General features: G+C 27.3%; 45 protein-coding genes (2 of these 45 only partly in view). 17 read left to right on the top strand and 28 right to left on the bottom strand.

Annotation, left to right across the window (positions count from 1 at the left end):
- Positions 1-12, bottom strand: partial view of a nucleotidyl transferase AbiEii/AbiGii toxin family protein gene (locus EXC58_RS00220; protein ID WP_129725065.1) — the beginning only. It extends 1,023 nt beyond the left edge of the window; the window shows 12 of its 1,035 coding nt (coding positions 1-12); the start codon lies at positions 10-12; the stop codon falls past the left edge of the window.
- Positions 1-610: the 5' portion of a DUF6088 family protein gene (locus tag EXC58_RS00215; RefSeq protein ID WP_129725064.1), read on the bottom strand. The gene continues 2 nt to the left of window position 1, outside the view; only the first 610 of its 612 coding nucleotides appear in the window; it begins with the start codon at positions 608-610; the stop codon is cut by the window's left edge — 1 of its three bases falls inside, at position 1. Before EXC58_RS00215 ends, EXC58_RS00220 begins: the two co-directional genes overlap by 14 nt.
- A gap of 132 nt (positions 611-742) precedes the next feature.
- Positions 743-982 (bottom strand): hypothetical protein, encoded by a 240-nt coding sequence (locus EXC58_RS00210; protein ID WP_129725063.1) that lies wholly within the window; start codon positions 980-982, stop codon positions 743-745.
- A gap of 49 nt (positions 983-1,031) precedes the next feature.
- Positions 1,032-1,535 carry a restriction endonuclease subunit S gene (locus EXC58_RS00205; protein ID WP_223211609.1) on the bottom strand — a complete coding sequence of 168 codons (504 nt, stop codon included), beginning with the start codon at positions 1,533-1,535 and terminating at the stop codon, positions 1,032-1,034.
- 125 nt (positions 1,536-1,660) lie between these two features.
- The gene (locus EXC58_RS00200) at positions 1,661-2,758 is read right to left on the bottom strand and encodes a restriction endonuclease subunit S (RefSeq protein WP_129725061.1); all 1,098 of its coding nucleotides are present in this window, start codon (positions 2,756-2,758) and stop codon (positions 1,661-1,663) included.
- Between the two features lie 20 nt (positions 2,759-2,778).
- Complete coding sequence (locus EXC58_RS00195; protein WP_129725060.1) at positions 2,779-4,365, bottom strand: type I restriction-modification system subunit M; 1,587 nt, start codon at positions 4,363-4,365, stop codon at positions 2,779-2,781.
- Positions 4,366-4,388: 23 nt separating this feature from the next.
- The gene (locus tag EXC58_RS00190; protein WP_129725059.1) at positions 4,389-7,466 is read right to left on the bottom strand and encodes a type I restriction endonuclease subunit R; all 3,078 of its coding nucleotides are present in this window, start codon (positions 7,464-7,466) and stop codon (positions 4,389-4,391) included.
- A 426-nt stretch (positions 7,467-7,892) separates the two neighbouring features.
- The gene (locus EXC58_RS04885; RefSeq protein WP_223211631.1) at positions 7,893-8,381 is read right to left on the bottom strand and encodes a restriction endonuclease subunit S; all 489 of its coding nucleotides are present in this window, start codon (positions 8,379-8,381) and stop codon (positions 7,893-7,895) included.
- A 121-nt stretch (positions 8,382-8,502) separates the two neighbouring features.
- Positions 8,503-9,597, bottom strand: a complete 1,095-nt coding sequence (locus EXC58_RS04645; RefSeq protein ID WP_165177483.1) for a restriction endonuclease subunit S — start codon at positions 9,595-9,597, stop codon at positions 8,503-8,505.
- A gap of 525 nt (positions 9,598-10,122) precedes the next feature.
- Complete coding sequence (locus tag EXC58_RS00175; RefSeq protein ID WP_129725058.1) at positions 10,123-10,593, bottom strand: MPN499 family protein; 471 nt, start codon at positions 10,591-10,593, stop codon at positions 10,123-10,125.
- A gap of 11 nt (positions 10,594-10,604) precedes the next feature.
- Positions 10,605-11,471 carry an HAD family hydrolase gene (locus EXC58_RS00170; RefSeq protein WP_165177480.1) on the bottom strand — a complete coding sequence of 289 codons (867 nt, stop codon included), beginning with the start codon at positions 11,469-11,471 and terminating at the stop codon, positions 10,605-10,607.
- On the bottom strand, positions 11,452-12,117 hold the full coding sequence (locus tag EXC58_RS00165; RefSeq protein ID WP_129725924.1) for an L-ribulose-5-phosphate 4-epimerase: 666 nt from the start codon (positions 12,115-12,117) through the stop codon (positions 11,452-11,454). The genes EXC58_RS00170 and EXC58_RS00165 overlap by 20 nt, the downstream gene beginning before the upstream one ends.
- Before the next feature lie 43 nt (positions 12,118-12,160).
- Positions 12,161-13,078 (bottom strand): L-ribulose-5-phosphate 3-epimerase, encoded by a 918-nt coding sequence (locus tag EXC58_RS00160; protein WP_268809132.1) that lies wholly within the window; start codon positions 13,076-13,078, stop codon positions 12,161-12,163.
- Complete coding sequence (locus EXC58_RS00155) at positions 13,050-13,709, bottom strand: 3-keto-L-gulonate-6-phosphate decarboxylase UlaD (protein ID WP_129725055.1); 660 nt, start codon at positions 13,707-13,709, stop codon at positions 13,050-13,052. Before EXC58_RS00155 ends, EXC58_RS00160 begins: the two co-directional genes overlap by 29 nt.
- A 46-nt stretch (positions 13,710-13,755) precedes the next feature.
- On the bottom strand, positions 13,756-14,235 hold the full coding sequence (locus EXC58_RS00150; protein WP_197723772.1) for a PTS sugar transporter subunit IIA: 480 nt from the start codon (positions 14,233-14,235) through the stop codon (positions 13,756-13,758).
- 2 nt (positions 14,236-14,237) lie between these two features.
- Complete coding sequence (locus EXC58_RS00145) at positions 14,238-14,531, bottom strand: PTS sugar transporter subunit IIB (RefSeq protein WP_129725054.1); 294 nt, start codon at positions 14,529-14,531, stop codon at positions 14,238-14,240.
- A gap of 83 nt (positions 14,532-14,614) precedes the next feature.
- Positions 14,615-16,417: a PTS ascorbate transporter subunit IIC gene (locus tag EXC58_RS00140; RefSeq protein ID WP_129725053.1), complete on the bottom strand. Its 1,803-nt coding sequence runs from the start codon at positions 16,415-16,417 to the stop codon at positions 14,615-14,617.
- A 44-nt stretch (positions 16,418-16,461) separates the two neighbouring features.
- Positions 16,462-17,517, bottom strand: coding sequence for a phospho-furanose lactonase (locus EXC58_RS00135; RefSeq protein WP_129725052.1), 1,056 nt, complete (start codon positions 17,515-17,517; stop codon positions 16,462-16,464).
- A gap of 418 nt (positions 17,518-17,935) precedes the next feature.
- Here EXC58_RS00135 and msrA point away from each other — a divergent pair, with 418 nt between their 5' ends.
- Entirely contained in the window at positions 17,936-18,445 is a 510-nt protein-coding gene (msrA, locus tag EXC58_RS00130) for a peptide-methionine (S)-S-oxide reductase MsrA (protein WP_129725051.1), read from the top strand.
- A 68-nt stretch (positions 18,446-18,513) separates the two neighbouring features.
- Complete coding sequence (gene rbfA / locus EXC58_RS00125; RefSeq protein ID WP_129725050.1) at positions 18,514-18,855, top strand: 30S ribosome-binding factor RbfA; 342 nt, start codon at positions 18,514-18,516, stop codon at positions 18,853-18,855.
- An 86-nt stretch (positions 18,856-18,941) separates the two neighbouring features.
- Here the strand turns inward: rbfA and EXC58_RS00120 are convergent, their stop codons facing one another.
- From EXC58_RS00120 to mnmG, 4 genes are all read right to left on the bottom strand, one after another.
- On the bottom strand, positions 18,942-27,539 hold the full coding sequence (locus tag EXC58_RS00120; RefSeq protein ID WP_129725049.1) for a hypothetical protein: 8,598 nt from the start codon (positions 27,537-27,539) through the stop codon (positions 18,942-18,944).
- A 13-nt stretch (positions 27,540-27,552) separates the two neighbouring features.
- Complete coding sequence (locus tag EXC58_RS00115; RefSeq protein ID WP_129725048.1) at positions 27,553-35,985, bottom strand: hypothetical protein; 8,433 nt, start codon at positions 35,983-35,985, stop codon at positions 27,553-27,555.
- Positions 35,986-36,261: 276 nt separating this feature from the next.
- The gene (locus EXC58_RS00110) at positions 36,262-36,696 is read right to left on the bottom strand and encodes a 23S rRNA (pseudouridine(1915)-N(3))-methyltransferase RlmH (RefSeq protein ID WP_129725047.1); all 435 of its coding nucleotides are present in this window, start codon (positions 36,694-36,696) and stop codon (positions 36,262-36,264) included.
- Positions 36,696-38,531, bottom strand: coding sequence for a tRNA uridine-5-carboxymethylaminomethyl(34) synthesis enzyme MnmG (mnmG, locus tag EXC58_RS00105; RefSeq protein WP_129725046.1), 1,836 nt, complete (start codon positions 38,529-38,531; stop codon positions 36,696-36,698). The genes EXC58_RS00110 and mnmG overlap by 1 nt, the downstream gene beginning before the upstream one ends.
- A gap of 96 nt (positions 38,532-38,627) precedes the next feature.
- Between mnmG and rpmG the strand changes: the two genes are divergently transcribed.
- Genes rpmG through nusG form a run of 3 tightly spaced genes read left to right on the top strand, consistent with a single transcriptional unit; the run spans position 38,628 to position 39,622 of the window.
- On the top strand, positions 38,628-38,774 hold the full coding sequence (gene rpmG, locus EXC58_RS00100; RefSeq protein ID WP_129725045.1) for a 50S ribosomal protein L33: 147 nt from the start codon (positions 38,628-38,630) through the stop codon (positions 38,772-38,774).
- A gap of 2 nt (positions 38,775-38,776) precedes the next feature.
- Complete coding sequence (secE, locus tag EXC58_RS00095) at positions 38,777-39,004, top strand: preprotein translocase subunit SecE (protein WP_129725044.1); 228 nt, start codon at positions 38,777-38,779, stop codon at positions 39,002-39,004.
- Positions 39,005-39,016: 12 nt separating this feature from the next.
- Complete coding sequence (nusG, locus tag EXC58_RS00090; protein WP_129725043.1) at positions 39,017-39,622, top strand: transcription termination/antitermination protein NusG; 606 nt, start codon at positions 39,017-39,019, stop codon at positions 39,620-39,622.
- A gap of 64 nt (positions 39,623-39,686) precedes the next feature.
- Here nusG and EXC58_RS00085 read toward each other — a convergent pair whose 3' ends face one another.
- The 6 genes from EXC58_RS00085 to EXC58_RS00065 all read right to left on the bottom strand — a co-directional run bounded on the left by EXC58_RS00085 (position 39,687) and on the right by EXC58_RS00065 (position 47,121).
- The gene (locus EXC58_RS00085; RefSeq protein WP_197723771.1) at positions 39,687-40,397 is read right to left on the bottom strand and encodes a hypothetical protein; all 711 of its coding nucleotides are present in this window, start codon (positions 40,395-40,397) and stop codon (positions 39,687-39,689) included.
- Between the two features lie 48 nt (positions 40,398-40,445).
- Positions 40,446-40,667, bottom strand: coding sequence for a hypothetical protein (locus tag EXC58_RS04720; protein ID WP_197723770.1), 222 nt, complete (start codon positions 40,665-40,667; stop codon positions 40,446-40,448).
- Positions 40,668-41,060: 393 nt separating this feature from the next.
- Entirely contained in the window at positions 41,061-42,602 is a 1,542-nt protein-coding gene (locus EXC58_RS00080) for a hypothetical protein (protein ID WP_129725042.1), read from the bottom strand.
- A gap of 406 nt (positions 42,603-43,008) precedes the next feature.
- Entirely contained in the window at positions 43,009-44,097 is a 1,089-nt protein-coding gene (locus tag EXC58_RS00075) for a hypothetical protein (protein WP_129725041.1), read from the bottom strand.
- A 331-nt stretch (positions 44,098-44,428) separates the two neighbouring features.
- Positions 44,429-45,601, bottom strand: a complete 1,173-nt coding sequence (locus EXC58_RS00070; protein ID WP_129725040.1) for a hypothetical protein — start codon at positions 45,599-45,601, stop codon at positions 44,429-44,431.
- Positions 45,602-45,996: 395 nt separating this feature from the next.
- A complete protein-coding gene (locus EXC58_RS00065; protein WP_129725039.1) occupies positions 45,997-47,121 on the bottom strand; it encodes a hypothetical protein in 1,125 nt (374 codons plus the stop codon).
- A 217-nt stretch (positions 47,122-47,338) separates the two neighbouring features.
- Here EXC58_RS00065 and EXC58_RS00060 point away from each other — a divergent pair, with 217 nt between their 5' ends.
- From EXC58_RS00060 to EXC58_RS00005, 12 genes are all read left to right on the top strand, one after another.
- Positions 47,339-48,976: a DNA cytosine methyltransferase gene (locus EXC58_RS00060; protein WP_129725038.1), complete on the top strand. Its 1,638-nt coding sequence runs from the start codon at positions 47,339-47,341 to the stop codon at positions 48,974-48,976.
- Positions 48,942-49,604, top strand: a complete 663-nt coding sequence (locus tag EXC58_RS00055; protein WP_129725037.1) for a hypothetical protein — start codon at positions 48,942-48,944, stop codon at positions 49,602-49,604. The genes EXC58_RS00060 and EXC58_RS00055 overlap by 35 nt, the downstream gene beginning before the upstream one ends.
- Entirely contained in the window at positions 49,604-50,044 is a 441-nt protein-coding gene (locus EXC58_RS00050) for a hypothetical protein (RefSeq protein WP_129725036.1), read from the top strand. Before EXC58_RS00055 ends, EXC58_RS00050 begins: the two co-directional genes overlap by 1 nt.
- On the top strand, positions 50,031-50,951 hold the full coding sequence (locus EXC58_RS00045) for a hypothetical protein (protein WP_129725035.1): 921 nt from the start codon (positions 50,031-50,033) through the stop codon (positions 50,949-50,951). Before EXC58_RS00050 ends, EXC58_RS00045 begins: the two co-directional genes overlap by 14 nt.
- Entirely contained in the window at positions 50,941-51,291 is a 351-nt protein-coding gene (locus EXC58_RS00040) for a hypothetical protein (protein ID WP_129725034.1), read from the top strand. The genes EXC58_RS00045 and EXC58_RS00040 overlap by 11 nt, the downstream gene beginning before the upstream one ends.
- Before the next feature lie 16 nt (positions 51,292-51,307).
- Entirely contained in the window at positions 51,308-51,721 is a 414-nt protein-coding gene (locus tag EXC58_RS00035) for a single stranded DNA-binding domain-containing protein (RefSeq protein WP_129725033.1), read from the top strand.
- Positions 51,712-55,035 carry a hypothetical protein gene (locus tag EXC58_RS00030; RefSeq protein ID WP_129725032.1) on the top strand — a complete coding sequence of 1,108 codons (3,324 nt, stop codon included), beginning with the start codon at positions 51,712-51,714 and terminating at the stop codon, positions 55,033-55,035. The genes EXC58_RS00035 and EXC58_RS00030 overlap by 10 nt, the downstream gene beginning before the upstream one ends.
- Positions 54,992-55,753, top strand: coding sequence for a hypothetical protein (locus tag EXC58_RS00025; RefSeq protein ID WP_129725031.1), 762 nt, complete (start codon positions 54,992-54,994; stop codon positions 55,751-55,753). The genes EXC58_RS00030 and EXC58_RS00025 overlap by 44 nt, the downstream gene beginning before the upstream one ends.
- Positions 55,754-55,775: 22 nt before the next feature.
- Positions 55,776-56,108, top strand: coding sequence for a hypothetical protein (locus tag EXC58_RS00020; RefSeq protein WP_129725030.1), 333 nt, complete (start codon positions 55,776-55,778; stop codon positions 56,106-56,108).
- A gap of 191 nt (positions 56,109-56,299) precedes the next feature.
- Complete coding sequence (locus EXC58_RS00015; protein ID WP_129725029.1) at positions 56,300-56,620, top strand: hypothetical protein; 321 nt, start codon at positions 56,300-56,302, stop codon at positions 56,618-56,620.
- 39 nt (positions 56,621-56,659) lie between these two features.
- The gene (locus EXC58_RS00010; RefSeq protein ID WP_129725028.1) at positions 56,660-56,902 is read left to right on the top strand and encodes a hypothetical protein; all 243 of its coding nucleotides are present in this window, start codon (positions 56,660-56,662) and stop codon (positions 56,900-56,902) included.
- A complete protein-coding gene (locus tag EXC58_RS00005) occupies positions 56,871-57,446 on the top strand; it encodes a hypothetical protein (protein WP_165177477.1) in 576 nt (191 codons plus the stop codon). Before EXC58_RS00010 ends, EXC58_RS00005 begins: the two co-directional genes overlap by 32 nt.
- The last annotated feature ends 225 nt before the right edge of the window (positions 57,447-57,671 follow it).

Genomic DNA, 57,671 nt, shown 5'->3' with positions numbered 1-57,671 from the left:
ATCGATTGTCATTGATCTCCTTTATTTCTAATAAAACATTTCGAATTCAATTTTCAAAAGTTTTAGTTTCTCTTGCTAAATCTTCTTTAACATTTTGAGCAAAAGATGCTAATTGTCTAATTATTCGCTTATTATTTATGCTTCTTTTTCCTAACCTTTTAATTGCTTCAATTAAAATCGCAAATTCTTCTGAGCGTGATGTAATATATTTTTTATTTCTATGTATAAAAGTAATTTTTCACCCTTGATATTCATAAATTCTTGATGGACCATCGGAAATATACATATATGAATTGGGTATTTGAGTTGACACACCAGTGTAATTTAATGTTACTTCACCGCCAGGAGCAATGGTTCAACCATGCTTTTGTGAAATTTTTTCAGCAACTTTAGATGGAAAAGGATTTCCTGATGCTTTTAAGAATTCACTATATATAGGCTTAACGTACATTCCAGTAATTAATCTTTTAATTTGTTCTTGCTTATTTAATTTAGATAAAATTGAAGCAATTGTATTTTTATTTGCAATATGTTCAAAATCTTTATTAATATAGATTTTACCAGGATTGTTAAACATAATTTCTTTAATTTGTTGTGTTGCACTTTGCATGGTAAACCTCCTTTTATTTAAATTATAACTTTTTCGCTTTTAAACCAAGAAAATTGTACTTTTACGCTAAAAATCCACTTTCTTTATTACTTAGGAAAGTGGATTTGGTTAATAAATTAAAAAATTAAGATTTTATTCTTTAAATTTCTCTTGATTTATAAGGAAATCTCTAATGTTTCTTAAACTTGATGTAACATCCTTGCTTCGTAAAACTTGAAAAATTTCATTATCTGAAATAATAATTTCCCTATTTTTTAATAAATAATTTATTTGTTCAAGCGAAAAATTAAAAGTTTCCATGAATTCTTTTTCACTTAATTCAATTTTTTTATACCCTATTTCATCTTTAGTATAAACTTTTGCTCGTATCATTTTTATCCTTTCTAAAATTTTAAATTCACAAAGAGATTATTAATTTAAATTATTTAAACAACAACTTATTACGATAATATTGATATTGTTTATTTCTAAATGCAATTTCTGCTGGTAAACCTTTTGATAAATCATTAGTAAGTTCTTCAAAGTGATCTAAAATATCAACAATGTATTGCTGAGTTTTGATGCTTGGAATATTTAGTTTTAAATTTAAAATTGCCTTGCTTGACAATAAAGAAACAGTCCCATTGGATGATTGTTCTTTAAAAATATTTTCATTATTTTTAAGAAGGTAGTAAAGATATTTATTCAGTAAGATATTTTCGCTTTTACTTCTTATAACAAAACAATTTAACGCAGCTCAAAACTTATTTCGTTGAAAATTTACATAACCTGCAGAAGCTCCGCATTCTGCTATTGTAACTGCATTTTCATCTTCGTTATACTTATTAAAATATCCAGAAGGAGTGGGACTTAAATTAATTACAGGAAATTCACCTTTTTCAATCATTTCGCTTTTATGAAGTTTTCTACCTTTATTCAAATGCACATAATCACTTAAAAGTGTTTTTTGTCCTTCGGTTAAGGAATTTAAAACTCTGTCAGAATAGATGAAATTAATAACTTTAATTAATCCTTCTATTCAGCTGTCTCTAGATCTAGCTGTCTCTAGATCTAGCTGTCTCTAGATCTAGCTGTCTCTTCGAAAATATTGCTTGTTAGACTTAATAATTTATCACGATAATATGCATATTGCTTGTCTCTAAGTTCAATTTCTGCAGGTAATCCGATATTTAAATCCTGACAAATTTTTTCAAAATTATCTAAAACATCAACAATTTTTTGCTGAATTAGTAAATCAGGAACAAGAATTTTCATATCCGAAATTGTTGAGCTATATATATGAGGAATTGTTCCTGTTGTTTTTAATGAATATATGTAATCTTGTTTGTTTTTTAAAAAATGAAACAAATATTTTTGTAAAATAATTTTTTCATTTGCTTGAATTGTAAAACAATCTTTTGCAAAAATTGGTGTTTTTCAAAAAGATACATATCCCGCTGAGCCAGAAGAAGATACAGTTATAGAGTTTTTATTTCTATTAAATTCATCTGTATATCCTTGTGGTTTAACACCACCAGATACAATTGGAAATCTGGTGCCTTTATCTGGTGCTATATTAGTTTTTCCTTTTTCAAACTCAGCAATATCTTCTAAATTGTAAGTTTTAAAATTAGTTAAATATTCAAAGTGTAGCAATTTATTTCTATAAAAGTTATATTGTTTTTTTCTTGCCTCTAGCTCGGCCTCTAGCTCTTCAGAAAAATTAGTAAATAAATCTAAATTTTTAACTATTTCTTTTTGTGTTTTAATATCTGGTAAAATCAAATCTAAATTTAAAATATGTTCTTTTGCTAGAGATGGAATTCCTGCACCATGGGATTGTTTTTTAAGGTTTAATTCATTATTTTTAAGAAAATAATACAAGTATTTGTTAAGTAAAATTTTTTCATTTTTTGGTTTAACTACATAACAATGAGCACTGGCTCAAAATTCAGTTTTTTGGAAATCTACATAACCGGTTGAACCACCTTGAGCAATTGTAATTGTATTCGCTTCTTGATTATATTCATTAAAATATCCAGTGGGAGAGGTTCCTCCGTTAATTACTGGATATAAACCCTTTTTAAACATTCTATCTTTATTAAGTTGTTTTCCTGTAATTATTTTTATATAATCACCTAGTTTTACATAATTTTCTTTTAGATTCATATTATCTTTCAATTTGAGAATTACTTTTTGTTAAATACCTTATCTAATTCTTCAGTTATTTTGTCAATTTCTTTTCTTAAATGTTCTTGTTTTACAGTAATTTCCTTAATTTGAGCATTTAAAGCTTCAATATTAACTTCTTCTTCATCACTTTGTTTTTGTACATATTGAGATACTGAAAGGTTATAGCGATTTTCAACAATTTGTTCTTTAGCAACTAATTTAGCTAAATTTTCAACATCATTTCGATCAAAATATAACTTACTAATTTCATCAATATTTGCTTGAGAGAGTTTATTTCCTTTTTTGGCTTTTTGCACAATATTACTTGCATCAATAAATAAAACACTATTGTCTTTTTTATTCTTTTTCAGAACTAAAATAGTAGTAGCTATTGAAGTTCCATAAAAAAGATTATCCGGCATTTGAATTAAGGCGTCAATATAGTTTTGATCAATTAAATATTGGCGAATTTTCGCTTCTGCTCCACCACGATAAAATATTCCAGGGAAACAAACAATAGCAGCTACTCCATCATCAGATAGATGATAAAGCGAGTGCATAACAAAAGCTAAATCTGCTTTAGATTTAGGGGCTAAAACTCCAGCATCTTTATAACGATCATCTTGAATTAAAGTTGGGTTAATAACTTTTTTTCAATTTAGTGAATAAGGGGGATTAGATACAATTACATCAAAAGGACCATCGTTTTTATGAAGTGGCTGAGTTAAAGTATTTCCATGTTTGATGTTGAATTTATCATAATCAACTCCATGTAAAAACATATTCATCCGACACAAATTAAAGGTAGTAAGATTAATTTCTTGACCATAAAATCCACCGGTAATATTATTTTTATTTTCTCCAAGAATTTTAATAGCCTTTAAAAGCAGTGAACCTGAACCACAAGTTGGATCGTAAACTTTATTGACTTTGGTTTTATTATTAATAGCAATTTTTGCTAGCAAAGTCGAGACTTCAGGAGGTGTAAAAAACTCTCCCCCACTTTTTCCGGAACTAGAAGCATACATAGTTAGTAAAAACTCATATGCATCTCCAAAAATATCTACTGAACTTTCTCTAGAGTTACCTAAATCAATTTTGGCGATATTTTCTAAAATATTAATAATATTTTTGTTTTTATCTTTAACTTCTTTCCCAAGTTTATTACTATTAAAGTCTAAATCATTAAACAATCCTTCAAAATCACCTTGACTTTTATTCCCATAAGCTGATTTTTCAATTGATTTAAAAATCCGATCTAAATTAGTATTTAGTTCAATGTCATTTTCATTAGCCTTTTTACGTACATTTTCAAATAATTCTGAAGGTTTGATAAAATACCCAATTGCACTAACAATGTCTTCTTTTTGATCTTTGCCACACAATTCATCATCTAAATTAGCATAATCAAAACCTTTCAATTTATTTTTTGCTGCGTCAGTATTAACAAAATTAACTAAATTTTCAGAAATGTAACGATAAAATAAAAATCCTAATACATACATTTTAAAATCTCATCCATCAACACTTCCGCGTAAATCTTCCGCGATTTTTCAAATAGCATTGTGTAATTCACTTCGTTCTAAATCTCTTTTACTATCCATAAAATTCCTTTTTTCATTAAAAACTAGTAAAGTCCTCTAAATTTATTAATTAATTTGTTTAGTTCTTGAGAAACTTTCAACCTATTTTGATTTTTATTTCCGAAAATTGGACCTTTGACTAAATCATTAAATTCTTTTCCATAATCTTTAACTTCACCTTTATCAAAACATCTTTTAAAAAAGATTCTTGTTTCGACAGTATCTTTAACTGGTAATCTAACAATGATTTCTTCGATAATTTGATTTATTTTTTCTTCAATAAATAATCGTCATTCATAATTGTAATCTATTGGAATTTTCTTGTTTTTTTCTTTTAATTTCTTTAAAATTCAATCAATAAACTCATCCAGTAAAGAAATTTTATCTCTTCATTTGTATTGAGATAAAAGAATTTTTTTTATAGATTCTTTAATTTCTTGTTTTTGATTAATTTGATTAAATTGTTCTTCGATAAGTTTAATAATTTCTCTTAATCCGTAATCAGAATTTTGAATTAAATTAATTTCATATTCAAGATCAATTAAATTTCGTTCAGCTAATTTCGCAATAACATTATCTTGATGTTTGTCATAAATTTTTAAGTAATGACTTTTATAATCTTGTCTTAATGTGCTATTAAAAGCTGGATATTCTGGTAAACCAAATTCATCAAAAGTTTTTACAATCACTTCTGTTCGTTCTAAATCGTTGTATGTTCTAATAAAATCTTGTTCTTCTTCTTCGCTGAGGTCTTGTTTTTCAAGAGCTTCTAAAGGAAAAGAATTTTTAAGTTTTTCAACAAGTTTTCGATAACCTAAAACACTTCTTCCTTTGTTTGAATATGGTCCTTCGTAATAAGTTCTAAAATCTCTTAATAAACAAATTTCAGAAGCATTCTTATCGCTAAATAATTTCAGTGCTTTTTCAGTTTGTTCTTTTAAATCTCTAAAAGTAACAATATTTCCATGCGGTTTTAAAGAACTGTATATACGATTAGTTCTTGAAAGAGCTTGAACTAGATTATGATAAGTTAAATCCTTATCAAGTCATAAAGTATTTAAGGTTGGAGCATCAAACCCAGTTAAAAACATACTACATACAATCAAAATATCTATTTCACGGTTTTTAACTTTTTTTGAAACTTCTTTGTAATAATTATCAAACCCCTCTGCATTTAGCTCATAATTGGTTTTAAAAGTATTATTAAAATCATTTATAGCTTCTTGTAAAACGTTTTGTTCATTTACTGATAATCTTTCAGCTTTAAAACCATCTGCTAAATCATAATCTAAAATATTTTCTGATTTATGTGAAGGCTCTTTTGAAAAAATAGTTGCAATTTTTAAATCAATATTTTTTTGAGCAATTTGTTTTTTAAACTCTTGATAATAAAGACCTGCTAACTTTGTAGAATCGCAAGCAAATAATGAGTTAAATCCACTTTTTTGCATTTCTTTTTGCTGTCTATTGGTTATACGATCATAACGATTAAGTGTATATTCAACAATTGACTCAATTCTTCTTGGGTGTTCGAAATTTTTATCAATTTCCTTTACTTTAAATAATTTATTAACTTTAATAGCTGTTTTATTGTATTCGATTTTAAATTTCAAGACATTTTCATCCTTAATGGCATTTAAAATAGTATACGCATGTAGTTTTTCGCCAAAAATACCTCTAGTTGTTCGAAAAGCTTTACCTTGATCTGTATTAGCTTCAAAAATAGGTGTACCAGTAAATCCAAAGAATATGTAATCTTTAAAATATTCTTTAATTTTTTTGTGTGTTTCACCAAATTGCGAACGGTGACACTCATCAAAAATAAATACAGTAGCTTGAGAATTATCTTTTGCTCATTTTTTGTTTTTGTTATTTTTAATATAAAGATTAAGTTTTTGAATGGTTGTTACAATAATTTTTTTAGATGTTTGTGGAGAGAAATCATTTAACTTTTCATCTAAATTCTTGGTACTACTTGTTCCACTCACAGAACCTTTTTGATAGTTTTCAAATTCTCTAATAGTTTGAAAGTCTAAATCCTTACGATCAACAACAAAGACAACTTTTTTTACATTAGGAAATTCAGCAACAAGTAATTGAGAAACCTTAAATGAAGTTAAAGTCTTTCCAGATCCAGTTGAATGTCAAATATATCCACCAGCATCAACTGTTCCAATTAATTTTGGATTATTTAAAGCAACCTTAGTTTGCTTTTGAATTTCTTCACAAGCAGTAATTTGATAAGGTCGCATTACTAGCAGTTTTTTATCTTCAGTTAAAACGCAATATTTAATTAAAATTGATAAAATAGTTCTTTTTCGAAAAAAGTAAGTGGTAAAATCCTCTAAATCATTAATTGGTTCGTTATTTTGATCTGCTCAATTTATGGTAAATTCATACGAATTACTAGTTTTAATTTCTCCGGCTTTAAGGTTGCTATCTTTTTTATCTTTTATTGACAATCATCTTGTAGTATTTGAATAATACTTTGTAAAAGTTCCATTACTAATAACAAATAGTTGTAAATATTCAAATAAACCATCACCACTTGAATATGATTGTTCGTGATATCTTTCAATTTGCTCAAAAGCATCTTTAATATTAACTCCACGTCTTTTCAGTTCAATTTGAACAAGTGGAAGACCATTAACTAAAATAGTTACATCATATCGATTTTTCTTCTCGGAATTAGTATTGTATTGATTAATTACTTGCAAAGAGTTATTAGAAATATCATCATCAATGATTTTGATATTTTTCACTTTTTCTTCACGATCGATTAAATTAACAGCAAAAACTTTAATTTTTTGAAGTTTTTCTGCAGCTCCATAAATATCTTTAGGGGCATTAATAATCACTTCTTTATAAAAACGTTTTCACTCCTTATCTTTAAATTCAAACTTATTAAGCTTTTGAATTTGCTCTCGTAAATTTGCTTTTAATAAATCTTCATTATTAATATCTGGACGATATTCATACCCAAGATTTTCTAATCGTTTAATAAAATCATTTTCTAGTTGCTCTTCACTTTGATATGGTTTTTCTTGTTTTTGAGTTTCTTTAAAATCTTTAACAACAACTCAATTATCATCGTTGTAAGATCCAATCTGTTTCATATCCATATTTAATTTATCACCCTTATAAATTCATAAAATATTACTTATTTTTATTATAAGGTTTCTTAAAAAAAAAAAAAAAAACGTGATTTTTTTTACTTGCAAAAAATGTGATTAAAAAACCAATCAACTCTTTCAAGTTGATTGGTTTTCGTTGTATTTTTAAATGGGTAAAGTTAAATTTGATTTATTCAATGTTGACTTTTTCTTAATGAAATTAATGCTTTTGCAATTAAAATAAATGAGTAAATTGAAAATGAATTATCAATCAAAATAATTACTTTAACGGATTTGTTAAACCCTGTGAAGTGATTAATTGAAAATTATTCTTTTCAATAATTTTTAACAATGTAGTTTCAAGATTTAGTAGTTAAGATTCAATAAATTGTCCATATTATTTGCTCTAACTTTTCTAGCGTCTTTTATTTAAGATTATTTAAAAAGTAACTTATTACGATAGTATTGATATTGTTTATTTCTAAGCATAATTTCTGAAGGTAGACCTTTGGATAAATCGTTGGTAATTTCTTCAAAGTAATCTAAAGTATCAACAATATATTGTTGAGTTTGAATGCTAGGGATGTTAAATTTTAAATTTAAAATCGATTCTCTTGATAATGAAGGAATTCCAGCTCCATAAGATTCTTCTTTAAGAATATTTTCATTATTTTTAAGGAAATAATAAAGATATTTATTAAGTAAAACTTTTTCATCTTTAGGTTTGATTATATAGCAATGTGCACTGGCTCAAAATTTTGTTTTTTGAAAATCTACATAACCTGTAGATCCACCTTGAGCAATTGTAATTGTATTAGATTCCTGATTATAATTATCAAAATATCCAGTAGGTGATGTCCCTCCATTAATTACTGGATATAAGCCTATTTTAGATGTTTTATCTTTGTTTAGTTGTTTGCCTATACTAATTGTGATGTAGTTATTTAAAATTAAATCATCATTTTTAACTATAATGTCTGAATTTGAATCAAAAAATATAAAGTTAGTAAGTTTAATTAATCCTTCTTCTCAGCTGTCTCTAGATCTAGCTGTCTCTAGATCTAGCTGTCTCTTCGAAAATATCGCTTGTTAGACTTAATAATTTATCTCGATAATAAGAATATTGTTTATCTCTAAGTTCAATTTCTGCAGGTAATCCGATATTTAAATCCTGACAAATTTTTTCAAAATTATCTAAAACATCAATAATTTTTTGTTGAATTAACAAATCAGGAACAAGAATTTGAATTTTCGATACTGAAGATGGATATATATTGTGTATTACACCATTTGAGGTTAATGAATAAATATAGTTTTGTTTATTTTTTAAAAAATGAAATAAATATTTTTGAAGAACAATATTTTCATTTGCTTTGATGGTGAAGCAATTTCTAGCAAAAATTGGCGTATCTCAAAAAGCAACATATCCAGAAGAACCTTCTCCTGATGAAGCAATAGTAATATGATTTTTTTCTCTATTATAAACATCAGTATAATATTGCGGTTTTTTAGCGCTTGTTATAACAGGAAATCTGGTACCTTTATCTGGTACTATATTAGCTTTTCCTTTTTCAAACTCAACAATATCTTCTAAATTGTAAGTTTTAAAATTAGTTAAATATTCAAAGTTTAATAGTTTATTTCTATAAAAGTTATATTGTTTTTTTCTTGCCTCTAGCTCGGCCTCTAGCTCTTGCGAAAAATTGGTAAACAAATCTAATGTTTTTACTATTTCTTCTTGTCTTTTAATATCTGGTAAAATCATTTCTAAATTTAAAATATGCTCTTGTGCTAGAGACGGAATTCCTGCACCATGAGACTGTTTTTTAAGGTTTGATTCATTACTTTTAAGAAAATAGTACAAGTATTTGTTGTGTAAAATTTCTTCATTTTTTGTTTTAATCACATAGCAATGTGCACTGGCTCAAAATTTAGTTTTTTGAAAATCTACATAACCTGCAGAAGCTCCTCCTTGGGAAATTGTAATCGTATTTGCTTCATGATTACATTCATTAAAATATCCAGTTGGTGAAACTCCTCCATTAATAACTGGATATTTACCTGTTTCATATGTTTTATCTTTATTAAGTTGTTTTCCTTTAATAATTTTTATATAATTACCTAGTCTTTTTTCTTCCATTAAAAACTCCAAATTTATTATCTAAATTTTATATTAATATTTACAAAAATAGCATAAATTGATTAAAAAGCAACAAATATCATTTAAATATTTGTGTTTAATTACCAAAATAAGTTATTACGATATAGCTCTAGAAATTTTTTGTTTTTTAAATGCACTTTTTCAATAACAAAATTTAAAATCATTTCTGGATAATAAAGATAAATTAAAAATTGATCTTTATTAAGTTTAAGTTTGGATAAATGAATAAACTCGTTTTAACTCCATTGTATAAAAACAATACAAAATCTGTTTTTTGTATATCAAAATGACCGATTGGTAATTGTTATTGTGTTCTTTTCTTCATTATATTTATCATAATAGCCTGTTGTTTTAACTCCACCGCTTATAACTGGATATGTTCTATTTTTCTCCATTTTTTGGTGTTTTTCTATTAAAATTTAAAATACATTTTTTATTATAATATTTCGAAAAACCTGAATAAAAAGCAATCAACCGGCTTTGGTTGATTGCTTTTACTTGTTTTTAAATAGCGTGAAAGCCAAATCTACTTCATTCAAGGATAACTTTTCCTTCATGAGCATGATGTTTATTACTTTCATATAAATATTCAAAATATTTTTTTGTAAAGAAAAATACATATCCAGCATATAAAGTTTTAATGGTTTTATAATTAAAACGAATGAGTAAATTGGGAATAATTTCTCAATCAATATAATCACTTTCATGCATTTGCTCAACTTTGTGAAAGGATAATTGAAAATCATATCCACGGTATTTAAGTAATAAATTAAAAAGTTGAAATTTGTTATCTCCATTAAAAGAAAAGAGGATATTATCATCTTGAAAATCATTCTTTTCAATTAAATCAATTAAAGTTCAAGCGTGTTTTATGGCGTAATTCCTGGATTTAGGAGTTAAGATTCGATAAATGGTAGGGACCATTCAAAATCCATTGTCCATATTGTTTACTCTAACTTTTCTAACGTCTTTCATTTTCTCCTATCTTATTTTATTTTATTTAAAAATTGATATATTCCATCCTCATCATTTGAAGTGGTGATGTAACTAGCATGTTGTTTTACTGCGTCTTTAGATTGGCCCATTGCAACTGAATATTTAGCCACTTTAAACATTGAAATATCATTATCTTCATCACCAAAAACAAGGGTTTTATCTAAATTAATCTCATATAATTGAGCTAGTTTTTTTAACGAATCTCCTTTTGAAATACCAACAGGCATAATGTCAAAAACTTTTGCTTGCGAATTAATCATGTAAATATTGCTTACATTTGTTAACTCTGTAGCTGCTTGTTGGGCATCTTCAAGCCTGCTATCGGATTTAATTACTAAAAACTTCACAATTTCTTCCTTAGTTATTTCAAAATTTAATGCTTTTCACTCAAAGTAAGTATGATACTCAAAGGGAAATTGATTTTCCGGCTTGCGTTTAGCATTAGTGCTACTTATTCAGCTAAATCATTCTGGTAATGTTTCTTTATTGTAAAATCCTAAAATCCCTTTAGTGGTAGTATAAATTAAAAAAGTAACATTATTTTTAATTAAGATATCAAATACTTGCTTTGTGCTTTGGGGGTCAATTGGATTTTTATAAACAATTTTATTCTTATAAAAATCATAAATAAGAGCTCCATTGCAACAAATAACTGGATAGTGTAAATTTAAGCTTAAAAATTCTTCTTTAGCTAAATAAGGTGGTCTCCCAGTGATAATTGACATTTTTTTGTTGAGTTTTTTTAAAGTGGCAATTGCTTCTTTAGAACTAGGTAAAATTTCCTTTTTTGAATTAAGTAATGTTCCATCTAAATCAAAAAAGACATATTCAAAATCACTATTTTTTAATTTGTCCATAATATGCGTTTGGACCATGTTTTCTAAAATGGTGTTTGTCTTGAAGGGTTTGATTTGCTTGTTCTTTGTGCGGATCAATAATTAAAGTATGTAGTGCCATTTTGGCTACTTCTTCTAAGGTTAATGCTAAATTAACTGCATCTTTAGGACTTTTAGTTGATCACACAAAAGGTCCATGTTCTTTAACTAAAGTGGCACTAGTAGATTCAAAACTAAGGTTGTTTTTGGTGTAATGTTCAATAATAACTAATCCCGTATTATGCTCGTATGCTCCATTAATTTCTTCATCGGTAAGTTCACGAGTGCAAGGAACTGAGCCATAAAAATTATCAGCATGCGTTGTTCCAAAACACTTAATTTCTTTTCCAGCTTGAGCAAATCCAACTGCATATGGTGAGTGAGTATGAACAATTCCTTGGATGTTTGCATTTGCTTTATAAAGTAAAGTGTGTGTTGGAGTATCACTTGATGGATTAAGTTTTGAATCAATAACATTATTATCCATATCCACAACAACCATATCTTCAGGAGTCATGCTTTCGTAACTTACTCCTGAAGGTTTAATAACCATTAATTTACGGTCTTTGGTAATTCCTGAAACATTTCCTCAGGTATGAATGGCTAGTTTATATTTATACAAAAGCATATTAGCTTCATAAACTTGTTGTTTTAATTGTTGAATTTCGTCTTTATTCACCTTTAGCTCGCTTTCATTGTTTTAAGTAAAATGCTTTAGCTTCACGAAGTAATTCGATGTTTTGTTCAGCAGTTTCTTCAGGATCATTTTTTGACCACATTTCAATTAAAATTGGAACATCTAATTTATTGCGTTTAATTTCTTTTAGTGATTTTGGAAAATCAACAGTTCCTTTACCTCAAGGGACTTCTTTAAATTTTCTTGGAAGAGTGTCTTTGAAGTGAAAGGCAACAATTTTATCTTTTCCAAGTAAAATTTCGTTGGCAACATCTTCGGTAAATTGGTTTAAATTTCCTAAATCAGGATAAATGTAAAACATTGGCGAATCAATTTCTTTTAAAAAGGCTAAACACTTACTAATAGTTCCAGCAAAATCAACATCCATAGTTTCAAAAGCAAGAGTTACGCTATGTTTTTGAGCTAAAGCAGCTGCTTTTTTCATTCCTTGAAGGAAGTAATTACGAGTTACTTGGTTTGGAACTTCATAATACACATCATAAGCAGCAATTTGAATAATTCGAATACCAAGTTTTTTAGCTAAGATAATGGCTTTTTCCATAATATCTAAAGCCATAGCACGTTTTTTAGGATCACGAGACCCAAAAGGATATCTGCGGTGTGCACTTAAACACATTGAATTAAAGTAAAAGTTTTTTTCAATGAGTAATTTTTTCAGCTCATTAATTTGAGCATTACTTCAAGTTAAGCGTTCTAAACGTTCTGGCGATTCATCAACGCTAAACTCGATAAAATCATATCCTCCGGCTTTAGCAATATCAATTTTAGTAGCTCAATCAAATTTTTTATTAATAGCTTTTTCGTAAATTCCTAAATAACGTTTTTTAAGATGGGTGTTTTTCTTTTTAGTTTTTTTAGCTTCGTTAGTTTGATCAGTATTTTTTGAATTCATCTTTAAATTCCTTTGCAGCTGCTTGAGGGTCAGCAGCATCACGAATTGATCTTCCAGCAATAAAAATATAAATTGGAATATCTTTAAATAACTTAATATCTTCAACTGCAACTCCCCCAGTTACAGTTACTTTAAACCCCATATCAGCTAGTTTTTTAACAGTGTCAATATCTTTTTGACCTCATTTAACTCCTGCAGCTTGAGCATCGCGAGCACGGTGTCATACCACTTGTGGAACTCCAGCTTGTTTTCAGCTTTGGACTTGTTCTCAAGTGAAATTAGTAGTCATTTCTACTTGGAGTTCTTTTCCATTTCCAAAAGTTTGTGAATATTGAACTAAATCTTCCATAGTTGCATTTTCAGCAGCACAAATAGCAGTAGTATAATCAGCTCCACTTTCAAAAAACATTTTGGCAAAGACTTTTCCTGCATCAGCAATTTTTCCGTCAGCAACAATGATTTTATCTGGAAAAGCTTTTTTTAATTCAGCAATTGCTTTTTTTCCTTCTGAAGCTAGTAAAATAGTTCCAACTTCAATTACATCAATATATTTAGCAGCTTTTTGAGCTGAATTAATTGCTTCTTCGATAGTTAAATTATCAAGAGCAATTTGTAATAATGGTAATGCCATCTTTAATTTTTTCTTCCTTTCTTTTTTATATAGTTTTTATTGGATTTTAAAATTCTGGAGCTTCAGCATCAATTTTAGTAATTAAAGCTAAAACTTCTTCTTTACTTGAAGCATTCATAATGGCTTCTACATTGCTTGGATCTCCAAAGATTTTAACAATTTGAGGCAATGCTTCAGAGGTGTGTACTTCTGCACTAGTAGCTGCTAAAGCAACTAATAAACGCACTGGACGCTCATCTTTTTCAAAATAAACTGGCTCTTTTAAAGTCACTAGTGAAAAAGAGTTTTGAAGCACCCCAGCTTCACTTTGAGCATGTGGCATAGCAAAATAATCAGCCACAATGTAGTAAGGTCCGTATTTGTGAGTATTTTCAATTACTGCATCAAAATATCTGCTTTCAACTAATCCTTTGTCAATAAGCGGTTTTACCGAAAGGTGTACAGCTTCTTGTCAATCTTTAGCACTAAGACCTACATTAACAGTGTCATGTTTTTTTAAAATTTCAAGTAAGTTGATTTTTTCCATAATTATAATCCTAATGCTTTTTTAAGAGCTTCTTTGATTTCGTTTTTATCCATTAAGTTGGTAACTCCAACAATTTTAGCTCTTTGATTGTGATCAAATTGGTCTGAAAGATGTTTTGAAGAGATGATAATATCAACTGAATTAGTTAATCCAACTGATTGTCCCATTGAAAGAGCATCCACTTGAGCATCAACTCCAAGTTCTTTCATAATGTTTTGAACTGATAATTTAATAAGCATACTTGTTCCCATTCCATTTCCACAAGCAGCAACGATTTTTAATTGTTTGTTTTCCATGATTTTTGTCCTTTGAATTTTGATTTATTATATTAATTAAATTATAAAATAAAAGATTAGCATTAAGCTAATCTTTTTACCAATTAGCTATTAACTAATGTTGGTTTTAATTTAAGAACTTTTTGTAAGAATGTTGGTTTGGTTTGTGATCCATTATCTACAATCATACCCATTGCAAGCATTGCAAAAATTGCTAATACCACTAAAATTCAAGCAACTACAGTATTGTATGATGAAATTCACATTAATAACCCAAAGAAGATATTTCAGTCAGCCATACCAATAAATCCACTATCTACTGGCGAAATAATTCCAAGCGAGCTAGTAGCATTAGAAATAGCTCTAGTAGCAATTGAAATAATGATAATTTCAATAAATCCAATAATTCCCGGAAGAAGTAAAGCGGCTTTTCAACCACCACTTGCATTAGCATAAACCCCAAGAGAACCAGAGTTAAAGAATAATGTAATAAATAATGGAATTGCAATAAATAAAAAGTTTTGACCAGGGATAAATGATAATGCAATAACAATTCCTACCCCTGCAAATTGACCAATAACCCCAGAAATAAATCCAAAGGTTACTGAGTTAATTGAAAATCCATAAACTGCAGCAACATCAACGGCAACAACTGCCCCAGGAATAATTTTTTCACTAATTCCGTGGAATGATTGTTGTAATTCGGTAATAAACATTCTAACACCGGTAATAATTGCAATTAAAGCAGCAACAATTTTGAGAGAACCACCAAAGATATTAACCACAAAGTTGGCTCCACCAAAAGAACCATTTCAAAGTGTGTATTTAATTGGTCCTTTAGATTTTGCTAATTCAGGGTTTAATTCTTCGGCGTCAATAAATTTATTAAATGAACCATCAATAACTGTTGTGTGATCTACAGCAAGCAAAATAGCAAATAACGATAAGAACAAAATTAAAACAATAACTGTTTGAGTAAAAATATTATCTTCAAATATTTTTAAATATGAAGGTAATTTTTTGGTTTCAGCTGAATCTTCTTTTTTACCAAAGAATCTTCCTAGTTTGTAACTAGTAGCAATCGCTAGCATTTGTTGGTGACCAATTGAAAATCCAGCGTTTTGAGTAACTACATTAGTTCCTTTTGTAGTTGCAGTTGAAGCTGTTGCTCAATATGCTCCAAGTAAAATACCCGATATAACAACTAATCCAGCTTGTTCACCAAGACTTAATGTTCCTTGAAATAAACTAAAATCTCTAAATAATATTACATAAAGTATAGTTGTAACAACTGCACTTTGTTGTAACATAACATGCCCTGTAATCATTAAACTGTTAGTGTTAGTTCATCTTTTAAGAGCCACCATAATCATGTTAATGATATATCCTAAAATAAAAGTAAACGAAATAAGTGAAGTATAATCATTTCCTTTAAAGGCATTAGCAAAGAAATTATTAGAGCTAGCAAGTGCAAAGTAAGGATCAAGAGGAACAACCCCTGCACCTCCAATATTTTTAATTCCTCTAAATACTGGTTCTGCTAAAGAAATTAAAGTTCCTGAACCAATTGATAGAAGTAAAAAACCAATAATAGTTTTTAGCGCTCCAATAACTGATTGTCTTAAACCTCTTCCCATGGTCATGTATCCTACAAAGGTAAGGGATCCAAGTAACAATGCAGGAATTTTAAAGAAGTTATCTAAGTAAACTCTGTTAAATAGGAACAAAAACGCTTTACCTACAGCATCACCACTCCAAGCAACAATTTGAGTTCCTTTTTCAGGTTGGGTTGGAAATGCTGATTTAACTAATACAGTAATTAAAATAATTATGATATTAATTGCGGCAAAAACTGATCATCCAACAATTAGACCGGTTTTTTTCTTTTTGTCTAATTTTTTAATCATCTTTCCTTCCTTAAAGATTAATTTTAAAAATATCTGTTAGCTTATTAACTAACTTTTAAGAGTTTTTTAAGTTCTAAAACTCTTGGATTAACTTTTGAAAGATCAAAAGTTCTTTTTTCATCAAAAGTTAAGATTTCTCTTGGGTTATTTACTAACATATCTTCAATAGCTTCTTCACTTACACCAACTTGTTTAAGTAAAGGAATGAATCTATCAAATAAATATCCTAAACCAAAGGTTTCTTTTCCTTTTTCAAGTCCATAGTGTCTTTGGTATAAAATTCTACCTGCATCTAGTGATAAAGTAATGTGTTTTTGATATCCTTTATCTACTAAATATTTAATATTTTCTGCTAAAGTAGCATCAGTGTAGTATTTAACTCGATCAGGTCCATCAAAACAAAGTGAAACACCTAACTCGCTAATAATTTTTTCATAGTAATACTTATCTGGATTTTTGTTTAGGTGTGATAATTGAATTTTTCTTGGATTTGCCCCAAAATCAATTAAGTGTTGAGCTGCTTCATAAGCCATGGTTCCAAGTTGAGTGTGAACTAAAATTGGAGCACCAGTTTCAATACTTGAACGAGCAGCAACTTCAAGAGATTTTAATTCAAGGCGGTCAATAGCTGCATATCCAGTCCCAGCTTTAATAATTCCAGCTTTAGATGCTGAACGTTTCACCACTGGTCCGCTGTAGTTAAGTTCATCCATCCCTTCTTCAATTTCTGCTTTAACCATTTTAACAATCTCATCAATAGGTGCTAAAGCAAGTCATGAAGCACCTTTATCATAAAAGGCTGCCTTGTGAAATCCAGTTGCCATAATAAGGTGTGCTTTTCCTTTAAGCTTATGAGCAATTTCTAGCATTCTGTGAACATCTCTACCCACATTAGGTGGATCCATAGTAACCATGGTTTTTCCACCTTTAGCTACATACTCTTCCATTTCCTTAACAGCTGCATCAATTGAAAGCATCACAAAATCTGGATGTTCATGTGCTTCTGGTCCGTAGTTTTTAATTAAGTGATCATGGCAATCCACAACCCCTAATTCTTGTGGATCAATATCACCAAGTACAGTTCTTGCAAATTTTTTCATCTATTCTCCTAAATATGTTTTGAACTAAAAAATAAGAAACTTATTTTTGTTTTGTATGATTATTTTAATCCCTGTATAATTTTAAGTTAAAAACCAAAGATTATATAGAGATATAATTAAAATATAGCTTAATTTACAAGAAAATGAACAGAAATTTTCAAAAACCTAGTAAAAAGATGAAAAAATTAATGTAAATGTGGAAAATTTTCCACAAATAAGGATTTTTAGGACCTTAATTTAATCTTTTTGAGCAACTTTTAGGCTTAAAAAATACCTTTTACTATTTAGTAATATATAATATTAGGCGAAATAATTAGTTAAACATTTAATTATTAAAGGTTTATTGTAATTAAATTGTTAAATTTTCCTAAAAGATTTTTTGCTTATTTTTAAGCAAGGTGAAAGTGTAGGTTTAATCATGGAAAAAGAAGTATATTTAGCTGGTGGATGCTTTTGAGGAGTTCAAGCTTATTTTGCAAAAGTTAATGGAGTCTTAAAAACTAGTGTTCATTATTTAAATGGTGGTTTTGAAGGAGTTTCTTATAAAGAAGTATGTAATAATTCTTCACATGTTGAAGCAGTAAAAATTATTTATGATTCAAAAATCTTAAGTGAAGCGGAAATTTTTGATCTTTTTTTAGGAATTATTAATCCGTATTCATATAATAAACAAGGAAATGATAAAGGGGTTCAATATCGGGTAGGAATTTATTGCAAAGATCCAGCTTTAAGACATACTTTTAATTTGTTAAACAATGAATTTAAAGCCAAAGAACGCAAAGATAATTACATTGAAATTTTAGATGTATTTGATGATACTCTTGCTGAAGAATATCATCAAGATTATTTAAGCAAAAATCCTTTTGGATACTGCCATATTAATTTAAATTCACTTCCTAAAAAATATCAAAAAGATGATGAAAAATAACTTTTTTACGGTATATCAGCAAATAAAAGTTCCTTATTAAAAGAACAGGATTTAGCTATAATTATTCTATGAATAATGTTAATTTATCTCGTAAAGAATCACAAGTAATGCAACTAGTTGCCGATATTTTAGCTAATGAAATTACTAATGCAAACATCATTGATCCTGTTGTAGTGGATGCAAAACTTTCTGCAGATTTATCGCATCTAAAAGTTTTTGTATCACTTGGAAAAAGCCCAAAAAAAGGTCTTAAAGCCCTAAATAATGCCGCAGGGTTTGTTCGGAGCGTGCTTGCAAAATCACTAAATTGACGCAAAGTTCCTGCAGTTATATTTTATTTAGACGAAGTAACTAGTCATGGAATGAAAATTGATGCTATTTTAGAGAAACTTAAAAAAGAAAGCAATTAACTTTTAGACATATTGTTATGCTTAAAAAGAAAATAAAAATACTTTTGAATTTAAAAGATTCAAAAGTATTTTTTAAACTAGAAATATTAAGGGGTTTGATTATTCGGTTTACGAAGTTTAAATCAGAATTTATTAATTACAGCTCCATACAAAGTATCATAAGCTTGCTCTTTTAATAAAGTAGCTTCATTATTGCTTGTAACAAAAATATTAGATCTAACTGGCAGTAATCTTGCAGTAGTTGGATCGTTTCTATTTGTTCTTGAAACAATTTTTTGTCCACCTGAAAGTGGGTAAATAGGAATTGATCCAAATGATTTTGATGGTGATTCAATTAAAAATCCGTTTTCATCAATCATTTTATTTGGTAAAGATGAAAAAATTGAATATGCTCGTGAAAGCTCACCAGGAGTGGCTATATAACGAGTGTTAGGAGCATTGTATTTATCATATAATTGATTTAAAAACTGCTTATCTGCGTCTTTAAAATTAGTGTTATCTTTATAAGTTGCAATTGTAGATTTAATATTTTCTACAATGACAACATACATAACATTTTGTAAAAACGAGTTATAAATATATACTTTTCGTGTTACTGGGTCATAATCAAAATTAAATTTGTATAAAATTGCATTTAAAAGGGTTGGAATTTTATCATTTGGTAAGTTATATCATGAATTTGTAGTACCATAAAAATTTCATCCAGAATTACGTCGATCATTAGGATTAACAAGTTGGTGCATCCTTGCTTCATAATAAAGTGGAGCATTTGGATCTCCATAAGTTCTTCCTGGAGCTGCAACTCCAGTCAGAAATCCACCTGCAAATTGTACAAAGGTAAAGCCTTTTTCAATATCAAAAGGAATAATTCTTAAATATTGATCTGGTTCAACGATATTTAAAGATAGATTGTATGTCATCGCAATTGAATCTTGATTTTTGATATCAAAAGAATACATATCATGATTATTATTGCTTTTATTTACATAAGCACTATATCTTGTACTAGCTACGTTATTTGTAGTTTCTGTTGCGTAATCAACGTTTTGTAAATTTGGATCTGTAGAGCTATGTATTGAATTATAATAAGTCGAATTAGGTTGAATGATCTTAGAAGATGTATCAATAGCTGAATTATTTGTATCTAAATCAAAAATAGCTGCTTTCATTTTGTTGTACATTCTATTAATAACATCTTGTTTAACACTATTGTAGTTTTGATCACTAGTACTTGCTACTTGAGGGATGTTTCAACCAGCTTCATCAACATCCAGAACTTCAATTTTAGTTGCAGTTCCTACGTTTTTATTTTCATCCACAAAAATACTTGTAGTTTCATCAGCAATTCTAATAGTATCTACTGTTTTGAAAGTCATTACTACGTCTTTTTCAATTTGCAATGGACCAATATCACTGGTACTTGATTCATATGAATATACCAACTTAGCGCGAAGAGATTGACGATCTACTTCATCTTGTGTTGAATCTACATTTTCAAATCACCCATTATCATTGTATTTTTTAATATAAACTTTAAAATTCACTGGAGAAAAAATTGATTTTAAATCACTGTTATGCAATACATCTTTTTTAGTAAAGGCAAATTGATCAAACATCTCTAAAAATTCATCATTGTTATCAATTTGCACTAAATTACTATTTGGTCCTGTAGCTGAAGGAATAAAAGCATTAAAATTAGCAATAAATTTTTTCCGTGTCACTTCATTTTTAGCAATGATAACTTTGTATTTATGATTAAAAGCACCATCTAAACCTTGAATTATAGGTTCAAGATTATTAACTTCATTTGGATCTGCATCAAGTTGATCTGCTAAAAGATTTTTATTATTAGTTTCTCTGATTCAATCTTTATACTCAGTGAATTTATTTAATAAATTAAATGCTTGATCATCGTTATTACTATCTTGATTTAAACTTGTAAAATCATAATTGCTTGGATTAGTGTTTAAATTGTTAATAAGTTGTTTAACGGTTTCTTTAAAAGCATCAAAAGCACTTTTAACAGCATTAGTATATGGAGAAATAGTTGAATATGAGACATTTGCATAAATATCATCAAAAACTGTTTCTAGCGGATTAAAATTTAAAGCATTAGTAAGTGCATTTTTAATATCACTTTCAAATTCAAGTCAATTATGATTTAAGCTATCAACTAAATTAGCAAAATTAGCTAAAGTGGTTGCATCACTTTGAGAGCTAATTTGACCATATAATTGCTCAAGTCTTTGAACTTGATTTTTAAATAAATCATATTGAGTTTCTAAAGATTCAATTTCATTATATTTATATAAATTAACTGTTTTACCATTAATATCTAATTTTAATGGATCTAATTTTTCAATTAATTTAACGTAAAATCCGGCTTTTTCGCTTGAAAGAGCATTTGTGGGTTTGGGATTAAATTTTTGTTTAAAGGATTCTTTGATTGCATTTGTAAAGGTGCTAATAACATTTTGATAATTAGTGCTAATAACTGCAATTAAAGCATTAATTTTAGTTGAATAATCATCAACATTATTGAAGTCACTTCCTAAAGCAGTATTAATTTTATTAGTTAACTCTAAAATTGGAGCATATTCAGTTGAAGAGACTCCCGAACCATTTCGAGTAGCTTCTTGAGTAGCAGCAAAGCTATTAAAGTAATCATTAACAAGATTTTGAATATTTTTAACTAAATTTTGTCCTTTATCATATAAATCAAATACTTGTGCATTAAACACTGATTTAGCTTTATTAAGTGCAATATTAACTTCTGAGTATGATAGAGTGTCTTTTTTAGCAACTGCATCAGTTAAATTATCAATAGCATCGCTATTAAAATTACTTAAGTATAAATCATTTGCATTTTGTTTTTCAAAATGAGTGTAATTATTAGCAATATAAGTTTTTACTTCAGTATCAGAAGTAAGTTGCTCTTGAAGCTGATTGCGTTTTGCGGTTAATAAATCAGCAATATTGCTATTAATTGCGTTAAAGAGTTCAATTTTGTGTGCTTCATCATTACTATCTGTAGCTAAAGTGCTAACTGGTCCATCAGCTACAGCAATGGTGTTATTTAATTGAGCAAAAGCACTATTAACTGCATTATTATCTAATGAAGTATCTTTTAAAGCACTGTAATCAAGCGCTTGGTGATATACTCTTCTTAAATTAATGGCGTTTTCAAGTGCATATGCAATTAGTGAATTTTTAGCACTTGCACCCTCGCTTGGATCAACTTCATTAACCTTTCTAAAATATTTACGTAATAAAGTTGCTGAACTAATATTAGGGTCTGAAAACTCTCTTAAAAATGCATCTAATTTATTTTTAATAACTGCTTTATCAGTATTAGTTAAAATATTAGCATCATTGTATTGTTTTAAAACACTTTGATAATCTGTTAGTGCTTGAAGTTTGTAAGTTAATTCAACTATTTTTTGAGTAATATTTTCAAGAGAATTATCACCATTTAGGCTCATTTTATCGGTATTATCAAAATATTCTTTAGCTGAATTAACCATTGTTACAGCGTTATTTTTCACTTGATTAAATGAACTTTCAGCACTTGTAAAAACATTTGCTAAATTACTCAAATCATAAGTTTTTGTAGCAAGTTCTTTCAAAGCATTTAATTTATTTTCGATAATATCAACCTTTACACGAACAGCATTTAAATCGCCACTTTGATCTGGATCTGTGCTTTTGGTAATTGCAGAGTTATTTTGATTATTTAACTCAGTTAATAATGCATTTAATTTATTTTTTAAATCATTATGGACAAGTGGAGTATATTGTTCAGTTAATAAGGTGTTAATTTTGTTGTGTGTTTCTTCTCTATAAGTGTGTTTAAGTTCAATTTCACCTTTGGTTTGTAAAATTTCACGTGTTAATTTATTTGTCAATGAATTGTAATTTTCTAACGAAAGTGGATTGGAACTATTTAAATCAAATAAATCAGCTACTGAATAATTATTTCCTGTTTGTTTTCCTAGTGATGAGTTAGTGTTATTATTTTGAGTTGGAACGCTATCAGCAAGAATGGTTAACAATGAATTAAGATCTACTTTTGATACTTCTGAAGCATTTGCAGCAAAAGCATTTGCTAGATTGGAAACTTCAACATCTGCATCAATTACATTTTTAAATGATTCTAATTTTTGAGTGAGATTGTCAATTTTTTCTACTGCTTCTTGAGAATATTCTAAATTAATGGCTCCGCTCTCAAAAGAATCTAAATATCCGTTTAATTGTGGTAATTTAACACTTTGATTAGTCGAACCAAAGTTGAAATTACCATCATTAATAGTATTTTTAAGTTCCTTAATTTTAGTAATTAGATTATCAGTTTTGACTAATTTGTTAGTAGTAAATGCAATTTGATTTAATAAATTATTATCAAGAGAATTTTGTGCATCAAAATATCTATTTCGTGCCTCTGCGATAAAATTATTTAAACTTTCTTTATATGAAAGAACTGCTTTAGATTGACCATTAACAAGTGAATTTAAAATATCACTTGCATGACCAATTGCTTTTGCTACATCAGCTATTAGTTTTGATTTACTTAAAATTAGTTCAACTCCGCTTTGGATTTCTTCAAATTTTTGTCCATCATTGGTTTGTTTTAATTGTCCTTTAATGCTATTAACATATGCATTTAATAACAATTTAACTTGATTATCATAATTAAGCACAAGCTCATCATCTAAACGTTGAACTAATCCTTGAGGACCTTGAGCATTATTATCTAAAAGTTTAGCTACATCTTCACGAATTTTTTTGTAATTTGTTGCTTTATTATAAACGGCTTGAAGTTTGCGTTTTTTCTCCTGCAAATCAGAATAATTATTATCTGCAAGTGCTAAATTTGTATCTAAAGATGTTTTTAAATTATCTATAGTTAGACTTTGAAGATCTTTTCGATCCGGATTAGCTTGCAGTTCAGTAATATAATCAGCTACATCTTTTTGAACACTAAAAAGACCAAAGAATAAATCAACATTTTCAACAAGATGACTTGCTTCTTGTAATGATAAATCATTCTTAGCAACTAAAACTTTTGTATCAGATTCAAAAGTATTTCATTGAGTTTTAATTTTAGTATATTGTTCTTCGGTTTTACTATCAAAACCTTGTGCAAAAGTTTCAATATCTTTAAGTTTATTTAAAACTAAATCTTTGTCAAAAGCAATTTGAAGTTTTGTATTATAAGCTAGAATGTCCCTAGTATCAACATTAGGTTTTTGAGATTCACTTTTATCATTTTGATATGCTGTTTTAGCAACTTGATAATAAGTATCAAAACCATAACTATGGTGTGTTATTTTTAACTTATCACTTTGAGTATCTAATGAAGAAATCTTTGCATTAATTGTGGAGAGAGCTTGATTATATGCATTAAGTAAAGAAACTTTTTTGGTCTCAAATTCTTTAAAATCAATCTCTAATTCAATTGTTTTTAAATCAATTTGTTCTAAAGTTAAATCATTATATAAAACTTCATTTTTCTTTTGTTGAATTGTAGATATATCGCTATTTAAAGCTTGATAAATTTTTCATTTATCAACATTTAGAGCATCACTTAAAGCACCGTATTTATCCAGAAATTTTTTCTTACCCTTGACAATAGCTTTAGCACTTTTTAAAACATTTATTTTATGTTCAATTTGTTCTGGTGAATTTGTAATATTTAAATCATTGCTTTTAAGTAATGAATCAATATATTGAGATATAGCTGAAGTTAAACCTACATTATAATCATTATAAAGTTTTAACAATTCTCCAGAAACAAGAGCAAGTGGTTCTAAAGTTTCTAATTTATTAGCAGCACTACTAGCTTGAAGAAGCTGTAATTCATTTTGTTTTACTGAAGCAAAATTATTAACTTTTTCAAGTAAAAATGAGTAATTAGTATTTGCACTTCCGCTACCTTTTTGTCCGGTATTTTGTATGTTTTGATTAATTTTTACAATTTTATCTTGTTCATAAGCAAGTAAAATTTCATTTCCTCGTGCTAATAATTGATCCTTAGCATTTTCAAAAGCAACTACATTTGGGATATTTTTGGGATCATTTAATTCAATGATCAAATTATCAATGTTAGCAATTTCACTACGAGCATTTTCAATTGCTTTGGATGTTTTATTAAAACTATATTTAGCACCAACTTTTTCAGCAATAATATTGCGTAGTTTCTTTTTGTTTGCTTCAGCTTCAAAAAGCAGTGGAGTAATTGAACTTAATTTAGTTCCTCGTTCAATTAAAAGATTGCTTTTTTGTTTTGCGAGAGGATCTTTAATATCTTCAAGGAGCTGGTTGTATTGTTTTAAAATTACTTTAGCTCCTGGTGAAGATAGTTCATTTCCATAAGATTGATCAATTTTTGTTTTAAGCTCTTGAACTTTAGCATTTAAAAGCGAATTAATATTGGCATTATTTAGTTCTTTTAAGGTTTTATTTAAATTATTTATTACCGCTTGAATTTGTTCATTTGTAACGCTTGGATTTTGATATAAAGTGCTTAAGGAATTATGAATTTGAGTAATTTTATCAGTATAAGGTTTCAAAGCTAAGGAATTATTTCCGCTTTGAATTTGTGCTAAGGCATCTAAGGCACTTTGATCTAAGTGTGATAATTGTCTAAAATTATTTCCAGTTTCAGTTAAATTTCGCAATTTAGCAGAAAGTTGCTCAATTTTTTCAACCAAATCCGGATTTCCGTTTCCAGAATTAATTAATTTTCTTAATTCATCAAGACGCTTTTTATATTCGTCATATAAATTGCTTCGTTTTTGTTCATTTTCAGTTGGAACATAAGTATCATCATTATTTGAAAAGACTGTTTTTAAATAATGATCGGCAAATTCAGAAAATTGTTCAACATCACTTTGATTATAAGCATTAACTAAATTTTGTAATTTTACATTATATTTTTTAATTTGCTCAATTAATGTGGCTGTAGGAACAGGATCAAAATCTATAATCATTGGAGAAGCGATCTTATTTAAGTTTTGTGCTTCTAAAAGAATTGATTCATTAATGTTAACATTAAGATTTTTTAAGGACTTAATTTTATCATCCATTTGGTCAATTAATTGTTTTAAATTTGTTTTAAAAACTAATCTTAATGATTCATTAAGTTTGTTTTTAACGGTAGTTAAATAAGTTGAAGTTACATCGCTAGAATAGGTTTTAATTACTTGATTATATAGTTCAGAAAGCTGATTTTGAATATCTTCACTGGTAAATTTAAGTTTTTTAACTTCAAGAATTTGGTTTTGAAGTAATTTTAATTCATTATTTAAATAAGATAAATTGTTTAACTCAGTATTTTCTTTATTATAAAAACTAAACAATTGATTTGCAAGATCTTTAATTGATACTTTTTTAGAAATAATGGAATCTGCTTGTGATTGCAAAATAATAGCTCTTTTTTGAGAAATAATCTTATTTTCTTGAGCTTGCTTGAGCTTGCTTTTAAAATCATTTATTAATTCATTAACAAACTTTAAAGTATAAAAAACGCTAAAAAGCTCCGCTTTAGTGCTAATGAGATCTTTTTTGTTATCAATTTGAAGACTTTTCGAAATGGCTTGAGCAAGAGTTTTTTTATAAAAATTTAATGACAAATCAAATTTATCAAAATAAGTATTTAAGTCGCTAATTACCCCTTTAATTTCTAAAAGCGATTTTTTCTCATCTGAAATTTGTTGATAAAAGGTAACTACACTATTACGAATTTGATTTATATCAGCTTTAGTTGAGGCGATATTTAAATTAATCTGAGTTGAATTAATAAAATTTTTAACATTGTTTTTTTCGGTGTTATTATAAGCAGTATTTTCAGTATAAGGATTAATTAATTTTAAATATTGCTGGATTTCATTAATTTCACTTTGGGAATTTTGCAAAATCACATCAAGTTTAGCTACTTCTTTTTGAGTGTCTTGCGAAGCTATCTGAATATCGTTTAAGTGAATAGAATTGCTGATAATGCGTGAATATAATGGAGTTAAAGAAGTTGAAACATCTTTTTTAAGTCCTTTAAAAGGAATAGTATCCACTTTATTTGCAGTTGTTTCGAGCAATTTAATAAACGGATCTAAAATATTGTTTTGCGATTTAACAAATTTGGAAATTTCTTCTGATAGCATGCTTAAATACTTTTGTTTTTCAGCATCACTGGCACTATTAATTACTTCAAAAAATTTAACTGAATGATCTTCTTTAAGTTGAGTGAGTTGATTTTTTAAATCTAGTTCACGAATTCGAGCTTCTTGATTATTTAAAACTTTGGTTCAAAAATCCTTAGTTTCCTGAGGAGAAAAAGTTAATTTACTGAGATTGTTAATATAAAAATTAAATACTGTTTGCTGAGCTTTATCTAGTTGAGATAATTTTTCTTGGAGATTGTCATTATTATTTTTTCAAGATTCTTTAGCTTGATTATATGCATTAATAACTTCATTTTTATCTTTAGCTGAAGAATTAATATAAGGTCCATATAATTTAAAAAGATTTTCACTTTCAAGTAAATTTCCATAAACATTTGAATTACTAATATTCTCATTAGAGTGAATTGCAAATAAAGTAAATCCTAAAGCAACTGAAGCACTCCCAAGTGCTGAAGATGTGATAATAAGTGATTTTTTAAAAGTTTTTTTGTGTATATGTTTTAACATAATATCTCCTTAATTAGTGTATTTTGAACTTAATGTCAAATTTCTCAAGTGCAAGATAAAAATCAGCATCACCTATTCCACCTTTAATTTGGTTTGCACCATCTTCCCCAATGTATATATCAGTATTTCATAAATTAGAAAAGTGTAAGTCTTTAAATCTAATACCCACAAAATCACGCATTCTTATTTTATCCATTACATAATCATAAAATTGATCTAAATTTACTACTGGAGAATTTGCTGCTTTTCCGGCAGTGGTACGATTGTAAAAGTAAACATATCTTAGTTTATCATCATCTCCAAGAACAATATTTTGTACATTTGTAGTTGGGTTTTTATCAAAACGATTTGAAATTTGTCAAGAAATAATCATAATAGCTTGTTCGACTTGTCCGTTAGCTTGAGTTTTTTGAACAGGAACTCCAATAATTATTGGTAAAAATAAAATTTTCTTATCAGCATCTTTTGCAGGATTATAAATGTATTTTCATTTGTTGTCTCATTGATAAAGATTTTTATCATCACGATCAATTATTCCTCTAACTTGAGCATCAGTATTTAAGAAACGAATTCCCTTATCAGTTGAAAGGTAAGGGTTTAAAGTTTTTCAATAAATTTTATTACCTACTTGAGTATATCCTTTGTATGAACCACTAAATTTAACTTTGATTCTAAATTCTGGACTTGAAGTTGTATCCCCAGATGCAACAGCATCAATAGGAGCGTCAACATCTTCAGTAAAGTAATTTTTTGAAGTAAAGCTGGCTTTAAGTGATGAATATTTATTAAAGGCTCCAAATAATTTTACTGGGGCTTGCAGGTTATTTCACCCTGCTTCTGAAGCAGTAAAAAGAGGTTGAGTTAACTTACTAATGTTTTCGATGTTGGATTTGCTAATAACAAATTCATCTAAAGTTTTAAAGGAAATTCCAATATTTTCAAATTTCATTCCAAAATTATCAATATTATCAAAAGCAGTATTTGTTGCATTAATGGTAGTTGGTTTTTTGAACCTAAAATAAAGGTTAATATACCCTCTTTTAATTGAAGGGTCAACGGTAAATTGTGAGGTTAAATATTTAGCATTTGGATCAGTTGATGATTTATAAACAAAAACTTCAACATTATCTTTGTTAAAAATTGGATCACTACCTTTTAAAATATTAAATTGATCAAATAAATTTCCAATCTCTCCGCTACCATCATCATGTATAAAGTCATTAATTTTTTTAACCTTATAAGTAATTCCATCAATATTAAGATCTTCTTCAGTTAAAGAGGTCGAATTATCAATAATTTGTGAAAATTTTTCAAGCTGAGTGCTTTCTTTAGCAGTAACATTTGCATAATTTAAATGCCCATTAGTACTTTCGGTTAAATAATTGAAAAACAAGAGTTTATTATTTAAAAAATTCATTCAGTTTTTTAAATCAAGGGCTCGATTAAATCCTTTAGTAATAGCACTATAAATATCAAAATCACTAGCATTATCTTTTGTTAGATTATTTAGCGATCTTTCTGATTCAATTGCTGGATTGGCAATTTTTTCATATTCATTTTTCACAACACTAAATTGATCATTGCTTGCAGGTAAATTTGGAGCAATTTGTGCTGTTGATGCAATATATTTTAAAACATTTTCAATGTTAGCTCTTCCGTCATATCCAGTTGCTCCCTCAATGTATTTATGTAAAATTTCTTTAAGAGTCTCTAAATCTTGTGCATTTTGCCCAAAGATTAACAATTGAAGTTTATCTTTAGTTTGAGCTATATTTAAAATAGCTTGTTTGTATTTATTGAAATATTCAGTTCTTGCATTGGTAATATTAGTTGGTGTTCCACTTGCAAATGAAGTATTTGATTCATCACTTTCATTTCTTAAATCGCTTTGAACAGTGGTTGAAATATTTGTAAAATTACTTGTAAATTCAGTAATTTTGTTGCTTAAATTTTGAGAAATTTGGAAAATTTGGTTTAAAATGCTTTTAACATTTGTAATATTGTTATTATCAACTAATTCATCGTTAATTTGTTGATAATTAGAAATGTTTAATAAAATTGATGGGACTGATTTAATTGAAATGAGATTTTGATAAAAGTTAATAAATTCCTTAGTAACACTCGAAAGAGTTTTGACCACTTCATTTGAATTAACACTTTTTAATCAACTAATTAGTTGTGTGTCATTTTGAGAAACTTTATTTGCGTATTCTTTTGCTTGAGTATGTACAGTATCTGAAGTTTGAGGATTAACTACATTGTTAAAATCATCTAAATCACTTTGCTTAATTCCAGAAATTTGTAAAATAACTGATTTGTCAATTCCGCTTGTATTTTGTGCGTTTAAAAAATCATAATACTCAGTAAATTTACTTTTGTAAGAATTGTAACGATTAGCTTCTCATTTATAAACAGCCAAAGTTTGCTCGTCATATTTACTATTTGCATTTACTAAGGCATTGTTTAAAGCAACTACTTTTTCAGGGGTTGAAAGATCGATATTTTTAATTGGATTTAAAGCAACATCTTCATAATCAGCTAATTTTGGTGAAACATTTTGAACTAAATATGCTCCAGTGATGTATTTTTCTAATTCTAAATGTTTTTCATATTGAGTTTCTAGTTTGCTACTTTCAGCATGTAAAATTAAATCTAACGCTCCATCATTGGAATTATAAACTTCAGAAATAAGTGATAATTTGTCATTTTCATTATGGTTGATGTTATTTAATGCATTATTTGCTTGTTGAAGTTTAGTTTTTAAAGATGCATATAAATCTTTGATATTCTGAGGTTCGTAATTAGCATTAGCATTAATTTGAGTTTCATAGCTTACTAAATATAAATTAGCTTTATAAATAGTTAATTGCAACGCTTTAGAATTAACAAAAGCAACTCTAAAATCAGTATTGATGTAACTTTCAAGTAGCCGTTGATAATTTTCTTTACTTTCTAAATCAGGATTATTTTGCAATTCTTCAAAAGGCTTATTGATAATGTTTAAAAGTGGAGTTTTAGCACTAGCACTTAGAAATTCAACATTTCCTTCATTGCTGTTAAAGTTTTGTACTTCATTTTTAGCTTTAGCAACATTTACAGCTAAATTTAGACGAGCAATATATTTTTCTAAATCAGAAATGTTTGTATCTAAATTACTAAAATCTTTTTCAGTATAATAATAAGATTTTCCTTTAGTAATTTGTTCATTTAAAAGATTTTTTGATTCAATAACTTTTGGATCACTTTCAATGGTTGCGTCAATTGTGTTTAGAGCATCATTTGCTTGTTTAATTGTGGAAGCAATTGTTTTGAATTTACCAAAGAACACATCCATTTCAATAACACCATTAACATAATTATTAACATCATCAACTGAAGTTGCGCTAGAAATTTTTTGAGCTTCAGCGTGGAAAAAGTCATCAGCTTTGTCTTTTAATTCACTATATTGTGAATCGACATCATTGGTACCAGTTTGATAAAGCTGTGTAATTTCTTTATGCTTATAACCGTTTTTGTTTTGTTCTTCTTTATAAATAAGATCTAAAGCATTTTTGCGAGCAACGTATAAATTGTAAGCATTATCAAATTCTCCGTTTAATTGTGGAACTAATAAATTATCAATTTCAGATGCAATTTTGCTTGCTTCTGGAACACTTTTTAAAATGGTATCTGATAATTTTTTAGAATCTTCTTCAAAACCATAATTATATGAATTTCCGTTTTTATATGTAAAGTTTTTATAATCACTTATATTTTTAACATTATTGACAATTATGATTTTAGCTTTTTGAATATTAATTAGTTTTTCAACTGATTTTAGTGCAGATTCAACTTGAGAAATTATCGATTCATCAACAGCGTTATCATTTAACTTAGCAGTTAAAGCGTCAAAATAATTGCTCATTTTGGTTTTTGCATCAGTAGCAGTCCCTTGATTACCAGTTCCATCTGGATAAGTCATTGGAACAAGAGTTTTTTTAGTATTAACTAAATTATAAATTTCTTTAAATTTATTAAGTAAATTAATTTTGCTTTCAAGTTGAGTGTGTTTGGTTAAAACATCTTGAGAAGATAAAGTCAAATATGAATCTTTAAATGAATTGTGTAAATTAGTAATAGAAGTTAGAATTGATTGCTTTCCAACTTCTTGGGCTTGAGCTTGATTGGTATTTACTAAATTTGATGCTTCATAAGCTTTTAAAGCTAAATTAATTAAACTTTCCTCACGTAGTTGAAGAGTTTTTAAAGTTCTTTCGTTATTAAATAATTGTAACTTAGTGCTTGCACTATTGGTAATTGCTGTAATTTCATCTAATTTGGCTAAAATTTGAGTTTTTAAACCAGAATCGATGCTATTATTGTGTGTGTCAATTTTATTTGAAACAACGGTTTTATATCCGTTAATTTGGGCTAGCTGCTCATCTTTAATTTCATTAAATGAAAGAATTTCAAAATATTTTTGATTTAAAATATCTCTACTATTAACGATACTATTAGTAGTTTTTAAGTACAATTCTTCGCTAGTTTTATTTGCTAATTCATTAAAAACAAAATTAAATTCGCCTAAAAAGTTATCCAAAATATGCTGTTCTTGGAGAACTTGATAGTTTTTTTGGCTAGTGTGAGCTTTTGAATCTTTATCTAAATAATCTAAAATCAACTTAGCTTGATCAAATAAAAGACTAATTGCAGATAATTTATAATTATCCTCACGAATATCAAGGGTTTTAATTGGATCAGTAAATGAAATCACTTTATCTTTAATTGCTTGAACTCATTTTTGAAGATATGACTTAATATTATCTGGATGAGCAAGATTTGAAACTTCAGTGCTATATGAATTCATTGTATTGATTTTGTTAATTATTTCTGTAGATCTTTTAACAAATAAATCTTGTGCAAATCCTAGTGGAGCTTTATCTAACTGATTAAATAATTGAATTGTTAAAGTATCTTTTTTACCTGAAGAATCGGTGTGATTCACTAGTGAATCAAAGTCAATGAAAACTTTTTCAGTATAAGTAAAGTTGGTTAATTGAACATTATTTTTTCGAGCATTGTATTGAGCTTGCATTGCTGTTTTTTTCGATTGAGCATCATTTCAGGCTTCTTCAATTTGCTTTCTAATTGATTTTTCATTTTTAATTGAAGCTTCAATTTCGTCTCTAAGTTCTCCTAAAGTAAATGAAGAAGCATAAAACTCTCCTAATCTAGCTTTGTAATCACTAAGTTTTTGATTATAATTAGCAATTGCTTGATCAAAAATAGCCCGATTTTTATCATCATCAGTATATACCTTCTCAAATTCTTTGATTTGATTTTCAACTTCAAGAAGAATGTTTGCTTTTGAAGTTTGCTCACTTAAAATCCGTGTTTTAAAATCAACAATGCTTAAAGATTCTCCAAATTTAATTAAAGTATTATTTGGTTCATCTTTAAAAGCGCCACTGTCAGGCTTATTGTTAATCACTTTTAAAAGTAAATCATAAGCAATAGGGTTGTTATTTTGATTAATACTTTGAAGTTTTAATGCATACTCTTTTAATGCAACAGCTAATTTAAGGTATTTGCGAATATCATTTTCAAGTTCATCAACTTGATCTTGGGTTTTGTTGGTATTATTGAGCATTTTTTGAGTTTCAACATTGATGCTATCAATTGAATTATTAATTTCTAAATAAGGATTTATAGTGTTATAGTTTACATCAGTAATTTTATTAGCTAGAATTTCTTGATTAGTTTTTTTAAGAAAAGCAACTGAAATAGCAAGTGCTAAATTAGTATTTTGCTGTTTTTCTTGTTCAATTTTAGCAATAATTTCTTTTTTAGTTACTACAGAAGTAAATAAACTTTCTAAAAAAGCATCTACTTCATTAGTAATTGATGAAGCTTTATCATACTCATCTTGGGGTTTAAAGTTTCCAAAAGCTTGATTTTGAGTATCGTGAATTAAAGCTTTTAATCCTTTGTTGGTTATCTCTAAATCTTTAGCACTTTCAACTACATCCATTAAGTTAGCGACTTTGTCATTAATATCGCTTCTTTGTTCATTATTTAAGGTTTTATCCGAAAGCTGCTGACGATATTTTTCAAGTTCATTTAAAATTTTAATCTGAGTTGGAGTTTGATTTCCATTAATTGTGTATGGTGCAAAAGTGTCGTTAATTAGTTTGTAATTATCTACTAATGCTTGACCACTTTGGTATTGTGCTTGTTTTTCTTTATAAGTTTTGATTCCCTCTAATAATTCCCTCTTTAAAGCTTCTAAATTATTTGAACTTCCAGCATGTTCAAGAGCATCAAAAACTGAATTTTTTAATTCTCGAATTGCTGCTTCTTCTTGCTGTAAATATGCTTGTTCTAATTTTTTGTTTTCAGAAGATTTAAGAGCCTGATCTCCTTGGAATACAATCTCTTCAAGTTCTTTAAAGCCTTCTGCATTTGCTGCAATGGTACTAAGTTGATTTTGAATTTCTATAAATTTATCTTCTTTTTGCTGGTTTTTTAAATTTGGGTTTTGTGAAAAAATTTGTGCTTGTTTACGAAGTTCTTGAGACTGATTTAGTAATTTATTCCCAAAATCTGAAGTTATTTTTTCTTGATTGGGAGCAAAAATTTGATAGATTTTAGCTCTAGTATCACCATATTTAACATAAGTTTTTTCTAATCCATCACTAATATTGGCTTTTTGTTTTTCTTTGCGATATTCACCAATAAGATATTGTAAATCTTCTCGAATTGCTGTTGAATTTTCTGGAATTAAAGAACTAGCTTTAGAATTAAGATATTTTAAGTTATTTTTAATATCTTCAGAAATATCGCTATCTTTATCAATAAGAGAAGCAGATAAATTTACTCAATTTCTTAACTCTAAACGATTAATTTCTCTAAGTTGATTACTTTTAGTTCTAAGGCCATCATTTAATTGCTTAATTGATGGAGCATTATTTAAAAGTGAATTAATTTCTAAAGACATTTCTGATAAAGCATTTTTATTTACATTAAGTCCATTTTTTAACGAATCGCCTACTTGTTCATTAAGTTTTCTAAGAGAATTTTTAAATACTTCAGATAGTAAAGCATTATCATAAATATTATTAGAAAGCTTATTTAAATTATGTAAATAATCATTGATATTTTGATAATCTGAATTACTAATTTTTTCTAATTGTTGGTTAAAATGTGTAGCTTCACTGTGACTAATGCTTTTATCTAATGTATAATCATTAATTTTCTTTTTAATATCTTTAATTCAATCTTGAATGTTTTTAGCACTTGTTTGTAAATTAATTACCTCGGAAATACGATTTAAAATATCGCTTGGATTATTTTGAGGTTTTTTTGAAATAATTTCAAGTTGATTATTAATTAGTTTTTGAATTGTTGGGTTATTACTAAATTTTTTTAAATTTACTAAATAACTAGAAAATGTGGTTAAAAGTTTCTCTAATTGTGAATTTTCTTTATTTAGTGTTTCAAGTTGATTATTGACTAAATCATTTAAATATGATATTTCTGAAGCTTTATCAAGAGCTAAAGTAGGAACAGGATTAGCTGCTAGATTTTTATAATCATCAATTCTTTTTAAAAAATTATCTTTAATACTTTTATCAATATTAATAAGGTTAATTTCATTTCTTACACGAATAACATTTTCCAAAAAGTTATTATAATTTTTGTTTTGATCACTTTTGTTTGAACTTAGTTTTTCGATAATTTTATCATAAACTGCTTCATACTCTACTATTGCATCACGAGAATATTGTGGTTGTGAAAGTAAAGATAAAATTTGATCAATAGTTGAAATTAAAGCACTTTTTTCTTGAGAACTAAATAATGAAGAATTATCTTTAATTAAATTTTCGTGATTGGTTCAAATTTTAGTTTCAAGACCAAAAGAAAAATTATTCTGCTGTTCAATAAGCGGATCGATAGCACTATAAAAGTTATTTAAAAGGGAGTCTTTATTTACACCTGAATCAATAGCTTTGATAAGATTAACTTTAGCAATATCAATAATATTTTGAAAATCCACATCCTTAACTAGTGAATAATATTCAGTAACTAAATTTTTGACATCATCAGCATTTTTAGCAACAGTAAGTAAAGCCTTTGGAGTGTGCTGTTTCAACATATTTCTTTGTTCAAGCATTAAGGCAATACTTGAATTTTCATTAGCAAGAAGCTGATTGGCATGATCAATCTCACTAAAGAGACTTTTAATTTCATCGTTATTTGAATTATTTTCTGTAATTGAAAAGCGTTTTAATTCATTATTTGTTTTTAAAACTTGGTTTTTTAGCTCCATAAAGTAATAAGTTTGCTCATGTTTAACTTTATAAGAACTATGCATTGAAAAGGCTAAAGACGCACTAATTAAAGCAGCAACTCCTGAAACTCCAACTCCAATTCCTAAGGTTGTAATTAATTTTTTTGACTGTTTCATAATATCCTTTCAAAGGTTATTTTTTGAACTAAATTATTGAGAAATTTTGAACATTTTTAAAACTTATATGTATAGTTTTTATGCAATAGATAAATTATATATATATATATATATATATATATATAGGAACTTTTTTCAGAAAATTTTACAAGGGGTTTTTGTAATAATAAAAATGACTTTTTTATCCTATAATTGTAAATAAAAGTATAAAAATAAAACATAAGCCTAACACTTATGCTTTATTTTTGATTAATTTTTTGATTTTTAATTTTACTTTTATTTATGATATTTGATATTATGCTTAATACTAAAAGAACGGTAAATTTGTTCTACTAACATGACTCTAAATAATTGATGCGGAAAAGTCATTTTTGAAAAAGAAATTTTATTGGAAAAATATTCTTCAGCAACTCCGTTTGACCCTCCGATAACAAAGGTAACATTATCTGTTTCTAAAAAGTTTTTACCAAATTCTTCAGAACTTACTTGCTCTCCTTGAAGTGAGAAATAAATTACTTTAGAGTTTTTAGGAATCTTTTCTAAAATCATTTGAGTTTCTTTGAGAATTTTTTGCTCAACGTTATTGAATTTTTGTTCTCTAATTTCAATTAAATTAATTTTGGTAAAAAAGGAAAGTTTTTTAGCATAATCATCATATAAAACTTGAAATTCTTTAGTTAAAGAGCCAACAGCTATAATATTAATTTTCATTATTTTTTTCCATAAAAGCTTTGAATATGGAACATTAGCATTTGAATATCAGCTGGATTAATTCCGCTAATACGTGAAGCTTGGCCAATAGTTAAGGGTTTAATTGCTTGTAGCTTTTGTCGTGCTTCAGTAGCAAGATTTTGCACTTTATCATAATCAATATTGCTTGGAATTTTAAAATTATCTAGCTTGCTAATTTTTGATGCATGCGATTGTTGTTTTTTGATATATCCATCTAAGCGAATTTTAGTAGTTAATTCAGAAATATAAGGAAAATCTCCTAAAATATCTTCTGGATTAACATCTGGACGGGCAATAACTTTATTAAGTGAAACTCCATTTAATATTCCGTATTTAATAGCAATAGGATCTTTGGAAGAAATAAACTCTTTACTTAATTGTTCAATTTTTGCATCAATTAGGTTATATTTATCGATAATTTTTTGATAAGTTTCATCGGAAACAAGTCCTACTTCATTTCCGTGTTTTGCAAGACGTAAGTCTGGATTGTCATTTCTAAGTAATAAACGATATTCAGCTCTAGAAGTGAGCATGCGATATGGTTCTTTAGTTCCTTTAGTAACTAAATCGTCAATTAACACTCCGATGTAAGCTTCTGAACGAGATAAAATCAGTGGTATTTTGTTTTCTAAAGAAAGCGCTGCATTAATTCCAGCAATAAGTCCTTGACAAGCAGCTTCTTCATAACCACTAGTTCCATTAATTTGTCCTGCAGTATATAAGCCTTTGATAATTTTAGTTTCTAGCGAAGGAAAAAGCTGTAATGGATCAATTGCATCATATTCAATAGCATATCCTCACTTTTGAATTCTGGCGTTTTCCAACCCTGGAACCGAACGAATCATTTGATCTTGAACATCAATTGGAAGTGAGGTACTAAGACCATTAACATAAATAATAGTTCCATCAGCTGTTTCAGGCTCAAAGAAAATTTGGTGTCGTTCTTTATCTGGAAAACGCATAATTTTATCTTCAACACTTGGGCAATATCTAGGACCCACTCCTTCAATAAGTCCTGAATACATTGCTGAACGATGAATATTATCACGAATGATTTGATGAGTTTTTTCGGTAGTATAAGTTAAATAGCAAGAAACTTGTTTATCAAGTTTAATATTTGAACGATTTGAAAAATGAAGTTGCGTATCATCAAGCTGTTCTTTTTCAACTTTTGAAAAATCAATTGAATCAGCATACACCCGACATGGAGTCCCAGTTTTAAGTCGTTGCATAACAAATCCTAATTTTTCCATTGATTGACTTAATTTAGGAGTGGTTTTTAAATTATCTGGACCAGAAATTTTGACTTCTTCTCCACGTAATACGCGCGAATTCATATAAGTGCCAGTAGTAATAACACCCTTAAGAGCTTTAATATTCCCTAAATTTTCTAGCTTTACTCCTTGGAAAATATTATCTTCATTAACTAAAATTTCCTCAGCAGTATCTTCAAGAATGTCTAAAAAAGGATGCTCTTCAGCGGCTTGTAAAATCAAACGTGAATATTTATCTTTATCAATTTGAGCTCGAATTGCCCGCACTGCAGGCCCTTTAGATTCATTGAGCATTTTAATTTGAATCATTGCTAAATCACTAAAATATCCTTGAACTCCTCCAAGGGCATCAATTTCTCGGGTAATAATTCCTTTTGCTGGGCCACCAATTGAGGGATTGCAAGGCATCATTGCAATTCTGCTTTTATCAAAAAGCACAAGTGCAGTTTTATGTCCTTTATTCGCACTTGCAAAAGCGGCCTCAACTCCAGCGTGTCCGCCACCGATAACAATAATTTCGTATTCTTTTGAAAAACTCATAGTATATTTATTTTAACAAAAAAGCCCTTTAAAACCTTTAAATAAAGCATTATTTAAAGACCCATTTTAGCTTTTAAGTGTTATAATAAATAAACAATGAAAAGTAAAATATCAATTGCCTGTGAAAAGTGTCGTAAAAAGAATTACGTCACTACTAAAAGTAGCGGAAATGATCAACGAGTAATTTTAAAAAAATTTTGTCCACAGTGTAACGAACATACAATGCATAAAGAAGAGGTATAAAAATGAATAATCTTTTTGATGTTGAAGAAAAAGAAATCAAACCAGTAAAGCCAAAAAGATATTGAATGAGAAAAATCATTAAAGAAATTAAAAGGGTAAAATGGCCATCAAATAAAAATAATGTTTATTCGTTTATTAAAATATTGATTTTTACTTTAGTTATTGGTGCATTTGTATTTATTGTTTCATTTGCTTTTACTCAAATATGAACCGCAAATCATTTAACCTAAAAAAGGAGCAACATGCAAAAATTTAATTGATATATGATTTCAACTATTACCGGAAAAGAAGATTTAGTTGTTGAAGCACTTAAAAACAGAATTATCGCAGAAGAAGTGGCTCAGCATTTTGATTCTAGCGCTACTGAAGATGGAGCTTTTAAAATTTTTAAAAAACCAACTTTAACAGCTAAAGAACTAGCTAAAAAATTAAACGGTGAAGTTTATAAAATTAAGTGAGTAAACATGTACCCAGGTTATATTTTTATTAAAATGGACATGACCGATAAGGCTTGATATGTGATTCGGAACACTCAATATGTTACTGGACTTGTTGGTTCTTCGGGTAAAGGAGCAAAACCAACTCCGGTAACTCAACGAGAAATCAAAAAATCGCTAGTAAAAGAAAAAGAAGCTTTACAGCGCTTTGAAACTGATAAAAATTACTTTGCATTTAAAGAAGGCGATGTAGTAGTATTTGAAGATACCGCATATAAAGGAACCGAAGGAACTATTAAAAGTATTAGTTCAGATTCAAATATTGCCGAAGTAATTGTAGAGACCTTTGGTAAAAATGTTATTGTAGAAACTAATATCGAAAATCTTCGTCCATATAATAACGAAAATTAATTTTTCCAAAAACAATCATAAAAAGTGGTTATAATATCTAACCACTTTCTTTTTTAACACTATTTTATTCATTTAATTTTCAATATCCTTTTTTTGAACTACCTATATATTCTAAATTATCTATTTTTTTAATTATTCTTCAAATAGTTTCAACAGTTACGCCAGCATGAATCGCTATCTCTTGACGCGTTATTTTATTATTCTCTTTAATTTTTTCTTTTATAAGTTCTATAAGATATATTTCTCTCTTTTGAGGGACATTTTCTCCGACCTTCAATGTCGCTATTTTCTTCAATGGAATTATTATTGTAAAAACATCTCCTTCTTCAAAAATTGGATTAGCTCAAGAATAAAGTCGTGTGTTTTTATAAGTGTTTCTCATTCCTGAACCAAGTTCATCTGCAAAACCTATTTCTCTAAATACTTTAGCAATTGGTTTAAAGTTATTTAAATCCAATTGACCCATTAAATGTGATAAATCGGAATTTTCAACAGTTATTTTTTCATCATCAATAATCATTCTTACTGGATATACGCTTGAATAATCACGATGAGCCAAAGTATTTGAAACTATTTCTCTTAAAATTTTACTTCTAGCATCAACTCTAAAAATTCCATCTAAAATAAATAAATCATTTAAATGTTTTTTGCCAAAATCCATCAGTTTATAATAACTTTCAATTAAATTTGTAGTTATAACTTCTCTATCATCATATCTATCTTTATTAACAACTCTAAAAATAGCATCATTTTTATACTGTGGAAGTACTGACATAATTGTTGCTTTTTTACCAAAAAGTAAAATAGCGGCTAAAGTAATTCCTTATTTTCCTGTTTGTGGGTGTTCTAAAATTAGTTTTAAAATTCGAAGAAATTCTTCATAACTCATGTTTTTTCAAGGATGATTTTCATTTCTATTAACTGCTTCTTTTTTCAGTTTATCAATTAAGCTTAAATCTAAGCGATCAATTTTAATATTAGGAAAAACCTTATTTACATAATAAGTATCTTGCTTTCTTGCATATAATTTATATACAAGTTCCAAGTTGCTTATGATGTTAATATTTCCTTCATAATATCTGTCAAAAAGCTTACCATTGTGTCTACAAACTTACTTTCCTCTAGGTACTTTAATATAAAGAACTTTTTTACCATCTATATCAAATATTTCAACATTCATTAGTTTCCTCCAGAAAATTTTTTTAATGTGTAAAAAAACTAACACGTTCTAAAAATGTGGTGGAAATTCTTGCTATTTTTCCATAATTTAAAATAAATTTCATGGAAAAATTATTGATTTTTTCAAAATTACTTAGCTTTAAATAATTTTTATTTTTAACAAAAATAAAAATTACCTCAACTTTGTTGAGGTAAAAATATTTTCTTTTATTAGCTAAATTAATTTGAAGTAAAGACTAGGCTTGGCTGTTTTAATAATTTAATTCCCGCTATTCCCAGCCATTTCAGTACCACTAGTAGGTTGAGATGCATCTCCTCCGGTTTGAGCATCCATTGAATCAGTATTTCCACCTGAGGTCATTGGAGCATTTTGAGGTTGAGAGCTAGGTGATTGTGGAGAAGAATCTATAGATCCTGAAGCTGGAGTCTCTCCTCCTGATGCTGATGAATCTTGTTTACCATCTGTTGAACCTCCAGTAGTAGAAGGAGTTCTTTGAGGAGAAGCTGCAGGTTGATTTTGTGTTCCCATATCTCCGCTTGAAGGTTCAGTTGCCATTGTATCTTTAGCATTTTTGCCTTCTGTACCCATACTATCTGTTGAAGATTTTTGTTCAGATTGAGTTGTATTTCCGTTGTCCATTCCTCCTTGTGGAGAAGTTTCTTTAGTAGTAGAATCCATAGAAGCATCTTTTTGATGCATATTATTATCTACAGTTGTATTTGATGAACCTGTCATGTCTTGATGACTTGTTCCATCTTGAGCTTTCATATTTGCATCTGCATTGTCTCCTGTTGATGGAGAGCTTTGAGGCTGATTACTCATTGTTCCTTGATCTGAGCTTTCACTTCCACCTTGCATTTTGCTTGAATCTGCTGAATCTGTGGTATCTTTTGGACCCATTTCTCCTGTTTGAGGCATTGATGAAGGTTTTTCGGTAGAAGTTTCTGCTGCTTGATCCGAAGGCATCGCTTCTTCACCACCTTCATTTTCTTTTTTAGGATCGGTTGCAGTTCCTGATGATGATCCTGCTTCTCCTTCTGCTTTTGGTGGAGTTTCAGAAGTTGATGGTGTGGTTGGGTTGGTGTTTTCTTTAGGTTGATCTGTTGGTGTATTTTGTTTTTCTTCAACCTTTTTAGAATTTTGTGAATTTAATTTACTTTGTAATGAATTAATTTCTAAAACATTAATTGACGAAACTCCGTTTTCAACTTTAAAAATTGAATCACCTTGCGATTTTAACGAATCTAGATATGCTTGAACTTCTGCATCACCTTTAGTTTTTAAAATTTCTAATAATTCTAAAGCTTGAGAATAATATTTTTCCAAACGAACAATATCTTTTTCAAATTGTTCATCAGTATATTTAGAATTAACAAATGAAGCTTTTCTTTCTTTTAGATTTTTAAAATATTGAGCATAATCTTCTTTTGTAAATTGTTCATTGTAAAGTGGAAGTTTTTGAATTTCAGCTTTAAGTTGTTGAAATGACGCAGATAATGAAGGGGTAGTTCCAGTACTTGGATTAGGAGCTGGGGTTTCTTTTCCTTTTTGGTCATCTGGATTTGGATCTGGATTTGGATCTGAAGGATTTTGTACTTCTGGTTGTGGAGCTGTACCAGGTTGTGGTTGTTGTCCTTCCCCATTATTAGGTGGAGGGGTTGTCTCATTACCAGGGGTTCCTTGAGAACCATCGCCCTTTTGAGGTGGGGTTGTTGGACTTGAACAAGATACTGAAGCTATTGAAATAATAGCAGGAGTTGCTAATATAAATAAATGTTTTAATAATCTGTTTCTTTTCATAGTATCATTATATATATATATATATAAGTGGAATTTTTTCCACATTGTTCCACATTTATTTTTTAATGCTTTAAAAAATATTCTAAATTACCAAATTAATCCTAAAAATGTGGAATAAAATAACATTTTAATAAGTTATTTTTTGTTTTTTGTGTCTATATAAAATAAAATAATATTGTAAATTTTAAAAATTTCACAGAATAATTTAATTTTCTACTCTTAAAAACAAGAGTTTATTTTTAAAATCAATAAATATAAAAAACGAAATTTAGCAGAATAATTTAATTAATAAAAAGAGCGAGAATTTCAATTTCTCGCTCTTTTTTAGAAAAAATTATATTTAATTAAGCTAATTATCAAGTTAAAACTTTGATATTTTTACATTATTTATGAAAATTAAGTTCTTTTATTTAGATGTTAGTCATCCAAGTCCCGGAATTAAGCTTATCAAACGCTTAAGTCCTTGCGTTAAGTTTTTTACAAATGAAGGTTGAGTAGTGGATTCTTGAGACATAGAATCTGGATTAGTTCCTGTTGTTGATACTCCATTTTCACCACTCATTCCTTGAGTTCTAGAATTTTCCATAGGATCTTTATCAGTTTTCATAACCTTTTCTTTTTCGCTTGAATTTTTCATATCTGGTGATCCCTCAGATTCTTTAGATGACATTGAATTTGTTCCAACATCTATCGATTTATCATCTCCACTAGATTCTGTTGATGGATCTGTGTTAGAACTAGGAGTTCCTTCTTTTGAAGAACTATCTTTTCCACTTTCAGAAGCTGATTTAGTTTCAGGTTCTGGTTTTGGTTGTTTTTCTTCAACATTTTTAGAATTTTGTAAATTTAATTTATTAAATAATGAATTAATTTCTAAAACATTAACTGTTGTAACTCCGTTTTCAACTTTAAAAATTGAATCACCTTGTGATTTTAACGAATCTACATATGCTTTAACTTCTGAATTGGTTTTGGTTTTTAAAGCTTCAGATAATTCCAGAGCTTCAAAATAGTATTTTGCTAAACGATTTGCATCATCTTCAAATTGTTTAGCACTATATTTTGCGTTAACAAATGAATCTTTACGAGATTTTAGATTTTTAAAGTATTGATCATAAACTTCCTTGGTGTATTGATCGTTATAAAGTGAAAGCTTTTTAATTTCAGCTTTAAGTTGTTTAAATGACTCAGATAATATAGGTGTGGTACCAGTACCAGTACCGGTGCCTAGATTAGGGCTTCCATTTCCCTCGTTTGGTTTGGAATTTTCTTTAGGAGGGGTTTCAGGTTTAGGTTGTGGAGTTGGGTCAGGTTTTCTTTGTTGGTTTGGTGGTTGAGTTTGAGTTGGAGGGGTTATTTGACTAACAGTATTTCCTTGAGAATCACCGTCCTTTTGAGGAGATTTAGTAGGGGTTGAACAAGATAATGAAGCTATTGAAATAATAGAAGGGGTTGCTAATATAAATAAATTTTTTAATACTCTGTTTCTTTTCATAACAAGTGTATTATATAAATAAGTGGAATTTTTTCACATTTATTTTTTAATGTACAAAAAAATATTCTAAATTGTACAATTAGTCCTAAAATTGTGGAATAATATAAATTTTAAGTAAATAAATGTTGCCTTTTATCTCTATCTAAAATAAAAGAATATTAAAAATTTTAAAAAAAATAAAAAAGAACAAGAATTTTAATTTCTCGTTCTAATTTAACAAAAAACATATTTAATGATATTATGCCTTTAAGTTTGGATTTTATTGTCCAACTTTCGGGGTTTATATCAATATTTCTCTTAATTTTATTAATTTTAAAGTTGATTATTTAGTTTAAGTGGTTGAGCTATTCTTAACAATTGCTTGGGCATTTAATTTAAAAACTACTCCATTTAATTTTTGATAATCAATTGAAGGTAAGTTTTCATCTGAAGCCTTAATAAAAATATTATTAGCTTTTTGTTGTTCTTCTTGAATATATTTAAGAAGGGTATCATAAGAAACTGATTCTTCGAATTGTTTTTCTAATTCTGCTACTTGCGCATATAAATATTTCAAGTTTCAAACATCTAACTTAAATTTTGTTTTTTTATACAAATTTTTTGCATCTACGAATTTTTGTTCTTTTTCTGTGTATTTATTAATAACCTCTTCGTATTTTTCTTTTGTTCTTCCAGATTGATAGAAAACAAGTTCTTCAAGTTGTCCTTTTAATTTTTTAACATACTCATCTTTTAGATTTTTTTGTGAATCAACTTTTGGTTGTTGTTCTCCCTCGTCTTTTTTTGGAACAGTTTCAGAAGTTGATGGTGCTTTTGGATTAGTTTCAGGTTCTGTTGTATTTTGTTTTTCTTCGACCTTTTTAGCATTTTGTGAATTTAATTTACTTTGTAATGAATTAATTTCTAAAACATTAATTGATGTAACTCCATTTTCAACTTTAAAAATTGAATTGCCTTGTGATTTTAACGAATCTAGATATGCTTGAACTTCTGCATCACCTTTAGTTTTTAAAATTTCTAATAATTCCATTGCTTGAGAATAATATTTTTCCAAACGAGTGACATCTTTATCAAATTGATCAGCAGTATATTTTGAATTGATAAATGAATCTTTTTGTTCTTTTAAATTTTTAAAGTATTGGTCATAATACTCTTTTGTAAAGTTATCTTTGTAAAGTGAAAGTTTTTGAATTTCAGCTTTAAGCTGTTGAAATGGCGAAGATAAAGAAGGAGTGCTTCCCGTTCCTGGATTAGGATTTCCTTCATCTTTTTTATCAACTTGGTTTGGGTTTGGGTTTGTTTTAGTAGGCTTTTCAGGTTCTGGTTGTGGTTGTGGTTCCTCTCCATTATTAACCGGAGGGGTTGTCTCACTCCCAGGGGTTCCTTGAGAATCGCCGTCCTTTTGAGGTGGGGTTGTTGGACTTGAACAAGATACTGAAGCTATTGAAATAATAGAAGGTATTGCTAATAAAAATAAATGTTTTAATACTCTGTTTCTTTTCATAATAAATTCATTATATATATAAGTTAAATTTTTTCCACTTTTTTCCACATTTATTTTTTAATGCTTTAAAAAATATTCTAAATTATCCAATTATTCCTAAAATTGTGGAATTAAATAAAATTTTAATAAGTTTATTTTTGATTTTTGTGTCTATATAAAATAAAACAATATTATAAATTTTAAAAAATTTCACAGAATAATTTAATTTTCTATTCTTAAAAACAAGAATTTATTTTAAAATCAATAAATATTAAAAAATGATTAATAAAAAGAACGAGAATTTGAATTTCTCGCTCTAATTTATGAAGCATTATATTTAATTAAGCTAATTATTGGACTAAAACTTATCCATTTTCATTATTTGTAAAATTAAATCTCTTTATTAATTGGGTTATTTAAGTAGTAGAAGGTGTATCGCCACCAGATGCTGAACCCATAGTATTACTTGTTGTTGAATCTGCAGGCTGAGCATTAGCTCCTTCAGACACAGAATCTGATGGAGTTGCTGCAGATGATGCAGGGGGTTGAACACTCATACCGCTTCCTGAAGGAGAGCTTTCGGTAGCTGGCTGATTTTGAGTTGACATATCTTTTGCTGAATTTTCGCTTCCTTTTTCTTCTGTAGCCATATTACCTTCAGAAGTCATAGATCCTTCTTGTTCCATATTTTTAGCACCCATTGCTTGACTTTCAGTATTTTTCATAGAACTGTCTTCTGTTTTCATAGTGTTTCCTTCTTCACCTGAATTTTGAACACTTGATGAAACTTCAGTTTCTTTAACTTCCATTGAATTTGTCCCACTATCCATTTGTTTATTATTTGCTTCTACTGTTGATTCACCTTGCATTTCTTTTTTATCTCCATCAGCTTTCTCCGAAGACATGTCTTTTGGTTGGCTTGGATTCATATCTCCAGATTGATTCATTGTTGGAGAACTTACACTAGATTCTGCTTTACCTTGTTGTGAAGAAGTATCTTTATCACTTTGAAATGAACCTTCCATCATTGACGATTCAGAACCTGATGAAGTATTTCCAGTTTTTGAATCTTCATCCATTTTTGCTTCATCACCTTGAGTCATGTCATCAGTTTTTTGTTTACCTGAAGTTTCAGAAGTTTTTTCTTCTTGTTTTTCGGATTTTTCGCTTCCAGATTCTTTCATTTCTTCGTTAGATTTTGGTTTATTAGTTTCATCTTTTTGAGATTGACTAACTGATTTGAATTCTGGTTTTGGACCTATTTCAATAGTTCCGAATCTTGTTTGTGGAGAAACTTCTCCTTTTGGTGGTGTAGTATTAGAAGTATTATTTGCAGGTGGAGTTGTTGCAGGTGGAGTTGTTGCAGGTGGAGTTGTTGCAGGTGGAGTTGTTGCAGGTGGAGTTGTTGCAGGTGGAGTTGTTGCAGGTGGAGTTTGTTTTTGATCACCTTGAGCTGAATTTGAACAAGATACTGAAGCTATTGAAACAATAGCAGGAGTTGCTAATATAAATAAATGTTTTAATAATCTGTTTCTTTTCATAGTAACAGTATTATATATATATATATATATAAGTGGAATTTTTTCCACATTGTTCCACATTTATTTGATAGTCTGTAAAATTTGTGGGTAGAGAAAAATTCACATCCTTAGGGGTGTGAATTTTTTATTTTAAAGCAAAGGAGATTTAATGAAAAATAATACAACACAATGAAAATTTAATAATCAAAAATACTTTAGGAAATAAAAAAAATTAATCATGCAGACACTTAGAATATTTGAAGCTTTTGCTGGGCTTGGAGCTCAAATAAAAGCTCTTAAAAAGCTTGGAAACGAAAAAGGTTTTCACGTTGAAAGCGTTGGTTCTATTGAATGGGGAATTAATCAAATTATTTCATATCAAATTTTAAATTTTGGCCACCTTAAACCCGAAAAAAATTTTACTAAAGAACAATTAATTGAAAAACTTACTCCTTACACTTTTAGTTTTGATACTAAAAACGAAATCAAAGTTAATTATTTTAATTCACTTAGCGAAGAAAAACTACAAAGGATGTTTCCTTACCTTTACTCATTTGTTAATCCTTTGTATTTTAGGAAAGTTTATAAAAAATCCCCACCAAATAACCATACTGATATTAAAAAGTTTACTCAACTTCCTGAAAATATTGATATCTTTACTTATTCATTTCCCTGTGTTGGTTTTTCACAAGCTGGACCCCAACAAGGATTTGATAATCCACAAAGTCAATTAATTTATGAAGTTCAACGGATTTTAGAAAGTAATTTAGATAAATTACCAAAAGTATTAATTTTAGAAAATGTTCCTGCTTTAGTTGGACCAAAATTTTTAGGAGATTTTGAACGTTGAGTTGAATTTTTATCTACTCTTGGATATCACACTACTTGAGAAGTAATTAATTCAGCTAATTTAGGGTCAGCTCAAAATCGTAAACGGGTATATGCTGTTTCGATTTTAAAATCTGTATCTTCAGAACCTTTTAAATTTAAAGATGTCAAGCAAAAAGAGATTTTTTTGGAAGATATTTTAGATTCTAACTTAGACTATCGAAACTATAATCATTTATTAACTAAACACCCATTAGGAAAATTTACAACATCTTTTAATAACATCACAAGTACAAGATTGAGCAACAATTTTTCAAACTTTAATTCATATGCTCAAGTTTTCTTAGCTCAAGGTAAAGGACCAACACTTACAGCACAAGGAACAAATTCTGATTTAAAATTTTATTTTCCTAAGCAAAATACACTGAGAATTATTTCACCAAAAGAAGCTTTTGTTTATATGGGATTTGATCAAGAAGATTTTAATTTAATTGAACAAAGCGATTTAATTACCGAAACTCAAATGAAACTTCTTGCCGGAAATTCTATTAGTATTCAAGCTCTTTATAGTATTTTTAGCAATATTTTTGATTATTTAAATAAGCACAATTATTGATTATTACCACATCATTATAAAACTCAATCACAACGCAAAAAGCTTTCTTTATATGAGCTTATTGATATTGAACGACACAAATTCATCACTACTAAAAAATTAAGGTTTTATAAAGAAACAATTCGTAAGTATTGTCAGAATAAGGAAATTTATGAACCGAAAAAATGAATGAAAATTATTCATTCAAATTTTAAAAAAGAAGGAATTTATAGTTCATTATTTAAAGCTTCACGAGCACTATGAGATAAAAACTTTTTAGATCGTCCATATTATAAACTTGGACCTAATGGACTATTTATTCCTATAAATTTGAATGTTCTTTACCAATGGCTTACTAAAATTTATTTTTTTGATTTAATCCCACAACTACAAACACAATTAACCAAAGGAGAACAAAATGATCCCATCCAAAAGCAAAATGTTTTATATTAAAGCTTTATGACCAATCTTTTTTAGTGGTCAGTTAGTTATATTTATTAATTATTTTCATTTTTCAAAAGAGTATATTTGATTAAGTGTTTTTATTTTACTTTGAAGTTTATTAATAGTTTTATTTAAGTTTAGCGAAAATATCCAAAATCTATTTTATAAATTTAAGTATAAAAAAATCTTTTTAAAATACAATTATCAACTCGCTCAACAAAAAGCTGTTGATGAGCTTAAAAAAGAAATTATGAATAACACTCCAAAAGCTTTTAAAAATATTAAAGATGAAACTGAAATTGAATCTTTAAAACATCAAGAAAAAGTATTTTTAAATAACATAAACTTAAAACTTCAACAAGTTAAACAATTATCTTCTAATCCATCATTTGGCGAAATTCAATCAATTTATAAAAAAATAAAAAACAACAACATCACACAAATTGATCAAATGATTAATCAATTACAAAAAAATGAAAACCTTAAATTTTTGGCAGCACAAAAAGCTAACATTATAACACGAGCTAATGAACTAAAACGTAAAGCATCTAGTTCATATAACCATTCTTTTCAAATTGAACTTTTAAAAAATACACACGAATCTTCAAAAATTGAACAAATAAAGGAGGCTCAATAATGTACTTGTGATTATTCGAATTATTTATTCCTATTTTTATAATTAGCTTAATTACTAAATTTATCTTTGAAGTCCTTTTTCCACACAAAAGAAATCTTAATTTTTTAGTTAATGTAGGATCTGTTAATTTAACTTTTATTCCAATATTTTTCTATTTATTTTCTGTAAGAAAAATATCAACAGAAATGTTTGCTGTTTTAGTTGTTTTATCTAATATTGTTTTAATTTTTGATTTACTAATTTTAGTTAAATTAATTAGAAATATTTATTTTAATCATATTTTAAGCAAAATTTTAGATTCGGAACAAAAGAATAAAGATATTGCATATTTAATTTATCGTTATAAATCTCAAGGAGCAACTATTAATAAGAAAAATGCCGAAAAACTTAAAGATGTAGATCCTAATCTTTTGATGGTTCGATTTAATGTTAAAAATTAAATTTTTAATTCCTTTAGGAACTCTTATTTCTAGCAATATTTTCTTAAGCAGTTGTGTTTTTAATAAAAATGTTTTTCGTTTTGATGATAATTCTTCATTTGAAACTCAAAAAAATCCCCCAGAACCCTTACAACCATCTTTAAAAGCAGAATTTCAAAGCGAAGAAGATAACCAAGGTTTTTTTGGTTTTGATGATGCCTTTGAATATTTTTTAATTTCAGAAACCACTCCAATTGCTTTAAAAAATTGAAACAAACGTAAAAATGAGTTTCTAGAAAATCGAAATTGAGTAAAAACAAAATTAGATTATAGAGATAATGATTATGTTAATGAATTAAAAAATGAAGAAATTCAACAAACAAACCAGGATGATACATTTGAACTTTCAATTGAACAGATAACAAAAGATGCTCAAATAAAAAAGTTTAATTATGAGCATATTTGATTTAATAAAAGCATTTCAGATTTACAATATTTTGTTCTTTTTGCTATCAAAGGAGAGCAGTTAGCATATTTACAACAAGAAATAATTAACTCATTAATCGATTATAAACAACAAACAAATCAAAGCAACTTTAATAAATTAATTGAGTTGTTTATTCGATTTATTAATTCTGAAAATTATGCTTTATTTTCAAATACTTATAATGAATTTATTGAGTTTTTTGACTTTGATAATTTTGATTATAAGAAAAATGTTAAAAGTTTATATGCTTTTTTAATTGATCAAAAAACAAAGAATGATTTTAAAGCTTTAGAAGATAAACAATTGTTTGAACAAATTAAAATTTTTATTGCTCAACAACTATCAATTAAAATTTTACAAACCCATTTTAACGAAGTAAACTTTGATTTACTAGTTCATAAACCACCAATTAAAGAAAGGAAATCAAATAATGACCAATAACTTAGAACTTAATATTTTTACTTATACTGGTAAAGAAAATAATAAAAACTTATTTTTAATGTTTACCAATAAAAATAAAGATAAAATCTTTTTTACCGAATTATTAAAAGAACCTTTTAATGAAGATTTAAACACTCAAATTAGTTTTCAAAGTCTTTTAAATAAAAAATTTTTTGTCAATCCCAAAAAATTCTTTACAACTAGTTCAAAAGATAATTTTTTAAATTCTTGCGATTTTTCTGTAGACAAAATTTCGCTGGTAGATTTTGGTAATTCATTATCTTTATTAGAAATATACTCATATGTTGTGAGTAAAAAAACTCAAATCTTATATTTGTAAACTAAAAAGGAGTTTTATGAACCAAGTATATTTAAAAGGAACTTTAGTTAACCCGATTAAATGAATCTTAAATAGAAAAAATGAATATTATGCTTTTTTGACAATTTTAACTCAAAATGACGATAAAAGCAAATCATATATTTCTGTTTACTTAACTAAAAACTTTAAAATATGGGAACACTCACTTAAAAAAGATACTTCGTTATTTATTCAAGGACACATCATTACTGGATATAATGCTCAACAAGCAAAAAATTTCACTTATGTTTTAGCTCATAGTCTCGAAATTCTTCATAATAAATTTAACAATTTAAATGAAGAATTCAAAAACACAAATCAGTTAATTTCACAATCCCAAAATAATCTTACGCAATTTCAAAAACCTAATGAAACTTCAAGTATTATTTTTGATAAAGAAGAATGAGAATAATCAATAAAAAACTTCAAAAATTAAAATTTTTATTTTTATCATTACCAATTGTAGCAACTTTAGTGCCAATTAGTATCAGTGCTAAAGTTGAAGATAATTTAATTACTGAAGTTTTAGAGTTTTTAAAATTGCGTATTAATAACAGTGAAATTATCCAGGATACTTTAAGCATAAATAAAGATGTGTACCACAATAGTTCAATTAATATCGATTATTCAAGTGAATTTGAGAGTTTGATTAATTATTTATCTACTCAACTTAAAAGTTTTTTTGCTCAAGAACGCTATAAAAAACAAAATTACTTATTTAATATTGATTATATAAATAATCAAGAACAAAAAAATTTCATTATTCATATTAGTAATATTCAAAAGCAAACTTGAAAAATTAAAGGACAAATTAATTTTATTAATAAAACTAATTTCTTTAATTCTAGCAATTATTTACAAGCTCAAGGTGAGTTAAATAAATCTTTTTCAAATCCAAATTACAAACTTTCACAAAATACTCTTAAAACATTAAAAAAAGCTCTTGAATTACGCATTCAACGTTTTAATAATTATTCATATACTTTTGATAATAATCAAAACTTACAAGAACAAAAAACTATTAAAGTTTTTGATGAAAGCGTTGATAATCACTTTGTCTTTTTTGCTCCTTTTGGATTTGATTTTTATTCAGAAAATGAAGATGAAAAAGTTATTGTCAATGGAATTAATTTAGAAGTAAAAAACAAACACTTTACTTTTAATTTGGCAAGTATTTTAAAAAAGGATGCTAATACTAATTTATGAGACACTAACACTCCAATAGAATTAAAAATTACAAAATTTAATAAAATTACAGGTTCAGAAATTGTTTCTTATACTGAAAAATGAGATGTTTCATCAACAATTGCTCATTCAGATTTTAAATTGCTTAATTGAAATCCACAAGAGCAATATGCTCAATTTAATCGAATTACTAGTTTTAAAACCACAATTGATAGGAAACCAATTTTAGATGAAAATGGTAATCAAATCCCCAATCCAGATTATGATCCTTACATTGATCCAAAAACTGGAATAAAAAGCAATTTAGTATGAGTAAATTTACCTGAAAGTAATTTTTATACTCAATATTTGCAATATCCAAAATTTATTCAAGATGAATTTAATAATAAATTATCAAATAAGTTTTCAATTGAAAATAATTATTTTCTTAATAATTATTATAAAAATAATAATTTGCCGTTAGGAACTTATTTTTATAATACCGATAAAGTCTTTTTTGAAAATAGTATTTATCAATTTAATGCTCCACAAGGAATTGTTGCTCAATCAATTTCAAGTACTAGTGGAATTGAATTTAAAATAGCACAAGATGCAGATTTAGTTCTTATTTACAAATTAAATCCAAATGCTAAATCTTTAAGTATTGAGCCATTTTTTGAAAATGGTAATCAGTCTTATGTTAAAGTTCTTAGAAATACCGAAAAGGGAATTGAAAATAGCTTTGAAAACTTTTATTTCTCAGCTAATGGAACTTATTTAATTGCTTCATCTAAAAAAGGCGGACAAAGCAACTTTTTATTATTAAATTTGGATGATAAAAATATTCAAGATACATCAGAAAAAGCTAAGGAAGATTTAGTTGATGTAATTAATCGGCCTTATATTGAGCGTTTTTATGATAGCAAAATTGGAAAACTTTTTTCAAGATATTTAACTGAAATATGAAAAATATCCTCTGAAAAAATCAAGAGTCTAAGTTATTATGATGTATTAAATTATTGAAAAAGTTTTATTAAATATTCTGGAACTTTACAAGGAAAAATTAAGTTTTTCGAAAGTAATTGGGAGAATAATTTTTCCGATATTATTAACGATGTTTTAGAACTTAAAGATAACACTTTTGATTTAACTCATACTAAATTTTATAAATACAACATTGTCTTTTTAGAAGCACAACAAGCATTTTTAGATAATGACTTTAAATTAGATCAAGCATATAATAAATTCAAATCTTCACATTTTCAAGACTTAGAAGTAAAACAACAACTTGAAAACCTTGCTTTAAAAAACGATGACTTAATCACTGAAATGCTTAAAAATAAGACTTATATGCAACGTCTTAATCGTAAATTATTTAAATCTAATAATTTATTTTTACAAAGTGTAAGCTTTAAAAAGCTTTCTCCGAAAGGGGATAATGATTATTATTACTCATATGAGTATGAACTCAAATTTAATTCTGTATTTTTTAACCAACAACCTATTATTAAAAAGATAGTTTTAAACTTTAAATCTTTAGTTGCTGATTATACTAAACCAGATACTTCAGGAATTTCTAAAATCGACCAAGAGACTTTAGAAATTAAAAGGAAATTCATTTTAAATGAACCTGTAATTGACCAATATACTCAAAATAAAAATAAAAACTTATTTAAAGAAACAGAATTTAAAAGCCATTTTTCCAGAGAATGATTTAAAAATATTTCCTTAGAAGAATTTAATTTATATACATATAAGCTAAAAATTCTTTATCAGTTTGATGATATCGAATTAATTATTGAAGTTTCTAAAGGAGATAAAACATTTGTTTTAGACCCTTATAAATTGAAGTTCTTATCTGATAAAGGGAATATCTTTAATTCCTTAAATTTAGATTTAATTAATATTTATCCATTTTTAAATAATTCACAAATTTCAATTCAACAACTTATTGACTTATTAATTTTAGAAATTGAAGATAATTTCAATCCTAAAAAATATTATCAAATCAATTGAGATATTGATAATTTAACTGAATTTTCAAATGCTTTAATTAAATTAATAAACAAGCAAACTGAACAAATTAATCTTAAACTCATTAGTCTTTGCAAAGAGCCAAATTGTACAAAATTTACCAAAACAATTTCTTTAGTAAATTTAGCCCCTTGAGATTTAAAAAATTTAACAAAAGTTTCAATTATTATTGATGATAATAATGTTAAAGATTATATCAATTACACTCAAAATATTTTAAAAGAACTATTTGATACTTTTAAACCTAAAAATATTTATCAAATTAAGCATTTAAATCTACAAGATCTTTATTTAAAAATTAAGGAGACGCTTTATTCTAAGCAGAAAGTTTCTCAAAGTTCTTTTGAGTTAAAACCTTTAAAACAATATCAAAGCTTATATAAGAATTTTTGAAGTGTTGATATTTTTAATAAAACTAATAATTTAAATTACTTAAATATTAATGATATTTTTACATTTGACAATATCCTAGTTGATGCTGATAATGTTAAGAAAATTTTTAAAGATATTATTGAGTTTTTTAACTAATAAAGAAAATGTCTTAGATTACCAAATTAATAGTGATTTTACTCTTGAAGAAATCAAAACACTCATAGCTATTTATAGTGAAAATATTAGTTTTAATGTTTCAAAAACATATATTGTTTTAGGCTCTTATAAAAACATTTTAGAGCAGTTTAACAATTTAATTACCACCCAAGTAAATATACAAAGCAAAGAAAAATTAGAACTTATTTTAAAGCAATTTAAAAACTTTGATAGCTTTGATTTAGCTGATAACAAATTTAAAAATGATTTTTTAAATAAAATTAATCAACTCATTTCTCTTGTTATTAATTCTTCTTCAAAACAAATTAACAAAGAAAAACAAGCAATTATTAATTTGCTAGTGGATAATAAGGAACTTAAAACTACTTTACATTTATATACTTTAATTAAAAACAATACCAAGCAAATTTTGCTCAAAAATTTAAGTGAAGTTCAATTAAGTTCAGAAGAAATTTCAAATATTTTAAATGATATTGATAAAGATATTCACGAACAATTAGAGCAAAAAACAAACACAATTAAAAAAGAAATTGATGCCCAAAAAGAACAAATTAAGAAACAAAAAGCAATTGCTCAAGCTAAAAGAAATCGTGATTTATCAATTGTTTTTGGAGTTTTAGGTAGCGTTAGCTTAGTTGTTGGAATATTAATAACTTGAAGATATTTAAAACGTCGCGGAAAGCTTAAACGAAAGTAAAATAATACCTTTAAGGAAAAATATGAAAAGCAAAATTTATAGTGCTTTATTATTTAGCAAAGAACAAATTCAAAACATCAAAGAAGACCCGTATTTATCAGAAATAATTTCAAAACTTCAAATTAGCGATAATGAAATTGTTAATAATATAGATTATTTTTTAAAAATTCACGATCGTCAAATAATGCCAAATGAATATATAGACATTATTGAACTTTTTCGTGATGAAAATGGAAAACTAAGTGCTTCATTTCGGTATGCTGATAACGCAAAAGCTAAAGCTTTTTTACAAAATCAATTAATTAAATATAAAGAATTAGGATTTTTAAATATAAATATTTTTTTAGTCAGTTAAAGCTTTCATCTTTAGTTCCTACTAACTTATTAAATCACCAAAAACAATTTCAAAGCAACATAAAACAAATTAAAAAAGGTTTTTATATACAAAGTAAAAATACTGATGACATTGTAAAAATTTTTAACTCAATTGCTAATGATTTTGTTAAAAATCATGTTCAAGTAGCTTATATCAATGTATCAAATTTAATGAATTACATTAAATCTACTTTTAATAACCCTGATGAAAATAGTGAGTTAATAGTTAAAAATTTAAGCAATATTAGTGTAGTGATTTTTGATAATTTAGGTTTTGAACAATTACCAAAATGATTTTTTGAAAAGCTTTATAAGATTTTAGAACATAGGAAAATGTATGGAAAAATCACTTATTTTTCAAGTCCTTTTTCATTGGAATTTATAGCTCAAAATATTTTATTAGAAGATAACAACAATATTTTTATAAAAAACCAAAAAGAATATTTTTACCAAACAATTAAAGGTTTAATCGAATTTGAAATTACTATTTAAAAAACTTTCACTCCCGCTAAAAAACGAAAGGAAAGAACTATGTTAAATAACTATCAAATACTCTCAGAATTATTTTTAAATATTCAAAACTCTAAAAGTAAATTTTATCAGAGCAAATCATCAAAAGATTTTGAAGACGTAATGCAACGACTTTTAGATAGTTTAAATTTTGTTAAATTAAGTAATGATAAGGAATATAAACTTCAACATATTTATAATAAAGAATTAATGTTTGATGAAAAAATTACTTATGAGCAAGTTGAGCAAAAATGAAAACTTTAAAAGTTCAAGTGTTAAGCAAAAACAACATCGAATTAATTCAAAATCCTTTAAAACTCTAAAAAATCACTTTATAATTCATCCATTTGGAACTCAACAATTTCCTGATATCTTGATTTTTTGTAATGATTATGTTTTCTGCTTAGAAATTAAAAGCATTAGTAATTTAAACAAAAGTTCTCTTCCAGTATGAAATTCTAATTTACCTAAAGCTTCATCTTTTTATGTATATATTCAAACCAACAACAATATTACATTTTTTAAAGGGGAAGACTTCTTAGGAAATTCAACACGTAGTTATTTAAATTCGTTTTTTGATTTAATTGATGAAAAACAAATGTTAAATGATTTAAAGAAAAAGCTTTCACAACATCATTTACTATCACAAAGTAGCGAAAATATCTTCGGACTTGTACCTAAAATTCGAAAATCTTTTAACTACTCTTTATCTTTTGCTACTAATAGAAACATTGGTATTTTTGATAATAACCTAAATAAGAATTGAGAAGATAAATTAATTACGTTTTTAAGGACTTTCAATGAATAATAAAAAGAAAGAGCAATTTTTTACTAACCCTAAAATTAGCGACTTATTAGTTCGTAAAATTAACTGAATTTTTCTCAAATAGCATTTATCAACCACTATTATTGAACCAAGTGCTGGAAGTGGAAATTTTATCAATTCACTTATTAATTATGGAATTAAAGCGGAAAATATTTTAGCTTATGAAATTGATAAAAGTTTTAGTAAAAATAAACTTTTAATGATTAA

Origin of the sequence: Mycoplasmopsis citelli (genome assembly GCF_900660645.1) — a bacterium.
Classification (GTDB): Bacteria; Bacillota_I; Bacilli_A; order Mycoplasmatales; family Metamycoplasmataceae; genus Mycoplasmopsis; species Mycoplasmopsis citelli.
The sequence above is the reverse complement of the archived record's forward strand: the minus strand, read 5'-3'. Positions and strand labels throughout refer to the sequence as shown.